Source organism: Pantoea sp. 9140, assembly GCF_000745295.1.
GTDB classification, from domain to species: domain Bacteria; phylum Pseudomonadota; class Gammaproteobacteria; order Enterobacterales; family Enterobacteriaceae; genus Pantoea; species Pantoea vagans.
Genome location: NZ_JQNO01000002.1, coordinates 168,271 through 225,941, shown reverse-complemented (window position 1 = coordinate 225,941; position 57,671 = coordinate 168,271). Strand labels below are relative to the sequence as shown.

General features: G+C 50.6%; 42 protein-coding genes and 8 pseudogenes (2 of these 50 only partly in view). 29 read left to right on the top strand and 21 right to left on the bottom strand.

What is annotated here, in order from left to right; genetic code table 11:
- On the top strand, window positions 1-7,495 hold the 3' portion of the coding sequence (locus FA92_RS20375) for a glucoamylase family protein (protein ID WP_033784946.1). The gene continues 1,091 nt to the left of window position 1, outside the view; the window shows 7,495 of its 8,586 coding nt (coding positions 1,092-8,586); its start codon lies off the left edge, out of view; its stop codon occupies window positions 7,493-7,495.
- 209 nt (window positions 7,496-7,704) lie between these two features.
- On the top strand, window positions 7,705-8,130 hold the full coding sequence (gene fos, locus FA92_RS20370; protein ID WP_033784945.1) for a fosfomycin resistance glutathione transferase: 426 nt from the start codon (window positions 7,705-7,707) through the stop codon (window positions 8,128-8,130).
- Between the two features lie 607 nt (window positions 8,131-8,737).
- On the opposite strand, the gene FA92_RS20365 is transcribed toward fos (FA92_RS20370), so the two are convergent.
- The 4 genes from FA92_RS20365 to FA92_RS20350 are packed head-to-tail and all read right to left on the bottom strand — an operon-like array spanning window position 8,738 to window position 12,699.
- The gene (locus FA92_RS20365) at window positions 8,738-10,048 is read right to left on the bottom strand and encodes an MFS transporter (protein WP_033735483.1); all 1,311 of its coding nucleotides are present in this window, start codon (window positions 10,046-10,048) and stop codon (window positions 8,738-8,740) included.
- A complete protein-coding gene (locus FA92_RS20360) occupies window positions 10,041-10,676 on the bottom strand; it encodes a DUF4286 family protein (RefSeq protein WP_197061522.1) in 636 nt (211 codons plus the stop codon). The genes FA92_RS20365 and FA92_RS20360 overlap by 8 nt, the downstream gene beginning before the upstream one ends.
- A complete protein-coding gene (locus FA92_RS20355; RefSeq protein ID WP_033784944.1) occupies window positions 10,676-12,007 on the bottom strand; it encodes an amidase in 1,332 nt (443 codons plus the stop codon). The genes FA92_RS20360 and FA92_RS20355 overlap by 1 nt, the downstream gene beginning before the upstream one ends.
- Window positions 12,008-12,018: 11 nt before the next feature.
- A complete protein-coding gene (locus FA92_RS20350; protein ID WP_033784943.1) occupies window positions 12,019-12,699 on the bottom strand; it encodes a DUF2848 domain-containing protein in 681 nt (226 codons plus the stop codon).
- Window positions 12,700-12,813: 114 nt separating this feature from the next.
- Here FA92_RS20350 and FA92_RS20345 point away from each other — a divergent pair, with 114 nt between their 5' ends.
- Together FA92_RS20345 and FA92_RS20340 are read left to right on the top strand one after the other, a co-directional pair.
- Window positions 12,814-13,488: a GntR family transcriptional regulator gene (locus FA92_RS20345; RefSeq protein ID WP_013196056.1), complete on the top strand. Its 675-nt coding sequence runs from the start codon at window positions 12,814-12,816 to the stop codon at window positions 13,486-13,488.
- Window positions 13,489-14,228: 740 nt separating this feature from the next.
- Window positions 14,229-14,786, top strand: a complete 558-nt coding sequence (locus FA92_RS20340; RefSeq protein ID WP_033784942.1) for a GNAT family N-acetyltransferase — start codon at window positions 14,229-14,231, stop codon at window positions 14,784-14,786.
- Window positions 14,787-14,963: 177 nt separating this feature from the next.
- Here FA92_RS20340 and FA92_RS23815 read toward each other — a convergent pair whose 3' ends face one another.
- Complete coding sequence (locus tag FA92_RS23815) at window positions 14,964-16,130, bottom strand: PAS domain-containing protein (protein WP_033784941.1); 1,167 nt, start codon at window positions 16,128-16,130, stop codon at window positions 14,964-14,966.
- 707 nt (window positions 16,131-16,837) lie between these two features.
- Here FA92_RS23815 and FA92_RS20330 point away from each other — a divergent pair.
- Window positions 16,838-18,478, top strand: a complete 1,641-nt coding sequence (locus FA92_RS20330; RefSeq protein WP_033784940.1) for a methyl-accepting chemotaxis protein — start codon at window positions 16,838-16,840, stop codon at window positions 18,476-18,478.
- Between the two features lie 928 nt (window positions 18,479-19,406).
- Window positions 19,407-19,832: a fosfomycin resistance glutathione transferase gene (gene fos / locus FA92_RS20325; protein ID WP_033784939.1), complete on the top strand. Its 426-nt coding sequence runs from the start codon at window positions 19,407-19,409 to the stop codon at window positions 19,830-19,832.
- A 153-nt stretch (window positions 19,833-19,985) separates the two neighbouring features.
- Here fos (FA92_RS20325) and FA92_RS20320 read toward each other — a convergent pair whose 3' ends face one another.
- Both FA92_RS20320 and FA92_RS20315 read right to left on the bottom strand, forming a co-directional pair.
- Window positions 19,986-20,606: a LysE family translocator gene (locus FA92_RS20320; RefSeq protein WP_033784938.1), complete on the bottom strand. Its 621-nt coding sequence runs from the start codon at window positions 20,604-20,606 to the stop codon at window positions 19,986-19,988.
- Between the two features lie 311 nt (window positions 20,607-20,917).
- Entirely contained in the window at window positions 20,918-21,325 is a 408-nt protein-coding gene (locus FA92_RS20315) for a helix-turn-helix domain-containing protein (protein WP_033784937.1), read from the bottom strand.
- A gap of 113 nt (window positions 21,326-21,438) precedes the next feature.
- On the opposite strand from FA92_RS20315, the gene namA reads away from it, so the two are divergent.
- On the top strand, window positions 21,439-22,518 hold the full coding sequence (gene namA / locus FA92_RS20310) for an NADPH dehydrogenase NamA (RefSeq protein WP_033784936.1): 1,080 nt from the start codon (window positions 21,439-21,441) through the stop codon (window positions 22,516-22,518).
- A gap of 233 nt (window positions 22,519-22,751) precedes the next feature.
- On the opposite strand, the gene FA92_RS20305 is transcribed toward namA, so the two are convergent.
- Window positions 22,752-23,330 (bottom strand): XRE family transcriptional regulator, encoded by a 579-nt coding sequence (locus FA92_RS20305; protein WP_033784935.1) that lies wholly within the window; start codon window positions 23,328-23,330, stop codon window positions 22,752-22,754.
- 63 nt (window positions 23,331-23,393) lie between these two features.
- Between FA92_RS20305 and FA92_RS20300 the strand changes: the two genes are divergently transcribed.
- Entirely contained in the window at window positions 23,394-23,903 is a 510-nt protein-coding gene (locus FA92_RS20300) for a GNAT family N-acetyltransferase (RefSeq protein ID WP_033784934.1), read from the top strand.
- A 73-nt stretch (window positions 23,904-23,976) separates the two neighbouring features.
- Here FA92_RS20300 and FA92_RS20295 read toward each other — a convergent pair whose 3' ends face one another.
- Window positions 23,977-24,426, bottom strand: coding sequence for a DMT family transporter (locus FA92_RS20295; protein WP_033784933.1), 450 nt, complete (start codon window positions 24,424-24,426; stop codon window positions 23,977-23,979).
- A gap of 298 nt (window positions 24,427-24,724) precedes the next feature.
- On the opposite strand from FA92_RS20295, the pseudogene fos (FA92_RS20290) reads away from it, so the two are divergent.
- A pseudogene (gene fos, locus FA92_RS20290) lies at window positions 24,725-25,150 on the top strand (fosfomycin resistance glutathione transferase).
- 206 nt (window positions 25,151-25,356) lie between these two features.
- Here fos (FA92_RS20290) and FA92_RS20285 read toward each other — a convergent pair.
- Complete coding sequence (locus tag FA92_RS20285; protein ID WP_033784932.1) at window positions 25,357-26,187, bottom strand: SDR family oxidoreductase; 831 nt, start codon at window positions 26,185-26,187, stop codon at window positions 25,357-25,359.
- 100 nt (window positions 26,188-26,287) lie between these two features.
- On the opposite strand from FA92_RS20285, the gene FA92_RS20280 reads away from it, so the two are divergent.
- Together FA92_RS20280 and FA92_RS23510 are read left to right on the top strand one after the other, a co-directional pair.
- Complete coding sequence (locus FA92_RS20280; RefSeq protein ID WP_033784930.1) at window positions 26,288-27,190, top strand: LysR family transcriptional regulator; 903 nt, start codon at window positions 26,288-26,290, stop codon at window positions 27,188-27,190.
- A gap of 275 nt (window positions 27,191-27,465) precedes the next feature.
- Window positions 27,466-27,609, top strand: a complete 144-nt coding sequence (locus FA92_RS23510) for a hypothetical protein (protein ID WP_197061521.1) — start codon at window positions 27,466-27,468, stop codon at window positions 27,607-27,609.
- Between the two features lie 58 nt (window positions 27,610-27,667).
- Here FA92_RS23510 and FA92_RS23375 read toward each other — a convergent pair whose 3' ends face one another.
- A complete protein-coding gene (locus FA92_RS23375; RefSeq protein WP_051926571.1) occupies window positions 27,668-27,988 on the bottom strand; it encodes a hypothetical protein in 321 nt (106 codons plus the stop codon).
- Window positions 27,989-28,633: 645 nt separating this feature from the next.
- On the opposite strand from FA92_RS23375, the pseudogene FA92_RS22870 reads away from it, so the two are divergent.
- Window positions 28,634-28,824: pseudogene (locus FA92_RS22870) on the top strand (general stress protein).
- A gap of 850 nt (window positions 28,825-29,674) precedes the next feature.
- On the opposite strand, the gene FA92_RS20265 reads toward FA92_RS22870, so the two are convergent.
- The 3 genes from FA92_RS20265 to FA92_RS20255 form a co-directional block, all read right to left on the bottom strand.
- A complete protein-coding gene (locus tag FA92_RS20265) occupies window positions 29,675-29,992 on the bottom strand; it encodes an NIPSNAP family protein (protein ID WP_033784928.1) in 318 nt (105 codons plus the stop codon).
- Between the two features lie 258 nt (window positions 29,993-30,250).
- The gene (locus FA92_RS20260; protein ID WP_033784927.1) at window positions 30,251-31,255 is read right to left on the bottom strand and encodes an ABC transporter substrate-binding protein; all 1,005 of its coding nucleotides are present in this window, start codon (window positions 31,253-31,255) and stop codon (window positions 30,251-30,253) included.
- Window positions 31,256-31,269: 14 nt separating this feature from the next.
- Window positions 31,270-33,288 (bottom strand): TonB-dependent siderophore receptor, encoded by a 2,019-nt coding sequence (locus tag FA92_RS20255; protein ID WP_239780565.1) that lies wholly within the window; start codon window positions 33,286-33,288, stop codon window positions 31,270-31,272.
- Window positions 33,289-33,473: 185 nt separating this feature from the next.
- On the opposite strand from FA92_RS20255, the pseudogene FA92_RS23125 reads away from it, so the two are divergent.
- Both FA92_RS23125 and FA92_RS20245 read left to right on the top strand, forming a co-directional pair.
- Window positions 33,474-34,298, top strand: a pseudogene (locus tag FA92_RS23125) (LysR substrate-binding domain-containing protein); the annotation flags it as partial.
- Window positions 34,299-34,425: 127 nt separating this feature from the next.
- Window positions 34,426-34,872 (top strand): annotated as a pseudogene (locus FA92_RS20245) (MFS transporter); the annotation flags it as partial.
- 102 nt (window positions 34,873-34,974) lie between these two features.
- Here FA92_RS20245 and FA92_RS20240 read toward each other — a convergent pair.
- The gene (locus tag FA92_RS20240; protein WP_033784925.1) at window positions 34,975-35,424 is read right to left on the bottom strand and encodes a GNAT family N-acetyltransferase; all 450 of its coding nucleotides are present in this window, start codon (window positions 35,422-35,424) and stop codon (window positions 34,975-34,977) included.
- A 497-nt stretch (window positions 35,425-35,921) separates the two neighbouring features.
- On the opposite strand from FA92_RS20240, the pseudogene FA92_RS22865 reads away from it, so the two are divergent.
- Both FA92_RS22865 and FA92_RS20235 read left to right on the top strand, forming a co-directional pair.
- Window positions 35,922-36,493 (top strand): annotated as a pseudogene (locus FA92_RS22865) (tyrosine-type recombinase/integrase).
- A 125-nt stretch (window positions 36,494-36,618) separates the two neighbouring features.
- On the top strand, window positions 36,619-36,945 hold the full coding sequence (locus FA92_RS20235) for a gamma-glutamylcyclotransferase (RefSeq protein WP_033784924.1): 327 nt from the start codon (window positions 36,619-36,621) through the stop codon (window positions 36,943-36,945).
- A 247-nt stretch (window positions 36,946-37,192) separates the two neighbouring features.
- Here the strand turns inward: FA92_RS20235 and FA92_RS20230 are convergent, their stop codons facing one another.
- A complete protein-coding gene (locus FA92_RS20230; RefSeq protein WP_033785161.1) occupies window positions 37,193-38,095 on the bottom strand; it encodes a LysR family transcriptional regulator in 903 nt (300 codons plus the stop codon).
- 136 nt (window positions 38,096-38,231) lie between these two features.
- On the opposite strand from FA92_RS20230, the gene FA92_RS20225 reads away from it, so the two are divergent.
- Window positions 38,232-38,978 (top strand): SDR family oxidoreductase, encoded by a 747-nt coding sequence (locus tag FA92_RS20225; RefSeq protein ID WP_013196030.1) that lies wholly within the window; start codon window positions 38,232-38,234, stop codon window positions 38,976-38,978.
- Window positions 38,979-39,258: 280 nt separating this feature from the next.
- On the opposite strand, the gene FA92_RS20220 is transcribed toward FA92_RS20225, so the two are convergent.
- A complete protein-coding gene (locus FA92_RS20220; RefSeq protein WP_033784923.1) occupies window positions 39,259-40,482 on the bottom strand; it encodes an oxalate decarboxylase family bicupin in 1,224 nt (407 codons plus the stop codon).
- Between the two features lie 1,658 nt (window positions 40,483-42,140).
- Between FA92_RS20220 and FA92_RS20205 the strand changes: the two genes are divergently transcribed.
- Window positions 42,141-42,653, top strand: a complete 513-nt coding sequence (locus FA92_RS20205) for a GrpB family protein (protein WP_033784921.1) — start codon at window positions 42,141-42,143, stop codon at window positions 42,651-42,653.
- 192 nt (window positions 42,654-42,845) lie between these two features.
- Here FA92_RS20205 and FA92_RS20200 read toward each other — a convergent pair whose 3' ends face one another.
- Window positions 42,846-43,271: a VOC family protein gene (locus tag FA92_RS20200; RefSeq protein ID WP_033784920.1), complete on the bottom strand. Its 426-nt coding sequence runs from the start codon at window positions 43,269-43,271 to the stop codon at window positions 42,846-42,848.
- 452 nt (window positions 43,272-43,723) lie between these two features.
- Here FA92_RS20200 and FA92_RS20195 point away from each other — a divergent pair, with 452 nt between their 5' ends.
- From FA92_RS20195 to FA92_RS20185, 3 genes are all read left to right on the top strand, one after another.
- Window positions 43,724-44,338, top strand: coding sequence for a protein phosphatase CheZ (locus FA92_RS20195; protein WP_033784919.1), 615 nt, complete (start codon window positions 43,724-43,726; stop codon window positions 44,336-44,338).
- 440 nt (window positions 44,339-44,778) lie between these two features.
- Complete coding sequence (locus FA92_RS20190; RefSeq protein WP_033784918.1) at window positions 44,779-45,480, top strand: glutathione S-transferase N-terminal domain-containing protein; 702 nt, start codon at window positions 44,779-44,781, stop codon at window positions 45,478-45,480.
- 249 nt (window positions 45,481-45,729) lie between these two features.
- Window positions 45,730-46,293: a TetR/AcrR family transcriptional regulator gene (locus tag FA92_RS20185; RefSeq protein WP_033784917.1), complete on the top strand. Its 564-nt coding sequence runs from the start codon at window positions 45,730-45,732 to the stop codon at window positions 46,291-46,293.
- 199 nt (window positions 46,294-46,492) lie between these two features.
- Here FA92_RS20185 and FA92_RS20180 read toward each other — a convergent pair whose 3' ends face one another.
- Window positions 46,493-47,851, bottom strand: coding sequence for an esterase-like activity of phytase family protein (locus FA92_RS20180; protein WP_033784916.1), 1,359 nt, complete (start codon window positions 47,849-47,851; stop codon window positions 46,493-46,495).
- Between the two features lie 381 nt (window positions 47,852-48,232).
- On the opposite strand from FA92_RS20180, the gene FA92_RS20170 reads away from it, so the two are divergent.
- The 7 genes and pseudogenes from FA92_RS20170 (at window position 48,233) to eptA (ending at window position 56,970) form a co-directional block, all read left to right on the top strand.
- A complete protein-coding gene (locus FA92_RS20170) occupies window positions 48,233-50,443 on the top strand; it encodes a DUF2157 domain-containing protein (RefSeq protein WP_033784914.1) in 2,211 nt (736 codons plus the stop codon).
- Window positions 50,436-50,966, top strand: a complete 531-nt coding sequence (locus tag FA92_RS20165) for a GDYXXLXY domain-containing protein (protein WP_081917216.1) — start codon at window positions 50,436-50,438, stop codon at window positions 50,964-50,966. Before FA92_RS20170 ends, FA92_RS20165 begins: the two co-directional genes overlap by 8 nt.
- A 192-nt stretch (window positions 50,967-51,158) precedes the next feature.
- Window positions 51,159-51,845 carry a hypothetical protein gene (locus FA92_RS20160; RefSeq protein WP_033784911.1) on the top strand — a complete coding sequence of 229 codons (687 nt, stop codon included), beginning with the start codon at window positions 51,159-51,161 and terminating at the stop codon, window positions 51,843-51,845.
- A 364-nt stretch (window positions 51,846-52,209) separates the two neighbouring features.
- A complete protein-coding gene (locus FA92_RS20155) occupies window positions 52,210-52,827 on the top strand; it encodes a dTMP kinase (protein ID WP_033784910.1) in 618 nt (205 codons plus the stop codon).
- A 187-nt stretch (window positions 52,828-53,014) separates the two neighbouring features.
- Window positions 53,015-54,328, top strand: a complete 1,314-nt coding sequence (locus FA92_RS20150) for an FAD-binding oxidoreductase (protein ID WP_033784909.1) — start codon at window positions 53,015-53,017, stop codon at window positions 54,326-54,328.
- A gap of 67 nt (window positions 54,329-54,395) precedes the next feature.
- Window positions 54,396-54,740, top strand: a pseudogene (locus tag FA92_RS20145) (LysR substrate-binding domain-containing protein); the annotation flags it as partial.
- Window positions 54,741-55,320: 580 nt separating this feature from the next.
- Window positions 55,321-56,970: a phosphoethanolamine transferase EptA gene (gene eptA, locus FA92_RS20140; RefSeq protein ID WP_033784908.1), complete on the top strand. Its 1,650-nt coding sequence runs from the start codon at window positions 55,321-55,323 to the stop codon at window positions 56,968-56,970.
- A gap of 119 nt (window positions 56,971-57,089) precedes the next feature.
- Here eptA and FA92_RS23685 read toward each other — a convergent pair.
- Window positions 57,090-57,212 (bottom strand): annotated as a pseudogene (locus tag FA92_RS23685) (hypothetical protein); the annotation flags it as partial.
- Between FA92_RS23685 and FA92_RS22860 the strand changes: the two are divergent.
- Window positions 57,184-57,318 (top strand): annotated as a pseudogene (locus tag FA92_RS22860) (MOFRL family protein); the annotation flags it as partial. The pseudogenes FA92_RS23685 and FA92_RS22860 sit on opposite strands and share 29 nt — an antisense overlap.
- A 224-nt stretch (window positions 57,319-57,542) precedes the next feature.
- On the opposite strand, the gene FA92_RS20135 reads toward FA92_RS22860, so the two are convergent.
- Window positions 57,543-57,671 carry the 3' end of an anti-sigma factor gene (locus FA92_RS20135; protein WP_033784907.1) on the bottom strand. It continues 549 nt past the right edge of the window, so the window shows 129 of its 678 coding nt (coding positions 550-678); its start codon lies off the right edge, out of view; it ends in the stop codon at window positions 57,543-57,545.

The following is a 57,671-nucleotide window of genomic DNA, read 5'->3' as shown; positions in this document are numbered from 1 at the left end:
CCTACTGGCGCTGTCGGGCAAAACAGAACCCGGCCTGCCACAATACCATATTGGTTATTTTCTGATGGGCGAAGGACGACATGAGCTGGAGCGTCATCTTTCGGTAAATATCTCTGGTCTTAAACGTTTGCGGCACAATTTTAACAAATTTCCCCTGCTCTCCTGGCTGGGAAGCATGAGCCTTTTAACCACGGCGGCAACGGCAGCAATATTATTCAAAACTGCGAATATGGGAATGGCCTGGGGGTTGATACTGCTGGCATTGCCCCTGATCATTGCGGTGAGTCAGCTGGTAAGCGATTTGCTGAGTGAGGCGACGACCCGGTTTCGCGTTCCCCGGCCGCTACCAGGAATGGATTTTTCCAAGGGGATCCCGGTTGCGTCTTCGACCCTGGTTGCCATCCCCTGCATGCTGACGAGCAGTGAAAGTTTTAGCAAACTCCTCACCAGTCTTGAAGTGTGCTGGCTTGGCAATCAGGACGATAATCTCTGCTTCGCGCTTGTTACTGATTTCGCTGACTCAACAAGTGAAAATACCGAAGAACAATCCACGCTGTTAAGCCAGGCGATGTCAGACGTACAAATACTTAACCGGCGCTATCCATGTTGCCGTCAGCGTTTTTATTTGCTCCACCGATCGCCTGAATGGAACGCTTCACAGGGAATCTGGATGGGTTATGAACGCAAGCGGGGCAAGCTGGCGCTGCTGAACAGCTGGTTACGCCATCCTGACACACAGTTTTCCAGCGTTGCAGACATGCCCGCGAACCGTTTACCCGGCCTTATAAAGTATGTCATCACGCTGGACAGTGACACCCTCCTGCCACGTGACACTGCCCATAAAATGGTGGCCACGATGGCGCATCCGCTGAACAAGGCAGAGTATGATCCGGTCCGTCAAAGGGTGGTTAAAGGCTACGGTATTTTACAACCGGGACTGGCAGAGGAGATGCCCCGTGACGGACAGGGTCGCTATGCGGCTATGCGCAGTAGCGTACCGGGTAATAACCCATATTCGATGATGTCTTCAGATATCTATCAGGACCTTTTTGAAGAAGGTTCTTTCGTTGGGAAAGGCATTTATGATGTCGATATTTTTACGGAGGCCACCACCAACATCTGTCCGGAAAATCTGGTTCTCAGTCACGATCTGCTTGAAGGATGTTATGCCCGTTCCGGACTGCTGAGCGAGGTCTTACTTTACGAGCAGTATCCGAATGACTATTTGTCCGATGTTGCGCGCCGCACGCGCTGGATCCGTGGCGACTGGCAACTGCTCAACTGGCTTAAAATTCGTGTCAGGAAAGCAGATGGCACAAAAGATAAAAATCCGTTATCTGCGCTCTCCAGGTGGAAGCTATTTGATAATCTTCGGCGCAGTCTGGTCGCGTCCTCTTTACTGGTGCTGCTGTTCAGCGCGCTACTATGGGTACCCAATCCGGTGTACTGGTCAGGTGTCCTGACTCTCATCTGGCTGCTGCCTGCCGCGTTATGTATCATTCTTGATCTTATCCATAAGCCACCTCGTCGCCCGCTTAAGCAGCACATGGTGCTCGTCTCTGCCGGAGCGATGAAACGAATTTCCCGGGTTGGGCTTAATTTTATTTTACTGCCGCATGAAGCGGGCTATTCGCTGTACGCAATCACAGTGACGCTCTGGCGCCTTGGCATCAGCCAGCGAAATCTGACCGAGTGGTCCAGTCACACTCCTGATAGCCTCCAGTCCACTTTTTCTGTTTTCCGTTTTTATCGTGCTATGTGGCTGAATGTGGCTTGTGGGGTGGCACTTATCGTGCTTACCCTGATTTTTGCGCCGAAATGGCTGACCATTGCCCTGATAATCGGCTTGTCGTGGTGTATGGCACCGCTGTTGTTGAGCTGGCTGAGCCGCCCGCCGGCGCGTAAGACTTTCCTGCCCACGCCGGAACAAAAACAACTTTTGCGTCAGACCAGCCGGGAAATCTGGGCTTTTTTTGAGACATTCGCAACGGCAAAAGATAACTGGCTTCCTCCTGACAATTATCAGGAAATCCCGAAGCCGAAAATTGCGCATCGTACTTCTCCCACCAACATCGGGCTTTCCCTGATGGCTAACCTTACGGCCTGGGATTTTGGTTATCTCCCTGGCGGGGTTGCATTGCAGCGCATTACACAGACGCTCGACTCGCTGGATAAGATGGAGCACTACCGGGGACATCTGTATAACTGGTATGACACCCGCACGCTGGCACCGCTCAGCCCGCGTTATGTTTCCAGTGTCGATAGCGGCAATATGGCCGGTCATTTACTGACGCTGCGTGAAGGGTTGTCAGCCATGCGCCATCAGCCCGTGTTGAATCCTGAGCTAATAGTCGGGGGGCTAAACGATACCCTTAGTGTTCTCGAGAAATACTGGGGCCATCACGCCCCAGCCAGTCTGCGACTGCTGCGCAATGAGTGTTTAAGTGAAGCATCATTACCTGCCGGACAGATGTTCAGCAAACTAAGAAAGATGCAGGCGCATTGCCATGATCTGACTCAACGCAGTCATCATGAGATCAGTATTGTTAAGCGCTGGACGGCGCATCTTGTCTGTCAACTTCAGCAGTTTTGCGATGAATGGTCGACACTGCTTGAGTGGTTACCCGTGACGTCTGATACGCAGTCATTGCCTGCGCTGATTGAACTGGCAGGCGCGGCAACAATTGATGGCGTCCCTCTTCCGACTGCTGTAATAAGCCAGGCCAGGCTACGGCTGAACATTATCAGCGAACTTGAGCAACGACTGGCTGACCATGCACGAATGGATTTTGCATTTCTCTACAATAGTGCGACCAGTATGCTGAGTGTGGGTTACAACTGCGAAACCAACGCGCTGGACAAAAGCCATTACGATCTTCTTCCCTCTGAAATCCGCCTGACCAGTTTTGTTGCTATTGCGACAAATCAGCTACCGATTAAAAGCTGGTATGCACTCGGCCGCCTGTTTACCACCATAGATCGGGAGACCGCCCTGATGTCATGGAGCGGTTCAATGTTTGAATATCTGATGCCGAATCTGGTGATGCCGACATGGCACGGCAGCCTGCTGGATACGATGAGCAAATCCGCGGTGATACGGCAGATAGATTGGGGTAAAGAGCGTGGTGTGCCATGGGGTGTCTCCGAATCTGGCTATCATGCGTTTGATGTCCAACACAATTATCAGTATCAGGCATTTGGCGTACCCGGTCTGGGTCTTCGGCGTGGACTCGCTGACGATATGGTTGTTGCGCCATATGCCACCCTGCTGGCGTTATTGGTTGCCCCGCAGAAAGCCTGTGAAAATCTGTTCACTCTGGAGAAAAACGGCGCGCACGGTGAATATGGGTTTTATGAAGCGCTGGACTATACGCCATCGCGTCTGGCATCCGGTCAGCTTTTTTTAGTCGTACAGTCCTGGATGGCGCACCATCAGGGTATGGCCTTCCAGGCGCTGGGGCATCTGCTGCTTGATGCGCCAATGGCCACGCGATTCATGTCGAGTCCCGCTTTCAGATCGGCCAGTCTACTGTTGCAGGAGCGCGTACCTGATGCAGTCGAGCTGTATAGTCCGCGTCGTCATTTTGAGTCCCATGAAGGAAGGGTTAAGCCGGTACGCTATGAACCGCGCATTTTCACCGGAGCGGACAGCCCGACCCCGGAAATACAATTACTTTCCAATGGACATTATCATCTGATGATAACAACCGGCGGTGGTGGTTATAGTCGCTGGAAAAACATTGCGCTCACGCGCTGGCGCAGCGATACCACTCGTGATAATTGGGGAACATTCTGCTATATCCGCGATCCACTGACCAGCGAGGTATGGAGTACTACCTGGCAACCTACGGGTAGTAAGGCGGATATCAGCAATGATGAAATTATTTTTACCGATGCGGGCGCTGAATTCAGACGCGTGCTCGGATCGATTAGCGTTAAAACTCAGGTTGTCGTTTCCCCGGAAGATGACATTGAGCTACGTCGTGTCACTCTGATGCATCATGGTCGAACAGCGCGGACGTTAGAACTGACGACCTATGCTGAAGTGGTGCTGGCACCGGACGCCAGCGATCAGGCGCACCCTGCATTCAGCAACCTGTTTATCCAGACTGAGATAGATCCTGCGCGGGATGCCATCCTGTGCCATCGACGTTCACGCTCACCGGATGAACAAAGCCCGTACCTGTTTCATATGATGGTGGTACAGGGTGATTGTTCCAGAAACGTATCGTTTGAAACTGACAGGGCCAGATTTCTTGGTCGTGGAAGAAGTCCGGAAGATGCTCAGGCGGTAAACACCGACGGGCCGCTCAGCAACACTTTCGGGGCCGTGCTGGATCCAATACTGTCGATATCTCACGCGATCAGACTCCAGCCCGGACAACCTGTCACCATTGATATCGTGTATGGCATCAGTGAAAACCGTCAGCAAAGTCTCGAATTAATGGAAAAATATCGCGACCATCCTATCGCCAATCGCGTTTTTGAACTGGCCTGGTCTCACAGTCTGGTCGTGTTACGGCAGATGAATGCCAGTGAAGGGGATGCAACCTTATTTAACCGCCTCGCCAGCGCAGTTCTTTATCCCGGCCAGGAATTACGCAGTGACCAACAGGCTATCAGTCGTAACCGGCGTGGTCAGTCTGGCCTGTGGGGCTGGGGTATTTCAGGCGATTTGCCGATTGTTCTGCTTACCCTCACCAGCGAGGAAAGAATCGCCTCCGTTGCCACACTGATCCAGGCGCATCGATATTGGCGAATGAAAGGGCTGGAAGTGGATCTCGTGATTCTGAATAACAGTGCCGGTGGCTACCAACAGGTGTTACAGACACAGATTATGGATTTAATCTACGCGGGTTCAGAAGCCAGCCTGTTGGATAAACCCGGTGGAATTTTTGTACGAAACGGCGAACATTTAACTGCCGAGGATAAGCTGTTGCTGATGAGCGTGGCCTGCCTGAGTCTGGATGATCGTGCTGACAGCATTAAAGAACAACTTAACCAACGCACTGGCGCGACAAATATCATCGCCAGGCCTTTTGTGCCGGAGATAATACCCGGTAACAATCACCATACCGACTGGATACCGGATACGGGTTCGTTACGTCATTTCAATGGATATGGTGGATTTTCTCAGGATGGCCGGGAGTATCAGATCCGCTTAAGAGAGAATGAACCGACGCCAGCGCCCTGGTCAAACGTACTGGCAAACGACAATTTTGGCAGTGTAATTTCGGAAGCCGGACAGGCCTATAGCTGGTTTGAAAATGCCCATGAATACCGTTTAACGCCCTGGGAAAACGATCCGGTGAGTGACCGAAGCGGCGAAGCGTTTTATCTGCGCGATGAAGAGAGCGGTGCGTGCTGGTCACCCATGATCTTGCCCATACGCGGGAAAGGCGACTATCTTACTCGCCATGGTTTTGGTTACAGCGTCTTCGCCCACCGTGAAAACGGGATAGACAGTGAACTGACGATACTGGTAGCCGAACAGGCCCCGGTTAAACTTGCGATCCTGAAGCTCAGTAACCATTCGGGCCGGACGCGTAAATTAGCTGTCACCGGCTACGTGGAGTGGACACTTGGGGCAACGCGTGCACACTCTGCCGCGCATATCATTACGCATTCGCACACTCTGTCTGCCGGTAATGCGGTAATGGCAAATAACTTTTATGGTTCTGACGGCAGTGAACGCACCGCTTTTTTCGCCGTCAATGATCCCCTGAGCACGGTAACGGGTAACCGTCGTGAGTTTGTGGGGCGCAATGGCTCACTACACGCGCCAGCCGCCCTAACATTGCGCAGACTCTCAGGCCAGACGGGGGCCGGTCTTGATCCCTGTGCCGCGCTACAGTCGACAGCCACCCTTATCGATGGTGACCAGAAAATCTTTGTTTTTGTCCTCGGCGTGGCAGGCAACCTGGTTCAGGCTCAGGAGACGCTTGCCCATTTTCTGAATGAGGATAACGCACGCCAGTCACTGGACCAGATTCATCATTTCTGGCACAAAATTCTTGATAAAGTCGTGGTTCAGACACCCGATAGCAGTGTTGATTTGCTGGTGAACGGCTGGTTACTCTACCAGACGATAGCCTGCCGCATTATGGCGCGCAGCGGGTATTACCAGTCCGGCGGTGCATTTGGTTTTCGCGACCAGCTGCAGGATACACTGGCGCTGAGCCATGTTGCACCGGAGCGATTGCGCAGCCAGATCGTGCTCTGTGCCTCAAGGCAGTTCACTGAAGGGGATGTTCAGCACTGGTGGCATCCTCCGCTCGGCAATGGTGTGCGCACCCGCTGTTCGGATGACTACCTCTGGCTCCCGCTCGCAGTTTGTCACTATGTAGATATAACGGGGGATAGCGGCGTGCTTGAGCAGCACATTCCCTATCTCGAAGGCCGTCAGCTCAAGCCCGGCGAAGAGTCTGTTTACGATACTCCGGTTATAAGCCATATCGAAGAAACACTGTGGCAGCACTGCGTAAAAGCCGTTGAACGGGGATTACTCTTTGGCGAGCATGGTCTGCCGCTGATGGGGGCTGGCGACTGGAATGATGGTATGAATCTGGTTGGGATTGAAGGCAAAGGGGAAAGCGTCTGGCTCGGCTTTTTCCTCTACGATATTTTACAGCGTTTTGCGGCACTGGCTGAGCAGCGACAGGACGCCGACGTGGCTACATTATGCCATTCAGAAGCGTTGCGCTTGCAAAAAAACCTCGAATCTACGGCCTGGGATGGTGAATGGTACCTGCGCGGCTATTTTGACAATGGTGCGCCGTTGGGATCACGAGGGTCACAGGAGTGCTGTATTGATGCGATTGCCCAAAGCTGGTCCGTCCTGTCTGGCGCAGCTGATCCTGTACGTAGTGCCCAGGCAATGCAGTCGCTGGACAACTATCTGGTAGATGAAGATGCGGGCCTGATCAAACTGTTAACCCCCCCGTTTGATGGCCACGGGTCTGACCCGGGTTATATAAAGGGTTATCTGCCGGGCGTAAGGGAGAACGGCGGGCAGTACACGCATGGTGCAATCTGGGCTGTGATGGCGTTTGCGCGTATGGGGGAAAAATCGCGAGCCTGGCGACTTTGGTCAATGATCAACCCAATAAACCACACACTGCAACCTGAGGGCATCAACACGTACAAGGCAGAACCTTATGTTATGAGTGCCGATGTGTACAGTGTCCCCCCCCATATCGGGCGCGCTGGATGGAGCTGGTACACCGGTTCCGCGGGCTGGGCCTATCGTCTGGTGACTGAAGAGTTGCTCGGAATAAAACGTCATGGTGATACGCTTATCATCCATGCACAGTTACCCGATGACTGGCCTTCATTTAGCATGACCTATCAACACAGACAGAGTCAGTATTGCATCACTATTTCGCGTGGTGAAAGTGAGTATCAGGTCACACTGGATGGCATCCAATTGCCTGACGACAAGATTCATTTAGTGGATGATGCCCACAACCACAGGGTGGATATTATTCAGCGATAAGGAAAAGAGGCGGTTGCCATAAAACAGCAACAATACGTATGAAAGACACAATACAACTTTGCGCTGGAGACTGCGGGCAAAATCGGTATTGCGGTACAGCGTCCGTTCAGTGCCAGAAGCAGACATTGCGAAGCGACTCTCATTCAACTGAGGGGAGTAAAGATTTATGGTAGCTTGTAACTTTCCTGGGCTTGCTTAAGAGACCGTAAATGCTTACTGGGCTGAACCATATAACAATCGCTGTAAACGATATTTCCAGAAGTTTTGATTTTTACGTGGAGACATTAGGTTTTACACCTAAGGCCAGATGGCCCTCTGGTGCTTACCTTTGTCTGGGTGATTTGTGGCTGTGTCTTTCTGCTGACGAGATTAGTCCTCGGCAGGATTACACTCACTATGCCTTCAGTATTCGAAGCAAAGATTTTGATGTGTTTGCTAATCACTTAAAATCATTTGGGATTAAGGAATGGAAATCGAACAAAAGTGAAGGAAAGTCCATCTACTTTCTGGATCCTGATGGGCACAAGCTGGAAATTCATGATGGGGATTTAAACAGTCGCCTTAGTGCATGTTTGAAGCATCCCTACAAAGATATGGTGTTTTTCAACGACATGGATGGAGCGGAACAAAAGTGATTTGATAACCCAGAAGATCGGCAAGGTTAATCCAGATGTTTTCCTGCTTCAGTGCATTCTAAGGTTTTATGTCCGCTCCTCACTCATAGTGGATATTGGCTCGCGTGTTAGTCCGCTTTATCCCAGAAGCCGACATTCAAAAGAGCATGCTGTGGATGCCTTCCTGAAGAAACGACGCATGGTGTTTATTTACGCAGGGTGATTGACAACGCTAAAAAACAGCGCAGGAGAAAGCATAGACAGTATTCAGAAAAAGTTAAGAATTGCATGCTCCGTGCAAGTGGTTTGCCTTTGTAAATTGAGTAAGCTCGTTAGCGTTGTTCTGTCATCTCAGCGAGGGGCTTTTCCCTTTCAGAAAATCAGATGTCCCGTGATTTGATAGCCTGACATCCGTACGCTCTGTGCCAGCGGCAGACTTCTAAGCAGCGACCAGTCGTTCCCATAATTAAGTGATTAAACACATGAAAATCATGTTTTGACATAAGGTATATTTATGCGTTCTTGAATTCAGGCATAAAAATAAGGGCTGAATTCCACTTTCCCTTGTGAAGATAGAAAGATTTTTGCTGGGCTGAACAGATAAAGGCAATCCTTCGCCATGACAACCTTAATCCTGACGATGAGCAGTCTCTTTGGCTTTCCACAAAGCGAATAGCGTAATCGCCAATGCGAAACTGACGTACAAAGAAACCCACAGCGTACTGCCCGTCTCTTTAAATAACGTGGTGATGATCAGGGGCGCAAAACCACCGCCGACAATTCCCGCCAGGGTGTATGCCAGGGATGAACCCGCGTAACGCACATGACCAGGGAACTGCTCAGTGACAAACGCTGCCTGCGGTCCGTACATCATCGCGTGGATCAGCAAACCGCCAATCACCGCCAGCACGATCAGCACCGGATGCGAGCTATCAAGCAACACAAAGAACAGAAAAGACCAGACAACCGCCAGCAGCGCACCGGTAATGTAAACCGGGCGTCGCCCCCACTTATCTGAAAGCGCGCCAAACATCGGCACCGTGATCGCGTTAACTATTGCGCCTAGCATCGTAGCCATTAACGCCAGTGGACGCGGTAATTGCAGTACAGTGGTGACATAGGTCAGCGTAAAAACGACCACCAGCGCGTAAAGCACATCGGAGCCGATACGCGATCCACCGGCAATGAATAGCTGTTTCGGATAGTTTACGAAAACCTCTTTTAACGGCGTGTGCGTGGTTTTCTCTTGTTCCTGCATGGCGACAAAGGTTGGCGTCTCTTCCACACCGCGACGCAGCCACAGGCCAAAAATTACCAGTACCAGGCTTAGCAGGAAAGGAATGCGCCAGCCCCACGCCTGAAACTGATCGGCGCTCATCATTACCGTAACCAACGTAATAAAGCCAGTACCGATCAGCGTGCCGCAGGATGGGCCAACCTGCGCAAATGAGGCATTACGCCCGCGTTTGTTCGCGTCGCCATGCTCCATCGATAACAACACGGCCCCTGCCCATTCGCCGCCCAGCGCGATGCCCTGTACAAACCGCAGTGCGACTAACAGAACCGGGCTCCAGATGCCCCAGACCGCATAGCCCGGCAGCAAGCCCATTAACGCCGTGGTAACGCCCATAATCACCAGCGTGATGATCAACACCGCTTTGCGCCCCGCAACATCGCCAAGGTGGCCGAACACGAATCCCCCTAGTGGACGTGAAATATAGCCTACCGCATAGGTTGAAAATGCCAGAATGGTACCGACCAGCGGATCGAAGCTGGGGAAAAAGACATGGTTAAACACCAGCGCGGCCATGATGTTGTAAACGGTAAAATCGTACCACTCGAGCGCGGTGCCAATCGAACTGGCAGCAGCCAGACGCCCGGTCTTCGATTTGGTACGCACTGCGCCTGCCGCATGGTGCAGAGAATCGGTATCAGCCATGGGTCAGCTCCTGTTTTGTTAACTGCCAGTTGAGGGCATAACGCTGTATATCTCCCGCAAATGCCTGTACCGCGGCAGCAGCCAGGCGATCGCAGCACAGTGCATCGCTGCAATGAATCAGCAGCATCGGCTGCATTTTCCGATGATCCTGGCTTTCTTTCGGTAATGGCGAACTCAGGACGCTGTCTGGCATCAGCACGCTGGATGAGATGTAGCCCGGCGTCTGGCTTATTTGCTGCTGCCAGGCGCTTAGCGCGCTGTCATTGATCGCTTGCAGCGTCAACACAGCTAACTGATTGCCCGTGCCTTTGCCATGCTTGTGCACTACTGCGCTCACCCGGCGCATGGGATTCACCATTTTTTGCAGATTCTCTACCGACCATGCCGTCTGGTGCGTAAATGCGGCGTGATAATCGGCGCTGGTAAAGGCTTCCAGCGAATCGGTTTCATATAAACCGAGATATTTACGCTCAGCGTTTATTGCCTGATAGCGTGTACCGCTCAAAAATCCCGTAATGGCTACCCGCTCCTCTACGTGTTCATGGTCATACCACTGGTTAAAGTCAGCCTCATCTTCAGCGCCAATGTTGGTGGCGACATACAGCATGCCGTGGGGTTTAGTCATCATCAGGATCTCCGGTTAAGGGCAGTTTCCACAGCAAGCGACCAGCTGATCAGGCTGGCGTCATCACCATGAATCGAAGCAAGGCTCAGGCCAACCGGAGCAGAACCCGGTCGGTGGCAGGGCAAAGAGAGAGAACAGCCGTCCAGCATGTTGATAATGCTGGGATTGCGCAGCATCATCGCGTTAATTTCCATATAGCGCTGCGCATCATTGAGTGACGCGATAGTGGGCGCGACAAGCGGAACAGTTGGCATCAGTAACGCATCAAAATCACTCAGCGCTGCGTTGATGCGTTGTTGCCAGGCAGCACGCTGCTGGTAAAGTTCAGCTGCATCCTGCCCGGTGAGATGGCTGCCGCGCTGGATGCGCGCCAGCACCTGGGGATCGTAAGTTTCAGGTTGTGCCTGCACGGTTTTTTTATGCCATTGCCAGGCTTCATAAGCCGTGATGCCGCCACGCGCATTCATATCGTTAAGCTCATTCAGCTCAGGCAACGTGATGTCGATAACTGTCGCACCCGCCTGCTTAAGACGTGTGATGGCATGCTGCCAGGCCTGCGCCACATGCTGATCCAGACCATCCAGCACGCGCGTTTGCGGCACGGCAAAGCGCGCGTTACGCAGATCCAGCAACTGTAAATCCAGCGGCCGATCGGCAATGATGCTATCCAGCAACCAGCAGCTGCGCACGTCGTCCGCGATCACGCCGATGCTGTCGAGTGAGGTCGAAAGCGGTAACGTTCCTCTCTGGTTGATGCGCTCTGCCGTGGGTTTGAAGCCAGTCAGGCCACAGAGTGCAGCAGGGATTCGTACCGAACCGCCGGTATCGGTGCCAACGGCACCAAGGCACATGCCCTCAGCAACCGCAACGGCCGCGCCAGAGGATGATCCGCCGGGAATACGCTGCTGCTCGCGCTGCCACGGATTGACTGGCGTGCCGTAATGTGGATTGATGCCTAAGCCCGAAAAAGCGAACTCCGTCATAGTGGTTTTACCGACGATTGCGGCGCCCGCCAGCAGCAACTTATCGACGACGCTGGCATTAGCAACTGCCACTGGCGCATCGGCCAGTAAGCGTGAACCGGCCGTGGTCACCTCTCCCTGGACATCGAACAGATCTTTAATGCTGACAGGCAGTCCATCAATGGCACTTAACGCCTGCTTCGCCTGCCAGCGAGCATTTGCCGCGCTGCCCGAAGCTGCATAGCGTTGCGTGAACACTAATGAGCCCTGTTGTTCAGGATTTTGTGCGGCCTGCAACGCGGATTCAGTAAATGCTTCGGGCAAAGCATCACCGCTCTGCAACTGCTGACTGGCTTGCCAGAGTGTGGTCATCGGCAGTCTCCTTATGCCACCACCGGCAGCGCGCCGGTGGTGTAGGCGTGTTCCAGCGTGCGATTAAGCACCGGATCGTGCAGCGCCATGCGGAATTCGCTGGATGGCCGGATGCCGCCAATTGCGCCCAGCGTGCCGCAGGACATAGCAACGCCCTCTTCCGCGACACCGCCATTAAAATAGCGCGCGAGCAAGTCCTGTGGTGTCAGCAGTGATGCCAGCGTGCCCTGCTGATAAATGACCCATTTACCCTGCTCTTTGATCCATGAGCTGAGTTCAAGCACATCCCAGTGTTCGGTAACGTCGTTCATGCGCCACGCGACGCTGGCGACCGGCTTGATACACGCCTGCTTAGAGAGCGCAACGCTGAAGGTTTCCAGATGGCGGTCGGTATGATCAGACGTGAGGGAAACCCACAATTCGCCGCGATGCGAGAAGACGAATGGTTCGGCTTCGCCGGAGGTTTGCTCGCCTACCACTTCAAGCTGTGATTGCTGGCTGAGTTGATTAACCGCAACCCGGTAAAAAAGTGGTACTGCACCGGGAGCGGGCACGCCGAGGGCTTCTAATTCACGGATATGGTGCAACACGGCTTCCCTGTCGCGGCCGGCCCAGCCAGCAATAATAAAATGCGTAACGTCAACGTTCAGTGTGGTAGCGGCTTTGTCGCCCGTAGAGAATCGCAACTGCATAAGGAAAACCTCCGGATTGAAATCACAGTGAAATTTCACAGTAATTTTAAACTAGCGATTTTCATGCCAGATTTTTGTGTAAGATGTCTCATAGGTAAAAAAAGGAACGTGGTGATGAGTGAATCAGTGGCGGAAAATGTGAATCCAGGCAGCGCAGATAAAAGCCTTTCTCTTAATGAACAAGCCTATCTGGCTTTCAGGCACAAGCTCATTACGCTGCGTTACAAGCCTGGCGAATACCTTAACACCGCTCAGGTAATGGACGATCTGGCGATAGGCCGTACACCGGTTAATCAGGCGGTTCATCGCCTCGCAACCGAGGGTTTACTGCAAATTATCCCGCGTAAAGGGGTAATGGTGGCACCATTATCGATTGATGACGCGCTGGAGTTGATTGAAGTACGGCTGGTAAATGAAACGCTCTGTATTGAGCTTGGCAGCCAGAAGGTGACGGATACGCAGCTTCAGCATCTGCGTCATCTTAATCAGCAAATTGATGAGGCGAGCCAGTTACGCAGCCGTGAACAGATGATGCTGCTGGATCGCGAGTTTCATCAGGTATTGGCTGAGATTGCCGGTAATCGTCATCTTGCTGATATCCTTAGCGTGATTCATGCACAAGCGCAGCGTTTCTGGGCCACCACACTTTCCAACGTGGCGCATATGGATGAAGTGATCGCTGAGCATAATGAAATCATTGCGGCGCTGGAATCAGGCGATACGCAACGCGCAGCCGAAGCCGCACGTGCGCATATATTCTCATTTAAGCGCGCCTTACTTTCCGCTTAAAGGCCAGACCGCGTGCCGTCACAAGTCTGCCTTCTGACAGCGCCTGATCAATCAGGTGCTGAACTGGTTCCTGCTTATCCGCTACTAAGTCGCACCATTTTACCCGCGTCAGTGTAATGGTTTTGGTGCAAACGCCCAGATCATCAATCGTTGTGATGATGTGGGATCGCCCGGGCCATAATTAAACCGTCGACGTCTGCTCAGGCGTGCTGGCGACTACCGTCAGGCCTATGCCGGCCAATACATCCGCCACGAGTTTCCCCTGGCGACTGATACGCTCCACAGGGGCCGGTCATTGTCCTGTTGGATAGGGGGCGAATACGCTACAGCTGCACCCTAACACCTGGCTAAAAAGCGGTCGTATGCCTGATCGATTAAGGTTTATCCATGACCGGGTTGCCGAGTACGGCGCGCTGATGATGGTTATCGGCTAATACAGTCTTCAGGGCATCATCGGTGGCGCTCATGAGCATGATATGCCAGTCGGGAGGGTGTCGCCGGTTCACTATCTTGCCTGGCGCAATCGCGTTGAAATGGGGGCCCGCTCGCTCTGTGCCAGAAGCGGACCCCGTTACCCGCCCATTGGATTAAAATCTTTCGGTAATACTTTTAGCTGTACACGGCTCCTGCTTGTCATTGAGTAATCCATTCTTTCACTAGCCTGTTCTGTATAAATCGGATGCAATTTATTCCGGCGTGTGCTAAGTAAATCAATAGGTTGTATAAATGGAAGGGTGAAGATGCATATTGATGAAATTCCTGCTTATTTATTGCAACACGACCGTTTTTATCTGACTGCGCCAGACCTGAGTCGTTCAGAAGAAATGCAACGTAAACTAAATGAATTCAGTTCGTTTCATCATGAGTTTCTACTCTGGTCTCCTGGCTTTCATTCGTTTTCTTCAGTCAGGGAGAATATGTTGGAAGCAGCAGAAAACTTCCTGAATGACAGAGCAGAATATAAGTTTTTGATTATTGATTGTACGTTAGATGAGCTATTAGGTTGTATAAGCTTATTCATAAGAAATCGTGCTATTCCTTATTTCGAGATCGGGTACTGGCTTGCCACGGATGCGATGGGAAAAGGCATAATGCCCGAAGCATGCAAGCTGGCTACAAAAATAGCCTCGGAATTTTTTAACGCTATAAGAATCGAAATTCGCACTGCCCGACGTAACGTGCGCAGTCAGTCTGTTGCATTAAAGTGTGGGTTCAAACCTGAAGCCATATTAGCTTCTGATAGACTGGATAGCATGGGAGTGATTGACGATACCTTTATTTATAAATTCAGCAGCTGATTATATCGTGGCCTGAAGTTTCAGCATCTACTTAGTTACAGAAGCGGACAGAATAAGCAGCGGTATAATTGATTTGATCTGCCCACGCTGATAATTCAGTTTTCTTTTAACTAAAGAGCACACTTCACAGGATTAAACCTGGAAATGTGCTTTTGAACCCATGCTGCACAATGCTCTTTAAAGGCGCGAGGAAGCATCAAGCCGGACCTGCAGGCGGCTTATGTTTTCTGTTATCTCAGCGGTTCTGTCTGCCAGTTCGCGAATTTCACTGGCAATGACAGAAAAGCCCCGTCCCTGAACGCCCGCTCTTGCGGCCTCAATGCTTGCGTTCAGTGAGATGAGTTTAATCTGGGCAGCGATGTTGGCATTTTCAGAGACTAAATCAGCAATTTCTCTGACAGAAGCCGCTGCGTCATCTCTTCGCTGACGTTCGCTATTATTCTGTACCTCCTGATCCTTTAACGTCTGTATATCAATCAGTGCACCGACCGCCCGCAGAGGTATACCGTCCTTGTCGCGTCGGGTCTGACCGCGAGCACGGAACCAACGGTAATTACCATTTTTGAGTCTGACACGGTATTCAACGTCATAACCTGTTGCACCTGAATGGTCGTTAAGGTGTTTAATGAAGGCATCCAGCGTATGCTGACTGTCGTCGGGATGAAGACGCGAAGCCCAGCTATCAATGACATCAGGGAATTCTTCAACCGTCTCAAATCCCAGCAATTTTCTGAACTGTGGAGACCACCAAAAAACGTTATTCGGGTGCAGAGCATCACCATTGATAATCTGGAGGTCCCAGAGTCCGTCATTCAGCATTTCACGCGACAGGTTGAAGCGTGTCATCACAATGTCATATTCACTTTCATGCGTCTTATCGTTACTGATATTCAGCAGCGTCCCCGCCAGTCTCTGGCGGGTACCATCAGCGCTGCGTTCACGTTTTACCGCTACCTCAAACCATTCATAGCTGCCGCCTGCTGTCATAAAACGGCATTCGTGTTTTGTACCCGGAGAAGGATTGGTCTGAACATTTCGTAAAAGCTGTCTGAAATGATTTTTATCTTCATCATGAACAAGCGAACAGAGCGCCGACAGAGTGGAGAGATCGCCACTCCCTCGTGGCAAACCCAATGGTGCAGCCGATGAAATCCATAATGTGGTGCTGTCGGTAATTTCTTTACCCTCACACATCCACAACAACTCTGGCATCAGAGCCAGAAAACTGTCCATAGAAGCGGGTAACGTACTGTCTGGCCGGAGCTCTTCAGCTGGCACTTCAGGTAATACCGGCAGCCTGGCCTCCTGAACGGACACAGGCTTTCCAAATAATTTGCCTAACATAATTGCTCCCTGTGAGTAAAAAATAATGACACTGATGTTATCGGCCAGATCACAAACAGCATAAGTAAAGTAAATAGTTAATTTTTCTACTGTTTAGCCTTGCGAACCTGTCTGCAGATAATTGAGAAAAGCACCTGACTTTAGTCCCCTGGTGTGTGGCTGGATTGTTCGACGTTATGAAGTAATACCGGTTACAACACTCCGGGGAGCATCCAGCCCTGATAAAAATGTCCGCTTCTCGATTAAAGCGAACATCAATAGGGTTATGTTTCACGGAGATAAAGATTCCGGCAGAAGCACTCACCCTTTACCAACGGAAATGCATACGCTCGCTCAGGTGTAATCTTTCACCAGCAATAAAGTTTTCGATAAGCGAACCGATAAAAGCTATGCCTGTCGGTATGATTGCCTCTGTCACTGACAGCGTTTGTCCTCTAAGAAGCGGTTCCCGGCTTTGATTGCTCTGTGTCGTTTTTTTTATTTCTGTCACCAGCCCTGCCGGGTAACACCCGTTTTAATCTTTACGAAATCAACAAAGTATGAACAGGTAAGTGCATCGATATGCATTCCCTGTAGTCCGACTTTTTGCGCAAGCCCCATACAGCAATAGCCCACAACAACCTCTGAACGACCTTACAAAAATAAGAGAGAAGCGTTTTGCCCATGTAACGCTTTATTAAACAAACGTTATTTCAGTCAGGAACATTATGAACAACATCAGAATAGGCACGCGGCTTGGTGCTGCGTTTGCCTTCATCCTTCTTCTTCTGGTCATCGTTGCATTTACCGGATTTAGCCGCATTCAGTCTCTGGGAGAAACGGCGGATACACTTGCCGGCAGCCGTTATCAGAAGGCCTCAGCTGCAACTAATCTGCGTTACTATTCAACTGACCTTAGCCGGCTGGTCCGTAACGTTGTTCTGGCAGATGCTCCTGACCGGAAGGCAGTCTTTAAAAAAGATTATGACAGGGTACATGATAAAATCACTGCGACGGTTGATCAGGTCGACGCCATGCTGAAGGCGCCCAAAAGCCGGGAGCTGATTGCATCAATCAGGAGCACCGGCACTCAGTATCTGGCCTTTTCTGATGATGTTGTCGCGCTGGGAATGGCGGGTAAGCGGGACGAAGCTGCGCAACTTCTTCTTGGTCCGCGCTACCAGACCCAGGTTGACTATCTGAAAACTATTGCAGGCCTGGTCTCTTTTCAGGAAGAACAGATGCAAACGGCGCGCAGTGCTGCTGAAGATGAGCGAAATACGGCCACTATTCTGCTGACTTCGCTGAGTGCTGCCGCTGTTCTGCTAGCTGCGGCCGCAGCCTGGCTCATCACCCGCAGCATTACCCGCCCGCTGAACATAACGCTTGCTGCCGCACAACGCATCGCACGCGGCGACCTGAGCCAGGCTGTACCTGTCAGCGGACGGGATGAAACCGGCATGCTGCTCACCGCAGTGGCTGAGATGCAGGACTCGCTGGCGCAGACGGTCAGCACAGTACGCCGGAACGCCGAGAGCGTTGCCGCAGCCAGCCTGCAGATTGCGCAGGGGAACTCGGACCTGTCGCAGCGCACCGAGGAGCAGGCCAGCGCGCTGGAGCAGACGGCTGCTACCATGAGCGAGCTCAGCGTGACAGTCAGAAATAACGCCGACAATGCCCGCCAGGCGGCACAGCTTGCCGTCAACGTGCGGGAAGTCGCCCGTCAGGGCAACGAGGTCACTGCCGACATCTCCGGCACCATGAAATCTATCGGCGAAAGCTCCGGCCGGATTGCGGACATTACATCGGTGATTGACAGCATTGCCTTCCAGACCAACATACTGGCACTTAATGCGGCAGTAGAGGCAGCACGCGCAGGCGAACAGGGACGAGGTTTTGCCGTCGTCGCCGGTGAGGTACGCACGCTGGCCAGCCGCAGCGCCACGGCGGCCGGTGAAATCCGTCAGCTGATTGAGGCAAACTCGGCAAGCGTAAGTGCAGGCAGCATCCTGGCGAACCGGTCTGTGACTACGATGGCGGATATCGTGTCATCGGTCGGCCAGTTAAGTGACACCGTTGAGGAAATTACCGCTGCAAGTGCCGAACAAGCTCGCGGTATTGAGCAGGTTGGCATCGCCGTAACGGAGATGGATGGTGTGACGCAGCAAAACGCATCACTGGTCGAGGAATCGACGTCAGCCTCGCAGAGCCTGCGCGAACAGGCATCCCTGCTGCTGCAGTCGGTGTCGGTGTTCACGCTTGCGGCGGTCTCACCTCCCCCAGTCACCCGGCATGCAATCGTATCTGTACCCGCCACAGTGAAGAAAGAAACGCCTGCTGATGCAGACGGAAACTGGACGACCTTCTGATATCCGGCTGCGTCCTGCGGGGCGCAGCCGCCCTCCTCTTTTCGTAACATTTCTGTCGTACCGTGAACCTGCGCTAATACAACTATCTTTAACAGATCAGCACGCCGGAAGTGAATGAAGAGCTCACTGATGTTGGTTGTGGGAGAGAACTTATCGTCTCCCTGCCCGCTACAGGATAACGTTTCATTAAAATCGAAGAGCTGTACCTCAGTGACGTCATGTCAGGTGATGGAAACGCTAATGTCCATTAAAAATGATGGACATTATTCCTGCGATACGAAGCGTGCCGGACAGGCTGTTTAAACAGAACGTTTAAATGGCGACAACACAAATATCGATAACATAAATGGCGGAAATGGTGCGCCTGGAGCTAACGGATGAACAGCAGAGTAAATAAGTTTTCACGTTGAGCATTTTTAGCGTGATGGTTCTCAACTCTATGGAAAATGCGTGGGCAAATAAGGAAGAAAAAATGTATTGCAGACTTCCCACCTGGTTCATCAAATAGCCGATGGCGGTAATGGTGATGTCGGCAGAAGTGGCTCTGCTGGAGGCAAAGGCGAGAATTGATGAAACGGCGGTAATGGTGATAGTTCTAATAACGGGGGAAATGGCGGCAAAGCGGGACCCGGCGGATTAGGCACTCAGGGTTTACAGTAAGACAGCAACGGAGGTCACGACGGTTCTTCTGGAATAAACGGAACAAGCCTCGAAGTAGTGTTGCTGTTGAGAAAATAATCTGATGAACATCTGTCAGTCAGGGTGAAATCCGGCACTAAGACCTGATTTCGCCCTTGTTGACTTTCTGGATCTCAGAATGTCCGCTTTGTGTCAAAAGCGGACATTGCGAAGCGACTCTCATCCAACTGAGGGAAGTAAATATTTATGGTAGCTTGTAACTTTCCTGGGCTTGCTTAAGAGACAGTAAATGCTTACTGGGCTGAACCATATAACAATCGCTGTAAACGACATTTCCAGAAGTTTTGATTTTTACGTGGAGACATTAGGTTTTACACCTAAGGCCAGATGGGCCTCTGGTGCTTACCTTTGGCTGGGTGATTTGTGGCTGTGTCTTTCTGCTGACGAGGTTAGTCCTCGGCAGGATTACACTCACTATGCCTTCAGTATTCGAAGCAAAGATTTTGATGTGTTTGCTAATCACTTAAAATCATTTGGGATTAAGGAGTGGAAATCGAACAAAAGTGAAGGAAAGTCCATCTACTTTCTGGATCCTGATGGGCACAAGCTGGAAATTCATGATGGGGATTTAAACAGTCGCCTTAGTGCATGTTTGAAGCATCCCTACAAAGATATGGTGTTTTTCAACGACATGGATGGAGCGGAACAAAAGTGATTTGATAACCCAGAAGATCGGCAAGGTTATTCCAGATGCTTTCCTGATTCAGTGCATTCTAAAACTTTATGTCCGCTCCTAGCTCATAGTGGATATTGGCTCGCGTGTTAGTCCGCTTTGTGCCAGAAGCGGACGTTTACAGTTAGCCCAGAGCTATCTCGTGCTCATAGTAAGTTTAGCCGCGAAGCATAAAAATAAGCCCCCTGTTGCTCTATCCATCATCCGAACAAAGCGACTTTTCTTCAATACGGCTGACGCATAATGTGTGGATAAAATGAGTGTGACTGACCATACAGTCCCGATCGCAACGTGGATGCTGACCAGTATAAAAGTCCATATCAAAGGTGAGTGACCGGCAGGTATGAACTGCGGCAAAAAGGAGACATAGAAAATTCCCATTTTGGGATTGAGCACATTCCCCAGCATTCCTCTGATAAACCAGTTCCTCTGAGAACCATTGCCATCATAGCTATTACTGAAAGATGATCGGGGAGTTATCAGAAGTTGTAAGCCCAGCCAGCTCAGGTAGACCGCGCCACAAACTTTGAGCACAGTGTAAGCCATCTCTGAAACCGCCAGAAGAGCACCAAGACCTAACGCAACCAGCGTGCCCCATACAAAACAGCCAGCATCAATGCCAAGCGCCGCGTGAAAAGCCTTTTTGCCGCCTTCAGCACAAGCTGTGCGCAGAATAAGTGCCGTATCAAGGCCGGGAGTTAGGGTAAGTAACAGAGCTGCAAGAGAGAAGGCGAAGAGGGAATCGTTAACAGTCATTTTCTTTGTCCGAAAGAGCAGATGCTAATCATTTAGTTCCCTGCAATCAATCTATCAAATATGACTTTTTTATAAGTCCGCTCCTCGCTCATAGAGGACATTGATCTATGCGTCAGTCCGCTTTGTGCCAGAAGCGGACATCGGTAAACGTGAATTTCAGAATGCAAAGAGCGGATATTTGAAGATTCACTCTGGTCATTGCTCGGCGAACAGCGTCGGTGGCGCATTGATTCAGCAAGCTGTATTAGTATCCTTCGTGCATATTGCGATGTGACATGCCTTGATCAAAGAACCTCACACCCCATGTGAAATCACTTTGAACTTTTTCTGTCACTTAGAACCACTATCAATTCATCCATATCTTCTTCAACTGCAGTGTTGAGCCCACGTTTTTCCAGCCATTTTCTCCCCCAGAGGCTTAAATCGAGAACTAGTTTGTTTAGTTCTCGACCTTCTTCACTCAGGGAATATTCAACTTTTGGCGGTACGACAGGGTAAACCTTCCGAACGATCAGACCATCTTCTTCCAGTTCCCGGAGCTGTTTTGTCAGCAATCGCTGATTAATACTGGTCATAAAGCGCTGGAGTTCGCTGAAGCGCAGCGTACCGTCCTTAAACAGATGGTAAAGGATGACCCCTTTCCACTTTCCTCCCAGGATATGAAGCGCCGCTTCCATTGAACAACCCGGGGCGCCGTCATAGTTACGTAATTTTTTCATATTCTCTCATTAGTTACCTTTTGGTAAGTATGTGAATTTTTTTAGCGTATAAACGAAATTTGGTTGTATGGTAATTTGAGCGGGTCAAATATGGAACACTTTCTGGAGAAGAAATGTCGGCCTTACTTTTTGAACCAATAACAATCAACGGTGTTAAATTCCGCAATCGTATTGCCATGTCACCCATGTGCATGCACTCTGCCGATGAAAACGGCAATGTGACAGATTTTCACCTGGTGCATTATGGCGCGCGCGCGCTGGGCGGAGCGGCACTGATTTTCCCTGAAACCTGCGCCATCCTGCCAAACGGCCAGCTGGGCCCGGGTGACCTGGGTATCTGGAGCAGTAGTCATGTTCCAGGCCTCCGCCGCCTGGTTGACGTTATTCACGCTATGGGTGCTAAAGCTGGCGTTCAGATTGGTCATGCCGGGCGTAAGCAGGGCTTTCCTGACATGACGTCCGTGGCACCGTCGGCCATTGCTTACTCAGCCGAAGAAACCGTACCACAGGCGCTAAGCCTGGACGGTATCAGGGATATTATCAGTGCATTCCGCGCTGCCGCAGTTCGTGCGCGCGAGGCAGGTTTTGATGTCATCGAAGTTCACACTGCGCACGGTTATCTGCTGAACGAGTTTCTGTCTCCACTGGCTAATGTGCGTGAAGATAAGTATGGCGGCAGCCATGAAAACCGCTATCGCATTGTGCGCGAGGTTATTGCGGCCGTGCGCGACGAGTGGGACGGTCCGCTGTTTGTGCGCATTTCGTCAACGGACTATACCGAAGGTGGTAATACGCCAGAAGATTTTCTGACATATGGTCGCTGGATGAAGGAGCAGGGAGTCGATCTCATTGACTGTTCTTCCGGTGGCATTGCACCAGCTGTGGTTAATGTGTTTCCCAATTATCAGGTGCCGGCGGCTCAGCTGCTGCGCAATTCGCTGGGTATCAAAACTGGTGCAGTGGGTCTGATTCAGACGGGCCGTCAGGCTGAAGAAATTCTGCAGAATGGTCGCGCGGATATGGTGCTGATAGGACGTGAAATGCTTAAAGATCCATTCTGGGCACGCACCGCTGGAGATGACCTTCAGGTTGCCATTCCAGTACCTGCTCAGTACACCCGCTATGGTTCTGCCTGGCAGCGTTCGCAACCTAAACTGCCTGCTGCGCCAATGGATGTGACCGTGACCCGTTAACACGGATAGAAGAATGTCTTAAAGGAAATTCCTTCCTTTGCCCGGCTCTGCCGGGCAAACACTTGTTCCTTATCGGGGTATACCCACCCATAAAGTCCGCTTCTCGCTCATAGCGGACGTTGCCTTGACGGCTATGTGCCAGGAAAAGATATGACCACCACCATCAGGTAGAAGAACCACCGCCTGATAATCATCCAGTTAACTCTGAATCAAATCAGTTCCAATGCATGCAATCAGGATGGCTTGAGGACTATCACGGCATAGCGGCAAAGATCACCCGTATCATTTTTGAAAATACAGTCAGTAGGATCGCCCAACTCCAGACAATCACCCGGTGACATCTCAAATGTTGTGCTCCCCTCAATAAATGTCAGCTTACCTTCAATGACCCAGATGAGCTGACGTCGTGAAAGATAGGAAATAGCGGGCATAGGCACGGCAGTATTTGCCGGAAGCTCGATGCTAACCAGATCTACAGGTATCTGCCCCGGTGAAGCATGGCGACGAATGTAGCCTGTTTCAGGATCCTGCCATACAGCCTGATTTTCATATCTGACAAGCACACCGGTACGAACTTCCATTTCCGCAAGCAGCTGGGACATAGACATATCGAAAGCGCCAGAAAGTCTTGCAAGCAGGGTTGCTGTCGGGCTGCTTTCACCCCGCTCAATTTTATGAATCATCGCCCGTGATACGCCTGAGTTTTCTGCCAGATCGGTCAGTGACCAGCCACGTCTTTCTCTTTCAGCCTTTACCTTCAGGCCGATACGAGCGTTCAGGTCATCTTCTTTACTGGACAATTCATCTAACATAATGGATAAATAATATAGTGTACGTTTAGTCTACTTTAGTAAATTAGAGGTGGGGTGTCTACTATGCCAATTCGTGCTGCAACAGAACGCGATGCTGAAACCATCGCCGAGATTTATAACGACGCTGTGCTTAATACCACGGCGATCTGGAATGAAAGTAAGATCGATTTTCTCAACCGAATAAAATGGATGAGAGACCGTCGTGAGGCAGGTTTTCCCGTCATTGTCTTTGTTGACGGGAACGATTCCGTACTGGGTTATGCATCATATGGTGACTGGCGTCCATGGGATGGTTATCGCCACACTGTTGAGCATTCTGTATATGTGCACAAAAGTGCCCGGGGACAGGGAGCAGGTAAAGCTCTGATGGAGAAATTGATCAGACTGGCTACTGATCAGGGTAAGCATGTCATGGTAGCTGGCATTGAATCTGAAAACGTTGCATCCATATCGCTTCACAAAAAGCTCGGTTTTACAGAGGCTGGCAGATTGTCAGAGGTGGGCAACAAGTTTGGACACTGGCTGGATCTGACATTCTTGCAGCTACGCCTTGATACCCGGGCACATCCCTGATAGTGGATATTCCCAGAACGTCACAGTAAAAGTAATCACAGTCACACGGACGTGCCGGTGACAGCGTTTAAGACTAAAACATTTGTGATGCAACGAGAAAAGCGCCTGTAACCAGTAACATCGCGCCGATTATAGCTGGCGTATTTTTAAGCAATCCTTCCGTACCGCTGCGGTAGATGTCATATCCGAGACCTGCGACAAGCAGACTGGCGACCAGTACCGCAATTGTCCGCGAAGCACCGATATTTTGATAACCCGTTATTACCGTGAAAACAAAAAAAGAACCTAAAATGCCCGGCAGAAGCATCCAGCCTTTGAAGGACTGCAGTAGTTCATAAAACCCTGATATCCCCGTCTTTCCCGCCAGTAAGCTGACAAGTAAAACAAGCCCTACGGCAGAATTCAGCACCAGAGCTATCAGTACAGTTGAAGCCGAGTAAGTTATCCTGGTCATCAACGTGTTCTGAATAACCAGCGCAATTCCTCCGGCAATTAGCATCAAGAATGTTAGTGCTGAAGCCATGTTAACTCCTCTGAGTCTTACCAGTGGGATAAGAAATTAGTACTTTATAGTAGATCTATTGCCTACTATTTGAGATGGCCCCGCAAGGAGATTATGGCGCCTCAGAATAAACGCCAGGTCAGTTTCAAAGATGCAGATCAAGAAATGCGGATATCCGCTTCTCGTTCATAGCGGACACTGAACAACAACGTCCGCTTTGTGCCAGAAGCAGACATTGCGAAGCGACTCTCATCCAACTGAGGGAAGTAAAGATTTATGGTAGCTTGTAACTTTCCTGGGCTTGCTTAAGAGACAGTAAATGCTTACTGGGCTGAACCATATAACAATCGCTGTAAACGACATTTCCTGAAGTTTTGATTTTTACGTGGAGACATTAGGTTTTACACCTAAGGCCAGATGGGCCTCTGGTGCTTACCTTTGTCTGGGTGATTTGTGGCTGTGTCTTTCTGCTGACGAGGTTAGTCCTCGGCTGGATTACACTCACTATGCCTTCAGTATTCGAAGCAAAGATTTTGATGTGTTTGCTAATCACTTAAAATCATTTGGGATTAAGGAGTGGAAATCGAACAAAAGTGAAGGAAAGTCCATCTACTTTCTGGATCCGGATGGGCACAAGCTGGAAATTCATGATGGGGATTTAAACAGTCGCCTTAGTGCATGTTTGAAGCATCCCTACAAAGATATGGTGTTTTTCAACGACATGGATGGAGCTGAACAAAAGTGATTTGATAACCCAGAAGATCGGCAAGGTTATTCCAGATGCTTTCCTGATTCAGTGCATTCTAAAACTTTATGTCCGCTCCTCGCTCATAGTGGATATTGGCTCGCGTGTTAGTCCGCTTTGTGCCAGAAGCGGACGTTGTTTGGGATCCTGACCGTAAAAATAGCGCATCAACGTTGTTTGCGTTCCACTTCATCTGGCATCACCGCTTACATTTCCTGGCGATCAGCACCGTATGCCACGGCTTTCATTACCTGCAGCGCGCTCAGACGCATTTTTAACGCGGCTTCAATATTGTCATAGGCTGTACTGCCCAGCGGCAGACGTAATGGGGGGCTGGCAGCATCAGCCGCAGCAATCATCGCTGACACGCATCTTTCCGCATCGCCTTTAATCGCAAACTCACCAGACATTAATGCCGACCGCAGTTCGCCCGCCGGTGTATTGTGGTAAGCTGGCAGGGCATCAGCCATATCCAGTCCCGTACCGAACTGCGTGGCAGTCGGCCCCGGTTCAACCAGCAAAAAATCAATGCCGAACGCCGCGACTTCCTGCCGGACCGCTTCGACAAAACCTTCAATTCCCCATTTAGTAGCGTGATACAAACTGAAGTTGGGATAAGCAATCTGGCCGCCTTCTGATGAAACCTGCACGATACGACCGCCGCCCTGCTGTCGTAAAAACGGAATCGCCGCGCGGATAAACTGAATCGAACCCGTGAGATTGGTGGCAATCTGTCGCTCAATTTGCGTATCGCTCAATTCTTCGGCTGCGCCAAACAAGCCGTAGGCCGCGTTGCTTACCACAATATCAATCCGTCCCGCCTGAGCGAACGCAGCTTCAACGGTGGGTTTCATTGTTGCTGACCTACTGAGATCAAGCATCATCACCTGCAGATGTTCGCCGTAGGTTGCTGCGAGGTCATCCAAAGCGGTTCTGTTTCGAACACTTGCGACTACCCGATCACCTCGGGCCAGTAGCATTTCACACATCAGGCGCCCCAGGCCGCTGGATGTGCCGGTTATTAGCCAGGTTTTCATTTAGGACATCTCCGTTTAATAAGGCGGATAACATCATAAACCGGATTATTGGTGGCATAATCTCCATAAATAAGAATGGGGTGGTGGGAAATATCCAACAATGAAGCGACCTTCCTGGAATGAACTGCAGGCTGTAAAAGTCATTGCCGGACAGCGCAGCTTTAGTCGCGCTGCTGAAGTGCTCGGACTTAAACGTTCAACGCTTAGCCATATGATCAAAGGGCTGGAGGCGACACTTGGTGTGCAGTTGTTCCATCGCACAACACGTAGCGTTGCGATGACCGAAGCAGGTGAAATGCTGATTGCGCGTCTTACCCCCTTGCTGACGGAAATGGATGAACTACTGAATGACGTCACCGCCAGCGCTCAGCAGCCTTACGGTACGCTGCGCATTAGCGCCAGCGATGCGGCAATCAGCCTTCTGCTGGAAACGGTATTGCCAGCCTTTATCCAGCAAAAGCCGGGGATTGAGATTGATTTAGTCGCACAGGGACAACTGGTGGACATCGTCGCGCAGAGGTTTGATGCGGGCATCAGGCTGATTGAAAATGTCCCTAAAGATATGGTTGCAATTCCGCTGAGTGGCCCTCTGCGCTTCGTTACCGTAGCATCGCCTGGATACCTGAGCGGGCGTCCGAAAGTCTGCCATCCGCGGGACATGATGCAACATGCATGTCTGCGCCAGCGTCTGCCGGGCGGAAAACGTTACCACTGGGAATATAAGCAGCATGAGCAACAGTTTGCGCTGGATGTGCCAGGCAGTCTGACCCTAGACAACAGCGCGTTGATGGTAGAAGCGGCTGTCGCAGGACTAGGTGTAGCGTATGTGCCAGAGCCCTACGCCCGGCAGGGTCTCGACACAAAACGGCTGGTTAGGTTACTTGAAGATTGGACAATTACGTCGCAGGGCCTCGCACTCTACTTTCCGCAAAATCGCCATATGCCCGTTGCACTGCGGTTGTTCATTGACACCGTTAAAACCGTGACGTCTGCCTTGAATTAACCCTATTTATTCGGCCAACGGGCAATACGGATTAGCAGTAAGTGAACAAATCCGGGCGGTTCAGGCCTTACGTCCGCTCCTCGCTCATAGCGGACATTGGGCCGGATAGCGTCCGCTTTGTGCCAAAAGCGAACGAGGCTTGAATCGCTGCCTGAAATCTGCTCTCTTTGATTCTCGGGGCTTATGAAGTTATAAGCTCACCGTTACGGACACTGCTACCTTCCCCCGTCTGACACAATGCTATATTTACAGCTGGTTCATTTAACGGAGGATTAATGGATTCGGGCGAGAATTACAATGAAAAAACACTGGATCTCATTGGTAGCATGGCCCGCAGGCTGCTCAGCCAGAAAGCCACGGTAGGGAAAGATGAACTGATAAATGCACTGGAACTGCTTAGCAAAAGCACTACGGACTGACGTGTGCGGGAAAACAGCACAAGGGCGAGTCGGATGCTGAGTCACCGGGTACACTGACTTAGTAAGGCAGAACGTAATCGGTGCGATAAAAAACCGGATAAACACCCGTGCCCGATACTCTGCTGGCAAGAAAACTCGCGTGAACTCGCTTTATTTCAGTACTGCAACTACCGAAACAGAGGGCTGTGGCGAGAAGCCTGCTGGTCTGCCTGATTGCCTGTCTGATGATTTCGCGACGGGCAGCCTCTGTCTCCACCTCAAGCATCTGTTTAAGCTGTCGGGAGAGGGTGAAAGCGCTGAAGACATCTTCGTCCTCAAGCAGTGTTAATATTGCTTCGCCAATAACGATATTGATCTTTTCTTCTTCACTTCTGAACATATCAAACTTCCTGTTGCCTGGCGGTAAAGTCCGTCGCGGCGGACAAGCAGTATTGCTCTTGAGCGGCTATAACCTTTGTCTGATTTCAGTAGCAGCTCTGACCTGACTGAAACTGTGAAATCATACCTGCCCTGAGTGTAACAGAGTGGGACCAGTCTGCCCGATGTTTCACCAGCCTGGGCGCATCTTTTATTCCACCACCATAGGGGTGATGAGCATTCTGCGAGATCAACTATTGTGCGTGTGAGTCTCATTAAGTCTCTATTGTGCCAGGAGCAAATATTGATGGCATCGTGTGATGTTATTAAGTCGAAGGATGCATGAGGCCTGCTGTCTAAGGCTGAATGGCGCTGGTGAAGATGTATGATTTTTTGAGCTGTCTGCTATTAAATTTTATGCGCAATAAGCAGATCTTTTTTTATGCGAAATCCAAAAAACGCTTAAAGATTTAAAAATCTCGAAACCACACGGTTTGAATCCGGAGGGTAAATTCGCGTGAGGCAAAAAGCACCTCACTGTAACATTAATGAAAATAACGTTTTTTTCAGTCTTTCCATACCTTCATAAAGATTGCTGTAAAACGGCCAGAAGAACGGCGGCTCCTATACTTAAAGATGATAATACTTAACCCAAAGTGAAGATTTTATGGCAGCAAAACGTGTTGGAGCCGGTAATTTTGCTGAGAATCCGGAGCGCGCGGCAGAGGCCGGACGGAAATGTGGTTAGTTAATCGGAGGGAATTTCACAATAGCCCTGAGCGAGCCAGTGAAGCGGGCCTCAAAGGAGATCTGGTAAGAAAAAAAGGCGTTCAGACGCAGTTGCTTCCTGATGTTTGATGAAAAAAGCCTGCATCCGGAGGGCTTTTCAACATTGGAACATGGCCATGCGGTTAAATCAGAATTCCCGGCAGTTGAGATATATTGTACTTAGTTCAGAGCATATCTGACGCTTGCGATCGTATTGTGCCTTCGCACTTAAGAATGGCTGTCCGGACACTTCGGACAGCGACCTGTATTGCAGCCTCGCGCACTATTTCCTCTGTGAGGGGCATGAAGGAGCGGAGCTTAAGATGCAGCTGAGCGCAGGTTATGGGTCCTCCCTCATTAAGCAACATGATAACGGCTTCACCCATTATTTTATCGGGCAGACATTCTACTTCTTTTTTGAACATGCATAGCCGTCAGCGGTGGGCGCTCTTCCTGTCTGGCAGAGCTGATATACAGGATAGGTCAAATATCGCTTCGGTGTACCCGGACGCTGAGATGGTTTTGCTTTGGTGCCTCAAAATCCAACACTGTCTGCCGAAAAAATAAAATCCCCGCTTACGCTTGTTGTCCTGTTGAAGCCTTTTATCATTAAGGCCAATCGGCGGCGGCTCCGCTCGATTACCATAAAAGAAAAGTCACGAAATCCTCTTTGAACCGCCTTAACGGCGGTTTTTTTTACCTTTAAAACCTTTTGTTTACTCCTGTCTGCTGACCATGCCAGGAATTCCTGGCTGGGCTGTTACGTTACGTTTAATTTGGCTGAATTTGCTTGCCGCTATCATTTTGATATCTGCTCATCTCTCATCGATGACCTTACGCCATACGCATGTCCGCATAGTGCCAGAAACGGATATTATTTGAGTAGAGCAGTTTCACCTGGCTTAACTCGTCTATTTATTTCACAGCATCTTATAACAGGTTAATGCTGTTTATCAGATAGCAACGGCTTCATGAAACTGCGTTCGTAGCTAAGGATGAACTTTTTTTGGTTAGCTTCATCGAAAAGTTTGACACATTCAGCCTTACTTAAAATGGCTACTCTGTATTCTTCATACTGCGCCAGACTATCAAAGCTAAACAAACAGTAGGCTATGTTATTTGCACCTTCCGATGGAAGGAAATACCCATGATGGATGCCACCCATAGATTCCACAATTTCCATCCAGTTTAAAGCATAATTCTCGAAATCGCTTAATTGATATGGATCAATAACATATCTGACGTGACAAGTGATCATTCTCTTCCCTCATGTGAAATAACACGCTGTTTTTATACACTATTCAAAGTTCTCATCACAGCGCCTGCAATAAAATAGTATCAATTCTGATTGTTCGCTTCTCGCTTAAAGCAGCAAGTCCTGTACACACGGTTGATATTTGTCAGGAGTAATGCTTATCCTCCTGACAGGTTTCGATGTGGCATGAGAAAAAAAGGTGTCATTTATCAATTACGAAGATGACAAATTTACTGGCACTGGCTTTGATAACTGTCTGCCTTATTCAGGAGGCAAAGCCTGCAGAATACGCTGCGCATCATTTGCGCTGAGCGGATAATCGTAAAATGTCCGGTAAAATTCCTGTGTGGCTTTGCGCAGATCCCGCTTTGAGAATAGCGCCGGATGCAGCTTTTTTGCCGCCCACTGGATCTGCAGTGCGACCTCAGTACCATAACGATCCCATGGAAATACACCTGATGGATTCTGCCAGACCTGGCGCTGCTTCACGGCTTTTACGCTGGCAAACAGCGTCCCGAATTCTGAGTCTGCCAGTGTTCCCGCTTCGGCTCCGATGATTATCACATCCGGGTTCCAGCGAATGACTTCCTCCGGAGAAACAGGCCGCATGTTGCCATTAACAGATGCCGCTACATTCCGGCCGCCGGCAAGCCTGATCCAGGTGTCAATCAGGGTATTGCGGCCATCCACTTTCAGCGGATGCAACGACTGGATATGCAGTACTCGCGGACGCTGTATGTCCGTGAGTGACGCCGTTTTAGCCTGAATATTTGCAATTTGATTATCCAGATAGTGATTGTATGCCTGCGCGCGGGCTGCCGCGGCTGGCGTGCCGACCACCTGAGCCGTGGTGATGAGCGAGCGTTTCATCGAGTCAAAATCATCAAAATTCATTGCCAGCACGGGAAGACCAGCCTGACGATAGGAGCCTGCATCAGGGTCGCTGGCGGGAACGAAAACGGCATCAACCTTTCGCGCTACCAGCGCTTCACTGTTAAATGTCCTGCCATGCGCCTGCAGCGCCCGGTTTAACGATGGCTGCACTTTAAACATCCATGGTCGATCTGCAGGATGGTTTACAGTTGCCACGATGCGATCGCCGGCACCCAGCGTCATGAGCAGAGAGTGATGGGCAAACCAGGCATCGGCAATGTTCCGGGCAGGTTTATTTATCTCTACACGGTTTCCACTGTCGTCAGTCACTGTCTGAGCCGACGCCAGGGCACTGACTATCAGCAGCGGTATTGCCCATTGCAGGCTTTTCATTTTTAACTACCCCGTCAGAAGCTAAGTTGCATGGAAACCTGCACCATGCGCGGTTCCCCCAGAGAGGCGCTGGCATAACCGGCACCGCTGTAGCCGTTCAGACCGCCCGGCACTATATTGGTCCAGTAGTGCCGATTCGTGAGGTTGGTAACATCAAGACGAAAGGTTGTAGCGGTCTCAAACAGACGAGTCTGATATGCCGCCCCCATATCCAGTGTGGTGTAACTGCTTACCCAGCCCTGATTTTGATTATCAGTAGTGCGCTGTCCCACATAGTGAATGCCACCGTGAATATCCGTGCCGCTGAACATCGGTAAGTCATAGGCCGCGAACAGGCTGGCCGTGTAACGTGGCAGACCCACGATCTGTTTATCAGCAGTCTGACTGCTGACCGTTTTCACCAGGCGGGGATCCAGCCAGGTCATGCCGCCGAACAGGTGCAGACGATCGGTGACATCCCCATCGGCTAACAGTTCAACGCCGCGGTTACGCTGCTCACCATCCACCCCGTAATCTCCGCTGGCGTTGGTATAAGCGAATGGACGTTTAATCTCAAACAGCGCGGCAGTAAGCAGCAGCTTATCAATAGCCAGTTTGCTGCCCATCTCGATCTGGCGACTCCGGTATGGAGCCAGAATTGTTCCGGCGTTACTGGCGGTAGCGGGTGCGGTGTCGCCCTGCTGCAGGCTGTCGGCGTAGGTCACGAAAAGCGTCAGCGGATCGACTGGTTTGTAGATCACGCTGGCAGAGCTGCTAAAGCCACTGTCTGAGGCGTTACTGCTTCGGCGGCCCGTTCTGGCATAGCTGGATGAGCTGAGCAGGCTTTCGCTGCCCGCTAACAGTACGCTCCATTGTGGAGAAAACTGAAGGGTATCGCTCAGCAGAAAAGCGTGCTGGGTGGCTGTTGCAGAATGGTAGCGATGGGTGAAATCAGGATAATCAGGCTCATTGAACGCCTGTGGATTGTCCAGCGAAGCGCTGCCCAATGTTAAAGTGCCACCATTTCGCGGGTTGTAATTTTTCCAGACAAAGCCCCGCACGCCGGTGGCTATCTGATGATGAATACGACCAGTATCAACCTCACCATTTAAGTCAGCCATGTAACTGTTAATCGTGAAGCGGCTGGCTGTCGCTGATGACGTCGTGGTCGTGTAATCGCCACGGTTACTGGTAAACGTATTAGTCACAGCAGTCGATTCGCGATCGGCGATCTGACGCAGCACGCCGACTTCACCGAGCCAGTTGCCATCAAAATCATGCTTCAGATGGACACCGGCAGTCAGCGTGTGGTTATCATTTCCCGCGTAGGATTGCCCCAGGTGTGCTGTTTTCGGGTCTGGCGATGCGGGAAATGTTAAGCCTTTACCCAGCGCAAATTTCCCCGGCAGACCCTTTTCATAAAAATGGTAATAGCTGAAATTAGTTTCAAGCACAGTCTGGTCGCTCAGGGTCGCATCCAGTCCCAGACTGAAAAGCTGACGCCGCTTCTTACTGCCGCTGACATAGCCATTGCCCTCATCATCCAGCATATTCAGCCGGTAACGTAGCCGGTCATTTGCATCCACCGGACCACTGAAATCACCCGCGACCTGATGAGTCGGGCCTGTACCGGCCCCCAGGGTGAAGCTTCTCTGAGGTGTGTCACTGGCACGCTTGCTGACAAAATTGAATAAGCCCGCCGGATTGGCCGGGCCATATAATGCGCCAGCAAGGCCATTGAGCACTTCAATATGGTCAAACTGTTCGGCTGCATAGTCCGTGGTCGACACGACATTGAGCCCATCAATCATACTGTTCTGAACAACGCTTCCCTGCATACCACGTGTCTGAGGACGAGCCCCCTCTCCCTGAATGGAAGGCAGGTAGCGGTAGAGATCGCTCACACTTTTAAATTGCTGCCGTTTCATAAGCTGGGGGGGAATGGTCTGAACTGACCACGGGGTGTTACGAACTTCCTGGGCACCCAGGTTTCCCAGGGTTGCTTTCTTATCGGTTTCGGCAAGTGCGTCGGATGACAGAGCGTTAACGGTCATGGCTGGTTGTTCGTTCGCGGCATACACAGGAAAAGCAGACAATAACATTGCGCTGGTGAACGTTGTTTTCACCAGGGTCGGACGTTTAATAAACATGAAGTTTCCAGAACACTGTCGACGGGGCAGGCACAGCCACTTATCGTTGTATTGAGGATTATATAACGATTATTGTAATTTAATCGACCCTTAGCCAGTACATCCGAACACTTGAGGCGTGGTTTGACTGTGAACTTTTCAGGCGAAACGGGCCGCGCGTAAGAGTGAGCGAGGCGGGTCGTACCCTGGCCGGTCAGCCTACCGAGGGGTTCATGGGCATAGAGCGGGCCTGTAATGCCTTCAGAAGCCACAGTCAGTTTTTGCGTCTCAAAGCTCTCTCTACGCTTAGCATGAGATGGCTTCTGGACGTGCTCAACAATTTCCGTGAAAACCACACCACTCCCGGAATCGAGATAACCAGCGTCTGGATGGATATGGACGAGGTGGACTTCAGCCGCGAACCTTACGACTGTGCAATTCTGCTCGGCAACGGTCATTTTGGGGAGAGTACAGAGAGCAGGCTGCTTTTCAGCGAGTGGCTGATACCGGTCTGTTCTCCTGCGATGCTCGTCAGCGCAAGGAAGTTTCTTCCTGACTGTGACCTTATCCATCCCTCCCCGGACCGTCGTGACAGGCGGAGGTGGCTGTAGAGAACCGGGCGTTTCAAGGGGCTCAGCATCAGTAGCGAAAAAGTATTTGATACGCTGGAGCAGGGAAACCTTGCCGCCCTGAGCGGACATGGCGTCTCTGTTGGTGACCTGCTTTTGAGCAGCGAGGCATTAAAAAGTGGTCTGCTAGCACTTCCTGTCACGGAGGCGGTGGCAACCGGTGACGGATATTATCTGGTGTGGCCGGAAAATTCTCCCGTAAAGCAGAATGTTGAAATACTGCTGAACTGGCTTAATCGCCATATCCCTCAGCTTCCTGAGGAGAACCTGAAATACCTTAATATTGACGAAAAAAAGATTTCCTGAGCAAGGCTCGCTCAATAAGGCCTGTCTGCTGTAACCGTACACACAGCATGACTATTGTACATGCCAGTTCATTTTTTGACTTGAGCAAAGGTGTTCTGCCGCAGGCAAACTGAAGGTATACGTAACGGGGGCTGGAGCGGGATTACCGTGGGGACTGATGGATGGACTGGCCATTTCTTCCGTTCCGGTTGAAAAGGCAGGTATGGCGGCGGGCCTGTTCAACACCGTTCGTGTTGCAGGAGAGGGTATTGCTCTTGCGATAGTATCCGCGTTTCTCACTGAGATGAACGATCTGAATCTTAACAAAACCGTGCATGGTTTTTCGCCACAGGAGATTCACCTTGCAGCATCCTGGCTGGGAGGCGGTAATATTCAGCAGGCCATCACCCTTCTAACCGGCGTGCCGTGTGAGGTAGTCCAGGTCAGTTATGACAATGCATATTCATTGCTATTTCAGGTCCTGGCTGCACTAACGTTTGTTTGTGCGATTACTGTCTGGGTCATGCTGGGCCATAAGGCCTTTGATTCAGCTACGGCCAGTACTGATTCCAGAGACGATAACATAGAATACTGACATGAGTGCTGTGTCCGCTTTGTGCCAGAAGCAGACTTTGATACGCGGTCTAAAAGCTGCAAGGAGCATGCCGAGCTTAGGTTGAACAAATTTATGTCAGCCTTACAAGGACTTCGCAAAACAGACCGCCTCTTTCCGACCTACGTATGGTCCGTAATTCTCTATGCGTATGTATCCGTTTTTCTCATAGAAATTTACAGCCTTACGGTTAACATGGCGCGTTTCAAGCCAGAGTTCGTTATATCCCATGCTCTTCGCGGTTGCTTCCAGGAAGGTAAGCAAGGCGTTACCAATACCGGGAAAGCTACGGTCCGAAAACATCCTTTTAAGTTCAGCTATATTTTCAGTTAACGGTCGAACAGCTCCGCATCCTATCGCTTTTCCCCTGCTGTCCCGTGCCAGTGCCCACAAAGCTCTGTACTCATTTATTGAGTCTGTTGTGAAGTTGCTTTTGCCACTATCGCCGGTAATAGAGGCGAGTTCTGCTGACAGTTTTTCTATTAAGTGACGAGAGTCTGGAGAAAGTGGATCTGATTTCTCTACTGTTATCATGCCAGTATCCTTTTCAAATAATATTCGTCAGGCCAGAAAGCAGATGATGACAAAAACGTCATCCTTCAAATAATGATGCTGAGTAGATAGCTTGCAGCATAATCGCCTGAACGGACATGCCTTTACGTCCGCTTTTTGATCATAGCGACCTTCAATCTCACATGAACGTTATCGATGTCCACAGACATCAACTTTTTCGCCAGTAAGTCTCTCAACCACCTTTATTGCGTCTGGATCACCATGCCAGGCCATGCAACTTAAACAATCTCCACCACAGTCTAAATTCAATGTGTCTGGTATTTTACTCATTGGCTGATTGCAGGTCTGGCAATTGTTTTCTCTCACTGGAAATGGCATCCGTTTTTTGATTTTCATTTCAATGTTTCCCGACATATCACTCTTATGTGCGCTGTTCGCTCATATGAAACAACCATAATCACATCCCCTAACCCAAAGGAGATTGAGCATGACAACATCCCCGCTGGAATAAGGACGGTATTATTGGCCAGAAACGGCTTCTTCAGATCTCTCATATCTGGGAAATCCGTATCAGACTTGAGCTGTAAGTAAAAGTGCGCGATTTAGCTCTGCTTAACATGGCTCTGGACAGTAAACTTCGGGACAGTGATCTGATTAAGCTAAAAGTTTCTGATGTGGCCTGTGGGCACTCTGTTTCGGGCCGAGCGACAGTGCTGCAGCAAAAAACGGGAAGCCCCGTTCAGTTTGAACTGACTAAGGGAACAAGAGAGGCTGTAGCAGCATGGATCAAAATGGCTCATCTGCGTAATAGCGACTATCTGTTCCAGTCCCGCATTGGTTCTTCACGGCATATCTCAGCCAGGCAATATAACCGTATTTTTCATGGATGGATTGATACGCTGAATCTCAACGGGACTCTGTACAGTAGGCATTCTATGCGAAGAACCAAGCCATATCTGATCTATAAAAAAACGAAGAATCTTTGAGTGATCCAGCTACAGTTTGGTCACAAAAAACTCGAAAGTACAGTCCGTTATCTCGGTATGAAGTGGATGATGCACTGGAGATATCTGAGTCTATTGAAGTTTAATTTGTGGGGGCTGCAACAGCAGCCCTGTGCCAGAGGCGGACATTTATGAATTTGCCTCGCATTAACTGTGGAAAAAAAAATTTATAGTGAGATATTCTGATTATTGTTTTTCAACAGGAGGATGCATGGAAAGTCTGTTTGTTTATGGAACGCTGGGGCCAGGCCGTCCTAACGCTCATATTCTCGAAAAGATAGGTGGTACATGGCGCGAAGGGCATGTCGCAGGCTCCCTCATCAATGAAGGTTGGGCAGCCGAAATGGGCTATCCCGGTATTATTCTGGATAACTCAGGCAATCGCGTGCAAGAATTCCTTTTTACGTCAGATAATCTGCAGCATCACTGGGATGTACTTGATGAATTTGAAGGTAGTCAATATGAGCGCGTGCCTGTTAAGGTTACTATGAGTGATGGGGAAACCGCCAGTTCATACATTTACATGTTAAAAAAATAATGGCATTAAGTCCGCTAATCAGCGGGCTACCTTCTCTAAAAACCCTTTTATAACGTCAGCTCCTTGCTCATAGCGGACGCCTGACTGCATGTAATCTGCTGTGTGTCAGGAGCGGACGCTGGGTACTGCCTGAGCATAGTTAAACCGCGTGCCATCGCGCTCTTCCCAGGCGATTTTGAGGTTAAGAGAAACCTCCTGAGAATGACTGAATTTTACTGAGGGTTAAGTTATCTCAGGTATCTCAGTTTCATTTCACCGAATTGTAAGCCTTGAAGGCGGGATTTTTTTCAAAAATTTCAGCTACAAAATCCATGAATACAGTCGCCCGTTTTGGCAAAAGTCGATTGGCAACATAAACGGCCTGGATGGGAACGGGCGAAGCAGTGTAATCAGTCAGCAATAACTGTAATTCGCCATTTTCCAGTCCCTCTTTGAACAACCATTCCGGACCCTGTGCGATCCCAGTCCCTGCATTGACAAATTTCTGTATTGCTTCAGGTGAATTGACCCTGAGCCGGCCAGAAACAGGAACACTGATATCCTGAAATTTCCAGGTGGCTCCTGTCGTCAGCAGGGTATAAATCAAACAATCATGTTTTTTTAAATCTTCTGGTGTATCAGGGGTTCCGTGTTTAGCCAGGTATTTGTTACTGGCAACACAGACTCGCACAAACATCCCAAGCCTGCGGGCACGCATAGCACTGTCCTCCAGGTGGCCAATGCGTATTGCCAGTTCAGCCCCTTCATCAACAAGATTGATATAGCGGTCATTAATCTGCAGGTCAAGTTCCAGCTCAGGGTAGCGTTCTAAAAAAACCGGGATGTGCGGTACTAAGAATGTATGAGCCAGTGCTGTAGGGCAGGCAACGCGTAACAGCCCTGTTGGACTGACATTTTCTCTGAAAGAAGAATCTGACTCTTCGACGGCTTCAAGAATTCGCCTTGCTTCCAGATAATAACGTTCTCCTTCAGGCGTTAATGAGAGCTTGCGGGTCGATCTGTGAAGTAATCTGGTCTGCAGATGTTCTTCGAGGTTTGCTACATGACGACTGATGTTCGGTTGCCCTAAACCTAAATCCCTGCCAGCAGCGGAAAAGCTGCCTCTTTCAACAGTACGGACAAAACATGTCATCAAAAGTAGTTTATCCATTTTATTGCCCATCTATGCTTTTAAAGCATGAAATATATTCAAATATACAATCTTATCACTCAGTTTGCATGAGCATATATTTTCTCCCTGTCGGTCATTCTCTGATCCGTCGTTAAATCCAGCAGGAGATTTTAAGATGTCCAGATTACAGGGTAAGCGCGCACTGATCACAGGCGGAACTAGTGGTATTGGTCTTGAAACAGCGAAGCTGTTTATTGCAGAAGGTGCCCGCGTTATTGTTACCGGGGTAAACCCGGATTCAATTGCAAAGACAAAAGCAGAACTGGGTAATGAAGTGTTAGTAGTAAGCGCTGATTCCGCTGATGTAACCGCACAAAAAGCGCTGGCTCAGGCGGTAAAGGAACACTTTGGTGAGCTTGATATCGCTTTCCTGAATGCAGGCATATCGATGTATATGCCAATTGAACTATGGACAGAGGAGCTGTTTGACCGCATTTATGATATCAACGTCAAAGGCCCTTACTTCCTGATGCAGGCTCTGCTGCCCGTCTTCGCCAGCTCTGCATCGGTGGTCTTTAATACATCAGTAAATGCTCACACAGGCCCCGTGAATTCTTCTGTGTATGGCTCAACGAAAGCAGCATTACTGAACATGTCGAAAACACTTTCTAATGAGCTGCTTTCCCGTGGGGTCCGTATCAACGCAGTGAGCCCTGGCCCTGTTGACACACCGCTTTACGATAAGGCGGGGATACCGGTCGAATATCATGATCAGGTAATGAAAGATATCGTTGCAACCATTCCTGCAGGTCGTTTTGGTAAGCCTCAGGAAGTAGCGCAAGCAGTGCTTTACTTCGCCTCTGATGAGTCTGCCTGGACTGTTGGTTCAGAAATCATCATTGACGGCGGCGTTTTGATTTAAGCCCCAAAAATAATATCTACTATTAATCAAGCCCGTCTCCTTTTATAGCGACGGGCTTTCATTCTATTTGGCGTCTGAGATGTCTATCCAATGTCCTGCTCCTGGTTAATCAACCCTGGTGCAGCTTTGTAATAAGCCCGTGGTGAGGGTAAATACAGAGTTCCGCTTTTCGCTCACAGCGGAGCTTGCAGCACGTATATCCGCTTTGTGCCAGAAGCGGACACTTTAGTTTAAATATGGACATGTCAGCATCTTTTTTGATTGCTTCAGACTGGCCCGGTTACTTCACTACCGGGTCCTTTTTAAGGGAAAGCATGTTCATAAACTCCTCATCCAGATGAAGGTGTTGCCGGACAAGATCAGGAGGTGTACTGGCCAGCCACTGGTTAAGTGAAATATCGGCATAATGATCACTTTTGAAAAGCTCAAGAAAACGTAGTGGCCCCTTACCGGTGTTTTCGATGTAGTGTCCCATAGCAAAAGGAACATATCCCACATCTCCGGCGCGGTAGTCGAAAGTCCTTGCCTGACCGGATGATGCAAAGACCCCCATCCGCCCCTCACCTTTAAGGTAATACTGCCATTCATCATTGTTAGGGTGCCAGTGCAGCTCCCGCAGTCCGCCCGGCTCAATTTCCACCAGTGCGGCGGCAATCGTTTTTGAAACCGGAAAATTGGACGAATCTGTGATCCTGACGGTTCCTCCCGGTGCGCGTACAGGCTCCTGTGCCAGCATCCTGTGTGTAAAGCGGGTTTTCGACTTCGCCGCGCCTTTAATGCTATCTGATTCCAGGCTGCCCGGAATCTTGCCAGCAAAAATGTACTCATCATCAGGCGAGGGCAGGTGCGAAAATGAAGATACCGGTACCTTGAAATTTTTGGCGAGAATGTCCGGGGGAACATGCCTGAACCAGTCTGACAGCAGAAAAGTGCTGTCCTCATCAAAATTTCCGTCGTCAAAAGCCAGTAAAAATTCACAGCCATCGGGACCGAGCCCCTGAATCGAGTGGGGAATACCGGGTGGAAAATACCATAGATCACCTGCAGCGATATCATCTACAAACCACCCTCCGCTGGCGTCAAAAGCGGTAACCCGCGCGTTGCCGTAAGTCATATAAGCCCACTCCCCCTCTTTATGCCAGTGCAGTTCACGGATACCTCCGGCATTGAGACGCATGTCCACACCCGCGATTGTGGTAGAGATGCCCAACTCCCGCTGTGTCACCTGACGCGTCCAGCCACCGCTTCCCTTGCGAACATGTGCATCACTAAAAGAAAAGCGAAGATTTGGCAGCGTTCCGCTGTCTGTGTCGGGTGGATTTAAAATGTCCGGATTTTCTGCCTCACGGGTAGGATCATGGGGGCCGGGATCCCGTCCCCCAGCTTCGGTCCCTGCCGGAAACGTCTTTACGCTGTTGTCATGTGCCATGGCCTGACCAGCTGCAAGCGCGACAGTGCCACCTGCCGCAAAAGCCATAAAGTGTCGTCTTGTCAGTGATTTCATATCCATCCCTCCTCAGAATATTTTTTTATACGGCTTTTTTTTATTACCGCTCTGAAGTTATAAACGGGCTCAAAGCTTAGGGAATAACAACTTTGTAACACTGAGGAAAGGGGTAGAATGCTCATCAATAGTAAAGATTAGTGAAAGTATTAAGTAAATTTGATGTTGTTTAATAGCAGTATAGTTATAAGGGTCTTATCCTGAAAAACAAAGCACTTATCGTCAAATAATGCGTGCCGTTATGATTTTCTTTTCCCCATTAATGAGTAACTATTGATAAGAATTTTTACGAATTAAGCGGTTTGATAAGGCCTGAGTCTTCGGAAGCTCTCACACACGGTCTCAGATAGGCGTACGGTTGTTGAGGGCTGCATTATTCTCCCTGATTACACCCCAGACAACGAAGTCCGCTTCTCGCTCTTAGCGGACATTAATGACGTGGTATTTATAAAAACATGGTGCAAAACTCTTGTTAAATTGAGCTATCTAGTGGAAGTGAAAATTTAAGACCGGAGAGAGCCTGAAGTGAAAGCATTTACGGTGCGTCGAATTAATGAGAGCGATCCAGAAGATTTCAGAAGAGTTAGACTGGAAGCATTGCTCCTTCATCCGGACGCTTTTGGCGCGTCCTACGAAGACTGGAGCCAGAAGCCAGCACCATTCTTTGCTGAAAAAATTGCGAACCAATTATGTTTTCGGTGGATTTGACCTTCACAACACCATACAGGGCCTGATTGGTTTGAGCTTCAGTACCTCACCAAAGCTGAGTCATGTCGCTACTATCTGGGGGATGTATGTCCGTGCCGGGATGAGGGGATCGGGACTATCATCAGGGCTAATGGAGGCTGCGCAGAAAGCTGCAAGCTCAGTAAGAACTATAAAGCTTTCCGTCGTCACAACGAATCATGCCGCGTATGCACTCTATCTGTCGTACGGTTTCACTAACTGGGCCACTGATACTGCTGCGCTTTACGCTAAGGGTATTTTCATGACGAATATCTTATGAGACGAGATTCGGAAAACGACTCATACATTCAATGAAATGACATCCTGTTTGGGTTTCCACTACTATGTTGCTTAACTTAACCTGGTGAGATTGATCTGCTTCCAGTTAATTCTCACACAATGCTTATAATCGTACCCGATGTTCGCTCTTTGCAGACACTATGTACATCAGAAATTGCCTGCATCGGCAGTTAAGATGCAGGCGTACTGTTGTAGTCATTCAGACGTCCGCCATGATCATTTGAGGATAAGCAGAATGCTCCTTGAAAAGCTCAGATTACTTGAGTGCAGCCTTCATGGTGACAGGCGAAACGATCGGGAGTGGCTTGAGCTGATTCTTCATCCTGCGTTCCGGGAAATCACCCGATCAGGTGTAATGGTCAACCGATCAGAGACCATTACGGCGCTGCTGAGTGAGAAGGATGCACCCTTTATTCTCAGCAGCGATTTCCGGCTCACGGAGATGGGCTGCGATAGCGCGCTGCTTCACTATCGGACGTTTTGCGCTGATGGCAGCCATCCTTCATTACGTTCCTCTTACAGGATTTGTTCAGATGAAGGCCAGTGGATGCTGTTTTTTCACCAGGGAACGCCAGCGGCAGGCACAGAGGTTCACGGGTGAGCTGCATACTCAGGGCTGAGGACATGTGTTTATGCGGACGGTTATAGTTGTGCCATACGATGATAAATGGCCTGAGATGTTTGAAGCGGAAAGGTTACTGATAAAGACACTGCTCGGTGGTGTGGCTAAAGATATCCATCACATTGGCAGCACATCCGTGACTGGTCTCTCAGCAAAACCCATTATCGACATATTGCTGGAAGTCTCCGACATCCATGAACTGGATAGATACAATAGTGCAATGGCCCACGCCGGTTATGTTATCCGCGGTGAGAATGGGATGTCAGGGCGCAGATATTTCATTAAGGGTGGCGAACAGCGAAGTCATCAGGTGCATGCATTTGCTAGTGGCGATATGCAGGTACCAAGACATCTTGTTTTCCGCGATTACTTACGAAAAAACACTCACATCGCAGGGATGTATGCTGAGCTGAAACACTCGGCAGCACGACTCAGCAGGAACGATGCTCATCGCTACAGCGCGCTCAAGGCAAACTTTATAGCACATCATTTACGTCTGGCCCAGGCTGAGTCAGAACGATAAGGAATGAGTTCATTGCAGGATGTCATGTCCCCTTTTATCCTTCAGCAGACTTCACCCTGCTGGTATCTCCGCTTTATGCCGGAATCGCACTGCGCCAGCCGTAAACTTAATTGAGATTTTTCGCCGTAAATGCTGGAGTCCACGGCTGAGTTGTCATCGCTGAAAATCGTGAAATTTTATTAAATGGGGTAACTATTCTTCGACTGTGTAGTTATCCGCTTCAGGAGAATAACCCCGATAAACGCATGCCAGCTTATGCCCGTCAGGATCGCGCAGATAGGCAACATAAAAGTCGGGGCCGTATAAGGTTCGTGTGCCTGGAGCGCCTTCATTCTCTCCACCCGCAAGAAGGCCGGCTGCATGAAAGCGTCTGACAAGCTCCGCGTTATCTGCACTGAATGCGAACATGGTTCCGTTTCCAGCCGTCGCGGTATGTCCATCAAAGGGAGGGCAAATACAAAAGCTGAACCCCTTATCCGGATTATTGTCATCTCCCCACATTGCCCAGCCCTCTGTCCAGGCTGGCTGTCGCGAATAGCCGAGGACGTTAAAAATAGCGTCATAAAAGTCCTCGGATCGCTGAAGGTCATTTGTACCCATCGTGATATACGTCAGCATTTGATTACAACCTCTCGCCGTTTGTCTCAACAGATACTATACCGTTCACAGCAGCAATGAATATTTACCTGACACGCCACTTTCCGCTTTAAATCAGAGCACCGGCTATCAAAAGCACCTTATTAATGGCGGCAGCTGGCATGCCCTCTGTTGTTCAATAAGTGACTTTGCTGACGGTAACGTTCTCTGCTGTAGAACCACAACTGAAGTCCGCTTCCCGATCAAAACAAACGTAACCGCTGGCATCATGCTCCAGGCATATCAGCCCGCGGTGTGAACACAGATATTCAGCCACATTTTCCCTTTCCAGACCTGACAACATCAGCGCCGAGGCGTCTTCTTAACATTCTGATACGTCTGTTCTGAGGGAAAAATCACAGGAAATTTAATAAACCGCCGGACGCTGCCGATAACCTCAGGTATCGAAACTTCGTACGCAGGAAACAGCATCCATGTCACCATTCGACACCCATAGTAAGCAGCAGGAAATTACCGAGATTACGGCACGTGCTGGCTACATCCTGCGGCAGCTTCGCGACAGTCTGCAACAGCTGGGCCTTGATAAAACCATTGCCGATGTGGCGGGAAGTATCCCGAACGCCCGTGAAAGGCTGGGTTATGTGGTTACAATGACCCGTGAAGCCGCAGAGGGCGTCATCAACAGCGTAGAGATCACGCAGCCTCTGCAAACCGAACTGGGCGAAAAAGCGGAGAAGCTCACACAACGCTGGGATGCCGCTTCCGGGAATCCGTCGGACAAAGAACAGGCTCAGGCACTAGCTGTGGATACCGCGGCCTTGCTGGATGAGGTCCCTCGTATCACGGTTCTGACACAACAGCAGTTGCACGCAATTATGATGTCACAGGGCTTCCAGGATCTCACCGGACAGATAGTTCAGGCGATGATGGCCGTGCTGAATCAGGCTGAGCAGCAGCTGATACAGGTTATCCGTGATAACACCGGCTCACATGGCACGGCCAGTGCGCCGTCTAAACCCGCCGCCCCATCAGAAACCCCTGCCAGTCAGGATGATGTAGACGACCTGCTGGCCAGCCTGGGAATGTAAACCGAATGAAAGAAACCCGGATAGCACTGACAATAAATATCAGGGTAATCCGGCGTTCTTACTGAAAACAGATGAGTTACTAAGCGTCCGCTCGTAGCGCCCGCCTGTTTTCGTAACCCGTTAAGATGCCGACACCCGTCGGCTGCAGGGGCAGACCTGACTGCGACCATCTCACCCCATGGCCTTCGCGGAATAGCACTGCACCTGAATACCCTTTTGCATTGTTCCACACCCGTCATCTGCATTCGTTCAACCCTCCTGTGTCATCCTGTTCCTGCCTTCAGCTCAGCCTGCGTTGAGATGTCATACCGACCAGGTGGACTGCCAGAATATTTACCTAACAAATGTTAGGTAGGCATTGACGTGGGTCGATCTTGCAGCTAAGGTTTATCTACCTAACGATTGTTAGGCAACTCAGCCACCAACCCACAGGATCGACCATGACCGCTAAACTTCAGCTTTTCACCTCGCCTTCGGCCTTTCCGAACCCACAGCGCCTGCGTCTGTTCATGCATGAAAAGGGCATCGCTGATCAGTTTGCCGAGACCATCTATGACATGTCTCCTGGAGGAGAACAGCGTGGCTGGCGTCATTTGAATATGAACCCGTGGGGCGAGACGCCTACCCTTCAACTGGCTGACGGTAGTTATATTTCCGAAACGGCTGCTATCGTTCGTTATCTTGATCAGGAATATCCGGGGCGCAGGATTATGGGGGAGACCGCGCTGGAACAGGGTCTGGATAATATGTGGGATAACCGGGTGTGGGTGCATATCCTGTACCGCATCGTTACCGCATTCCACGTGTTGCACACCGGGCTCGGCTTCAAGCTGGAACTGACCAAAAATGAGGCCTGGGGCGAACACTGCCGTAAGGAAGCGTTGTCTCATGCCGCTCTGGTCAATAGTCATCTGTCAGACGGTCGCGAATGGCTGCTCGGCGGCGATGCTCCGACCTTCTCAGACATTACGCTGGCAACCGCGATCGCTTTCTCGAAATTCCCGGTCAATGCCACCCCACTGGACGAGCGTTTTGAGTTCTTAGATGCGTACTGGCAGCGCTGGACTAAACGTCCCGCTTTCCAGGCAGCCTACGCCGATGGCAATAGCGGCATTCCTGAGCTGGATTCGCCAGCCCGGTAATCCGCTCTTACTGGAAATGCTGGTACACCGGGATCGTTATCTGCTGACTTTCCCGGTGAGCACGGTTTTCCGGAAAGCGTCGGCTGTCGATGTCGCTTGCTGAATCTTAATGGAGCGAACATCTGCCTGAGCATCCTGGACGCATTGAACTCACTGCGCTTACTGACAATCTGCCTGTCACCCGGTAAGCGTTTGCTGTAAATTAGCGTTCCCAGTTTAAGAGATTATCCCAATACCAAAGGCATCAAGATGAGCGTCAACGCCAGGGAAGCCATTTTGTTGGCGGCCAAAAAAATTGCCCAATCCCAGGGTTACAATGGTCTGAATTTCCGCGACCTCGCCCAGGAAGTGGGTATTAAAGCGGCGAGTATTTATTACCATTTTCCAGGCAAGGCCGCTCTGGGCACTGCGGTTGCCAGACGATACTGGGAGGACGGTACGCTCGCGCTGGAAATAATCGAATCAGAAAGCCCCTCTCCGATTGATGCTCTGCATCGCTTTCCTGAAATATTTCGAAGATCGCTGGAGGCCGACAATCGTCTCTGCCTGGGCAGTTTTATGGGTGCGGAAAAAGATACCTTACCCCCTGAGATGAGCGAAGAGATTCAGAAGTTTGCTGATGTCAACATTGCATGGCTGAACAGGCTTCTGGTGGCGGCAAAGGTGTGCGAATCAGAGGAGAGTGAATCCAGAGCACGTGCAATTTTTACGGCCATTGCCGGTGCCCAGCTTATTGCCAGAAGTCGCTCCGATATCTCGCTTTTCGATTCACTGGTGGATTCATATCGCGCCTTCGGACCTCTGCCGGCATAGCCGCTTTCAACAACTCACTTCAGCTGACATCCAGCTTGCTGAATGCGCGCCAATGCGAAGCGGCGGCCGGTAGCGCCTGTACTTTTCCACTCAGGATTCTCGCCTTTGGCTCAATGCGCGACCGGCAAGAGCAAATGTATTACGCCGTGTCGCATCATCACCTGCGCTGAAGGGGTGAAGCTTCGGATCAGGAAAGCATTTATTTCAGCGATTCCGCCAGTGTGATAATCCACAACTCACTGTCTGACTCCGGTTTCTTCAGCGGCTTCAGCCCGATGGTCGTGGCAACCGGCTTGTCATCCACCGTAAGCGCCCCCTGCTCCGTCACCCGATAATCCTTACGCTTCTTACCTTCAACCGGATTCTGCATCACCGCTTTCACGCCAAAGTCATTGTCATTAGTGACCGCGAGCGTTTTATTGTCGATCAGCGCCAGCCCTTCGGCTTTCTCCTGCTGCCAGCCCAGCTGACGTAAATCAACCACCAGCTTTTTAGCGGCGAACTTTATGCCGCGTTTCAGCAGCGTTTCCTCGTCGTCAGACTCGGGAAATTCACCTGGCTTATCATATGCTGAAAGCTCGGTAGCGGGGCTGAGATCCACCTTATAAACAAGGTTGCGCATCACATCGTTTTTGTCGGTGCCCTGTTCGATCAGCAGGATATGCTGATTGTCGATCGCCACGATATCGCCAATTTTTGCGTCACTGTTTTTACTGTAAGCCTCGCTGTCGATCGGATATCCATACATTGCGGTTTTCCCGGTCACAGGATCGAAACTCACCAGGCGGGTAAAGCGCGCCTGCTTTTTACTTTTACCGTCGATATCCAGTGTGCTCTGTACCGCGGCGATGATACGCCCATCGGGCATGCGGGTGATCCCCTCAAAGCCACGGTTTGGCTGACGCCATTTGAGTATGTTCGGCAGACCGCCCGCGATGGATTTCTCCCCTTCGGCGGCCTGCGGCCCGTGAATCGCCAGGATTTTACCGCGCTCATCTACGTTAATCAGGAACGGACCATACTCATCGCACAGCCAGTATCCGCCCTTGCCATCCGGCGTAATGCCTTCCGTATCCAGACCACGGTTATCGCCCTGCAGCGCTTTCAGCGTATCGCTTAGCGCGACCTCATTGGTTGATCCGATGACGCCATCCTGCAACGGCAATCCGTTAACGTTGCCCTTGTCGTCATGCAACGGTCGGGCATCTGTGGCCTCGGCTTTGCCGTTCTGCACCTGAATATTCATCAGCAGCGGGGCGAAGTCCGGCGTGACGAAAATTTTTGCCTCTTTCTTTCCCACATCAGGCGAGTCGGCATTGGGTCCGCGATCGGTGACGGTAACAAAGGTCAGCGTATCCCCCTGCTTACCGGTAAACAGCAAACCAGAGCCGATACCCACCGGCAGACCCTGAGGAAATGCGGTGGCGAAGGCACCGTTGTAACTCACGCGCGTTCCTTCGGGGAAACTGACGATGTAACGTTCGACATTTGGCTGTGCCGCTAGCGTTGATAAAGAGAGTGCGCAACTGATAACCAGAGAAATCGCTTTTATTTTCATATTTTTATATCCGTTAAGGAAAGAAACGAGCCTAGAGAATAAAAATGACAGAAAAATGAAATCACCGGGAAACATTGAAGGTGAAACGAGTGATTATTCTCCCGTGAGGTAAGCGGGATGAAACTGTCTGTTCAGACAATACGGTCCGTATCAGGACATCAGTAAACTGAGGGGCTTCTGGTTAACGATGCTCACGATCATAACAATGCGACAGATCGCGCAGCGTTCACTCCCCGCCTTTGATTTACGCTGTTATATCCCGGAAAAGATGTTTACATTTGTTCAGCAAAATTATCTGCCGCTCATCAAAGCGCCATCACAGGGAAGAACCGTGGTTAACGTCATCATTAAAGTCATACCGCAAACAGAGGCAGGGAAAATATGAGGGAGATTACGGCCGATAAGATAACCGGGATGCCATCACGAACGGCAGCATATCTTTGCCGTCAAATCGGGCATCTGGTCAAAACAGGAAGCCTGAGCCCGGAGACCTGCCAGCGCATCTTTGCTTTCTGTGGTATCAGACCCTCAGATGCGCAGTGGCGTCAGTTTCTTATCCCGGTACTTTGCTTTCTGGGATTACTGTCACTGGTTGCAGGTGCGGTGTTTTTTATTGCCTGGAACTGGGCCTGGATGCCGAAGATGGCGAAATTTGCCCTGGCCGAACTGCTGATCGTCGCGCTGGCGGTAGTGGTCTGGTGGCGCTGGCACAGCACGCTGGCACGCAGCGCATTGCTGGCAGCAGGATTAAGTTTCGGTGCGCTGTTTGCGCTTTACGGGCAGATTTATCAAACGGGTGCGGATAGCTGGGAGCTATTCCGGGCATGGTTATACGTTCTTCTGCCGCTGGCGCTGATTGCCCGGCAAAACAGCCTGTGGTTTTGCAGCTGGCTGGTCGCTAATCTGGCGTTCCAGCTCTATTACACCGCCACGTTGCCCATGTCACTGCTGGACCTTGCCGTGACTGACAGCTTCTTCTGGCTCCCGACGACAGTGCTGCACGGCTATCTGGCGCTGCTGGCAGCCTGCCTGATTATCAGGGAAGTTCTGGCCTGGCAGGCAATAACGCATCACCCTCAGAGCTGGCTGGCAAGCCGCTGGTTCTCACGCGTCATGGCCGGATTTTTACTGCTGCTACTGACCGCCATCGTGGCCGGAAATATCTCTGACGGGCACGGTGCTAACCATTTTACGTTAGTGACGGGCGGCTGGGTGGTCACCCTGCTGGCAGGCTATTACCTGTACCGTTATCGCCATGTGGATCTCTGCATGCTGACGCTGGGCATCGCCAGCCTGACGGTTGTGGGCTGCGCGCTGATCATGCAGCTATTTCTGGTGGCCTATGTTACGGCTGACCTGTACCTGACCGGCGTCCTGATGATTTTCTGGGTAGCGGCAAATGGTTCGATCCTGCTGAAGTGGCAGCGCAAACTGGCTGAAAAGGGACCGCTCGATCTGGCTCCGGCCAGGCTGACCTTACTGACAGACGGCCTTCGTCAGCAGGGCCTGCTGAGCGACGCACAGATACGGGAGATTCAGCAACGCGGTCACGCGTCGGACCTGCCCTGGTATCTGAGGCTGGCGCTGAGCGTCGGAGGCTGGGTCGCCGCGATCATTACTCTGTTACTGATGGCGCTGGTGCTCTATTCCACCGACCTGCTCGATGACCAGAATGCTGTCACCCTTATCCTGCCTTCACTGGTCCTCGCCGTGATTGCCCGCGGCCTGTTACGCAGCGATCGTGACGGTAAGTATCACCTCGGGCTGGCATGGGCCATTGCGGCGACGTGCGGTCTGGTTTTCGGCGTTGTGTTACAAATCCAGAGCAATGACGTCAGCTTTATGATGCTGAGCTCACTGTGCGCATTACCGATTCTTACAGCGATGGCGGTGGCGATGCCTGACCGCACTTACCGCTTTATGGCCATCACTGCCCTGACTTTTTTTCTGGTGCTGGCGGGCTATTTACTTTCCCTGCTCTATCTGTCGCCAACGGCAGGCCGCATTGCTGTTTCCCTGCTGGTGGCTGCGGTAATGTTTTTATGGCTGTGGATTGTCAGCCATCAGCTGGAATTACTGGCAGGATCCTATGCTGACGCCGTACATCCGCTACTGTATGGCATCCCGTCGGGTCTGATGCTGCTGAGTTTCCTCGGAATAAACGCGGCGGTTCTCATGGATTTCTTCTTGTCTTCTGCGCAGTTTTCAATGCTTCAGTCTGCGACAGGCACCGGTATTGCGGCAGGTGTAGTGCTGAGTACGCTCAGTCAGAAAAGAAGCGGTCAGCCGCTGTTTTCTATAATCACACTGCCCGCCGCCGTTATCTGCGGGGCTGCCGCCCTTTACGCCCCAGGTATCGGGCTGGGCTTATGGTTGATTCTGATGGCGCGTTATCTGGGAAGTCCGGGATTGCTGGTGGTCAGTAACGGGTTCCTGGTGCTCTATGTCATTGGCTGGTATTACTTCCTGGAAGTGATACTGCTGCATAAAGCGCTGTTGCTGCTGGCTGGCGGTCTGGTTTTGCTGGGGCTGGCGTGGGTCGTCACAAAATTGTTACCCGCACAAACCGGAGGTGCGAGTGAGAATGCGTAAAAAGAGCCGACGGCTGGCAGGCGCGGTGATAGCGCTGGCGCTGGTGACCGTTAATGTCAGCATCTGGCAAAAAGAGCAGTTGCTTAAACAGGGCGCAGTCATGATTTTACCTCTTGCGCCGGTTGACCCGCGCTCCCTGATGCAGGGTGATTACATGGCCCTGAATTATGCCCTCACCCGGCCGCTGGAGCAGACACTGTATCAACAGGCGGTGGCCTGCGGCGCGACCCGGTCATCGCCATGCCTGCCCACCAGCAGGACCCTGATTGTGGATCTCGATGCGCAGCGTCATGCAACTCAGGCCCGGTTTGATCAGGGTGAGCCGCTACAGACGAATCAGCTACGGGTGAAATACCATCAACACTCCGGATCGCTGACCGTCGGCACCAACGCTTATTTCTTTCAGGAAGGTCATGGCGAGCGTTTCGCGCAGGCACGCTACGGGGCATTCCGCGTGGGGAACGATGGCACAGCTCTCCTGACAGATCTGCTTAATGAGCAGGGAAAGGTGATTCAGCCTTAGCTATGCAAGCCGCAAGCTGATGTGCACAGATCAGACTGACAGCCGGACTAAATATTCTTACTGAAAGGATTTCTGTAGCAGCGCATCACGATGCCTTCGCAGGTCTGCGGCCATCGGATTAATCAGGTAGCCTGAAAAGTCAGTCAGAAATATCCTTAGCGACAAACAGATTTAAATGGCAAAAGGTCTGATATGGAATCGATGAATCTGCACAACATTTACCGTTCTGCAAATGAGAATACCGTTGCGATGTGGAGGGAAAATGCAGGCATTGGCGATATCAGGCAAGGTAACTACTACGATCCGGTAAAACTCGCTCTCGCAACAGGCATACAGCCGTCTGTGTCCTCTGATGTCTCACGTCTGCTGCGTGAACTGCAGCAACTCACTCGAGATGATCCGCTTGCCGATGTTCTGCCAGCAGACGGTTTTCATTTTACCTTCTTACCTCTGACCCTGCCGCTCTATCACGAAAACGCGCCGTTGCCCGAAAAAGTGGATCAGCTGACGGCTATCTGGACCGGATTTGAGGCGAAGAAAATCGTTATCAGGGATCTCCGGCTCGTTGCGTTGCCCGGTCAGTTGTTGCTCGCAGGGATCCCTGAACGTCCTGCCGTAGCCATGCGTCAGTCATTCTGCGAAAAGGTGCTCAACTCTGACTGGAAAAATGAGCTGATGATGCGTCATTCGGGCAGCCCATTACCGCCCCCCTTCTGGCACAGCACCCTGCTGCGCTACAACGCGGCTTTTTTACCCGCAACCTTACGTCACTATTTTCTGGAACGTCAGGCCGTTGATTTTGGGGAGGTCGCCGGAGAACTGACGCTGGCAAAGATCAACTACAACTGGACAAAATGTTACCCGTTACGCGTTAACTGAAGCGATGCGATTCCCTGTCAGAAACGATTTTTGGCCTGCATCTGTGTAAGCTTACTTATAGCCGCATACGTTCAGGTCCGTTTTTCTCTTAAACCTTCCGTCAGCAGACTAAATCAGGATCTTTTCGTTTACCTGGCTGTTCCCGTAAACTACAGGACGCAGGTTTTAATTCATGAACACGCAAAGAGGATGATAAAGCCTGCCAGGCAGAGCCGTTCCATGACTGTCTGTGAATACTCCTCGATTTTGTTCTCGCAACCAGGGCCGACGGCTCAGGAAAATATCCGCTTCTCACACCAGGAAATAACATGCTTTTGGCAAATGTGCGTTTTACTGAAATCCTGACTCAATCGTCATTCCTGGCATGAGTCGTCAGCTATTTATTTCTCTGGATGGCCCCAAGGGAGCCGGTAAAACCACGCTGCTGGAGGCCATTACGCAAGTGCTGAGGGCAGACAACATGAAAGTGATCCGACTCAGCGAAAAAAAGAGCGATCCTTTCAGGGCGGAATCCATGGCTCTGGTTAACCGGCTAGCCAGAGATCCCTCGGCAGATCTGGAATGGGAAATCTGTCAGCGCTTTGCTGTCAGCCGCGCCTGGATTTCACAGAACGTACTGGCTAAACAGCCCCAGGACAGCGTTATCCTGATGGATCGCTGGTATCCATCGGATGCCGCGTTTCGCCGGATGGTTTCTTTTGCAGAGATTCTGCAGCTAAACCGTGAGCACAACGTCCGCGCGCCCGATCTGCATGTCGGGGTGGTCACTGCGCCCGAGGTTTCCTGGGAAAGAGCCGCAGCACGATCGCGTGGCCTGGGAAGTACAGTAATTCATCGGCTGGAAGAACATATCGCCTGCACCCGCGCGTTTGAGCAGGAAGCTGCGAATAACGGCTGGTTTTTATGCCGCAATGAAGGGAGCATTGAAGAGGCAACGAAGCAGGTGGTGGCTGAAATTAACAGTGTGCTTTGTCGCTCCTGAATAGCAAAACATAAAACTCTGTGGGCGCGTTATCCTCTTTCCTCCGCAAATCCGCGCGCATTGGGTTGTGCAGAAAAAAACCCTTTATTTTACTTGTCTGAAATCAAGATTAGTCAGATTACCGCTGGCACAGGCATCCCGCTTTCCCCTATAAAATTGCTTTATTTTTCATATAAGGCACAGGGAATTGCGCTACGCATCAATACCATTCAATCATAACCAACCGGGCTGGCCTGCGGGTGAGCACAGTTTTTCGCCACAGCCAGCGTTGCAGGGCGATATCACTGCAGACTGGGTCATCGTCGGGGCAGGATTTGCAGGTGTCGCCTTTGCGCGCCGTCTCGCGGAAATCAATCCCAACCTGAAAATCATCATCGTCGAAGCTCATAGCACACAGCAAAGCGCATCGGCACGTAATTCCGGCTTCGTTATCGGCCTGCCGCATAATATTGGCAGTTCAACTGCCGAATTAAAGAAGGCAAACGCATACCGGAATTTGCTTCAGGAAGGCATTCGTCAGCTGGAGCAGGTTATTTCTCAGCATCATCTTAAGTGCGACTGGGAACGGGTCGGCAAATATCACTGTCAGGCTGAACCTGGTAATGACGCTATTTTAAAGGAGTATGCCAGCCATCTCGATCTGATGAACGAGCCGTGGCAGATGTCAGACAGCGAGGAGCTGTACCAGAAACTCGGTACGCACTTTTACAGCAAAGGAATTTATACACCGGGCTGCGTGCTGGTTAATCCGGCGCAGCTGATTGCCGGCATGAACGCGTGTTTACCTGAGAATGTTCAGCGCTTCGATAACACACCCGTGCTGGGGATCCGTTACGGCAGCATGGCTGAAGTGCTGACACCTTTTGGGGTGATCAAAACGCCAAAAGTGATGCTGGCTACCAATGCACTATCGCCGGAGCTGCGTCCGGGGCTTTCGCGTCAGGCTGCCATGGCTACCTTCGCCAGCATCACCGATCCGCTGACGGACGAACAGCTGGCTACCCTGCCCCCGATGCAGAGCTGGGGACTCACGCCGGTTAACGCCATTGCCGGAGCGACCTTCCGTTTTACCTCAGATCGCCGTTTCCTGATTCGCCAGCATGTCATACCCGCGCTCAGAGGCCAGGTGAACGCGGCCCGGACTTATGAGGCGACCCGGCTGCATGAGCACTTATTTAAGAAAGTCTATCCGACGCTGGGCAGTGTGAAGATCACCCACACCTGGTCTGGCACCATCAGCGTCACGCGTAACGGCGCGCCGGAATGGGGTATGCTGAACAAGTTTCTCTGCACGGCAGGCGGCTGTAACGGCGCAGGCATTTCAAAGCAGACCGTGGCAGGCACGCTGCTGGCGGATTTCATGATGAAACAGGATAACCCGCATATTGCAGATATGCTGTCGCTGGGCAAACCCAATGTCATGCCCCCCTCGCCAGCACTGGATATCGGCATTGCCCTGTCGCTGATGAAAGAGCGATATCTGGGCCGTAAGGAAGTTTGATTTTTATACAAACGGGCCTGAACAGACCGCTTACGAGGATATTTATTCAGGCCCGCCTTTTCGTCATACGGTGGAAGACCTGCAGCATCATCAGGCTATTAACTGGATTAATAGCAGCAGCCGACAATTTATGCCCTGGACATTCACTATTCCCGGAGGTATCGCTGAAATCAGCCCACCGGGTAAACTTGTTGTCGATAACTCAAAAGCTTACGTTGCTGCAGGCCTTGCCGGCCTGGGAATCAGTCAGGGAATGAATGTCTTCCTGCAACCCTATATTGACCGCGGGCTGTTAACAAAGGTGTTACCTGACAATCCTTCTCCTGAACGCAAATTGTCGCTTCTTTATCCGCATCGTCACCTCTCCCATAAAGTGCGTGTCTTTACCGAGTGGCTTGAAAGCCTGTTGTGAGAACTCACTTAAGGGAAAACGGCTGAAGTGTTTAGCAAACTGATACGCTGACCACAAAAGTGGCAGCCGAGGATAGTAATCACAGGTTTAAGCACAAGCCTCCTCATACTGAGGGGATTGTCAAATTCACTACTTTTAATCTGGCAGACCTGTACGCATTGATTTTGCAAAAGAGAATAAACAGGCACTGACGCTATTTTCTCTATAAGTTCCGGTTAACATCCACATCCACATCCATGGCAGCTATCCAATCGTTAAGCAACGCGACCCTGTCAGGTTTGAAATCGCGCTTTCTTAAACGAACCGGCGTGATCTTCGTCACAAATTAACTACATAAACCGCACAAAGTGTAGCAAAAAGTTCATTTTTACTTAACATTGTCAGGGGGTGAAAATGAGCCTCTCGTAAAACAATCAGGTTTTTAACGATATTAAACAGATGTTTTAAAGCAGTTATTTACATGATCACGGTCATCAACTCCTTAACTCAGAATTGCTGGCATATAACTTTTATTAACGCTTACTGATTACTTCAGAAAGAACTTTATTGGCTTATTTCCGCAAGGTTATGGAATACCTTTATGCCACGATTTAATGTCAGTCAGCCCGTATTGCCCCGCGCCGCGTTCATACTGCTATTCTCACTTTATATCGCTGTTTTCCTTAATTTCGCTTTTTACAAACAGGCTTGGTCACTTATCGCGCCGGACGGGATGAGCAGTATGCTGTTTTTCCTTTCCATGCCGATTGTCGCTTTTAGTGTGATAAATAGTGTCGTGACGCTGGCCTCCTTTTTCTGGCTGGACAGGATAACCATTGCGCTGTTTATCATTGTCGCTGCCATAGCCCAGTACTTTATTCAGCACTATGGTATCGTTCTTGATCGTTCAATGATTACCAATATGGTGGACACCACACCCGCTGAAAGCCTGGCACTGCTGACGCCGAAGATGATATTACTAATATTCTTTACCGGCTTCTTTATGGCCGCACTCGCCTTCTGGCCTGCTTTTAAAAAGTCGGTACCGGTGTGGAAGGGATTACTTCAGCGCGGGTTAAGCCTGGTTATTTCAGTTGCATTAATAGCGCTGATAGCGATGTTTTTTTATAAAGACTATGCATCACTGATTCGCAATAACCACCAGCTGTTGAAATCCCTGAGTCCTTCTAATTTTATTGCGGCCTCGCTCTCTTACTATAATCATCGCGAGCGGGCGAATCTTCCTCTGGTGAAAATAGGTGAAGATGCCCATCAACGCCCCCAGATGCTCAACGGCCCGAAAAAGAACCTGACGATTCTGGTCGTAGGCGAAACGTCCCGCGCCGCTAATTTTTCTCTGGGCGGTTACCCACGCTCCACCAACCCTTTGCTGGCAGAAGAAGACGTTGTCTACTTCCCTGACGTCGCATCCTGTGGCACCTCTACGGCAGTCTCTGTCCCCTGCATGTTCTCAAATATGCCGCGCAGACACTACGATGATGCGCTGGCCAGTCATCAGGAGGGATTACTGGATATTATTCAGCGAGCTGGCCTGAGCGTTTTGTGGCATGAGAACGATGCAGGATGTAAAGGTGCCTGCGACCGGGTGCCTAATCAGGATATGACAGCGCTCAATCTTCCGGGAATGTGCATCAAAGGCGAGTGCTATGACGAGGTGCTTTTCCATGGCCTGGAGACCTATATCAACCAGCTTCAGAGTAATAGCGTTATTGTGTTGCATACGATTGGCAGCCACGGCCCAACCTACAATCACCGTTATCCGCCGGCTTTTCGCAAATTTACACCCACCTGTGAGACGAAACAGATTCAGGAGTGCTCTCAGGAGCAACTGATTAATACGTACGACAATACCATTCTCTATGCGGACTATATTGTCGATAAAGCGATTGAATTACTCAAAGCCCATCAGAAGAAGTTTACAACCAGTCTGGTTTATCTGTCAGATCATGGTGAGTCACTGGGCGAGAAAGGCGTCTATCTGCATGGCCTGCCCTATGCTATCGCACCTGAATTTCAGACCCGCGTGCCGCTGCTAATCTGGCTGTCACCCGATTACCAGCAGCGTTATGCCGTTGACTATACATGCCTGAACCGGCTGGCGACTTCGCAAAAATATTCTCAGGATAATCTTTTTTCAACCATGCTGGGCATGACCGGCGTTCAGACCCGCGAATATGTCGCCGCAGACGATATACTGGCGACATGCCGCAATACGCCCGCAGAAAAATAAGAGTGATAAAGCCTCTGATGGGGGCTTTTATCTGGCTGGATGCTATCGGTAAAACTGTACATCGCTCAGGTAAAATAACTTATTTGATCCAGTAATTTATTCCTGAAAATAATCGATATTTACAGTTCACGTGTCAGCGCATCGAGATTATCAGCAAGCATATCCAGCAGGGCGCTGACATAAAGATTATTGTTTCCCTGATGCCACATCGCACTGAGCGGCCTTAATGCCCTTAAATTTCTCGATGATCATGACAGTTACAGCTATTTTCACGCGCTGGATGATCTGCTGATAACCGGTCCTACGTTAACAAACGTCAACGATATCCGGGCAATCCTGATTGCGTGAGCGTGTCGCTCTCCCGCGTACCGGGGGAGCGACGTTTTATCCGTTAACGCAGATCACTGCCCTGGCCATTCACGAACGGGCTGGCTAAGGGGCCGACTCATTTCAGTTATACATTCAAAAAACACAGACTGACCGTCTGGTGCATGCTTTGGCCTGGCTACCCCTCTTCCAGGCCAAAACGTGCATTAACGGCCTGGCGGCAGATAAATCCCTGCTGATGAAAGTTAAAGTAGCGTGACTTTGCCCTGGAAAATCACCGGCCCGGACGGCCCGCTGAGTTTGGAACCACCCACCGGTTCCAGACTTACCGCCAGTATGGTCTTATTATCCAGCTCCCCGGAAGGCAACTTAAA

What these genes read in the sequence shown, in the direction of transcription:
- fos (WP_033784945.1), top strand. Translation starts at nt 7,705, where the DNA reads ATGCTTACTGGGCTGAACCATATAACAATCGCTGTAAACGATATTTCC.
- FA92_RS20365 (WP_033735483.1), bottom strand. Translation starts at nt 10,048, where the DNA reads ATGGCTGATACCGATTCTCTGCACCATGCGGCAGGCGCAGTGCGTACC.
- FA92_RS20360 (WP_197061522.1), bottom strand. Translation starts at nt 10,676, where the DNA reads ATGATGACTAAACCCCACGGCATGCTGTATGTCGCCACCAACATTGGC.
- FA92_RS20355 (WP_033784944.1), bottom strand. Translation starts at nt 12,007, where the DNA reads ATGACCACACTCTGGCAAGCCAGTCAGCAGTTGCAGAGCGGTGATGCT.
- FA92_RS20350 (WP_033784943.1), bottom strand. Translation starts at nt 12,699, where the DNA reads ATGCAGTTGCGATTCTCTACGGGCGACAAAGCCGCTACCACACTGAAC.
- FA92_RS20345 (WP_013196056.1), top strand. Translation starts at nt 12,814, where the DNA reads ATGAGTGAATCAGTGGCGGAAAATGTGAATCCAGGCAGCGCAGATAAA.
- FA92_RS20340 (WP_033784942.1), top strand. Translation starts at nt 14,229, where the DNA reads ATGCATATTGATGAAATTCCTGCTTATTTATTGCAACACGACCGTTTT.
- FA92_RS23815 (WP_033784941.1), bottom strand. Translation starts at nt 16,130, where the DNA reads ATGTTAGGCAAATTATTTGGAAAGCCTGTGTCCGTTCAGGAGGCCAGG.
- FA92_RS20330 (WP_033784940.1), top strand. Translation starts at nt 16,838, where the DNA reads ATGAACAACATCAGAATAGGCACGCGGCTTGGTGCTGCGTTTGCCTTC.
- fos (WP_033784939.1), top strand. Translation starts at nt 19,407, where the DNA reads ATGCTTACTGGGCTGAACCATATAACAATCGCTGTAAACGACATTTCC.
- FA92_RS20320 (WP_033784938.1), bottom strand. Translation starts at nt 20,606, where the DNA reads ATGACTGTTAACGATTCCCTCTTCGCCTTCTCTCTTGCAGCTCTGTTA.
- FA92_RS20315 (WP_033784937.1), bottom strand. Translation starts at nt 21,325, where the DNA reads ATGAAAAAATTACGTAACTATGACGGCGCCCCGGGTTGTTCAATGGAA.
- namA (WP_033784936.1), top strand. Translation starts at nt 21,439, where the DNA reads ATGTCGGCCTTACTTTTTGAACCAATAACAATCAACGGTGTTAAATTC.
- FA92_RS20305 (WP_033784935.1), bottom strand. Translation starts at nt 23,330, where the DNA reads ATGTTAGATGAATTGTCCAGTAAAGAAGATGACCTGAACGCTCGTATC.
- FA92_RS20300 (WP_033784934.1), top strand. Translation starts at nt 23,394, where the DNA reads ATGCCAATTCGTGCTGCAACAGAACGCGATGCTGAAACCATCGCCGAG.
- FA92_RS20295 (WP_033784933.1), bottom strand. Translation starts at nt 24,426, where the DNA reads ATGGCTTCAGCACTAACATTCTTGATGCTAATTGCCGGAGGAATTGCG.
- FA92_RS20285 (WP_033784932.1), bottom strand. Translation starts at nt 26,187, where the DNA reads ATGAAAACCTGGCTAATAACCGGCACATCCAGCGGCCTGGGGCGCCTG.
- FA92_RS20280 (WP_033784930.1), top strand. Translation starts at nt 26,288, where the DNA reads ATGAAGCGACCTTCCTGGAATGAACTGCAGGCTGTAAAAGTCATTGCC.
- FA92_RS23510 (WP_197061521.1), top strand. Translation starts at nt 27,466, where the DNA reads ATGGATTCGGGCGAGAATTACAATGAAAAAACACTGGATCTCATTGGT.
- FA92_RS23375 (WP_051926571.1), bottom strand. Translation starts at nt 27,988, where the DNA reads ATGTTCAGAAGTGAAGAAGAAAAGATCAATATCGTTATTGGCGAAGCA.
- FA92_RS20265 (WP_033784928.1), bottom strand. Translation starts at nt 29,992, where the DNA reads ATGATCACTTGTCACGTCAGATATGTTATTGATCCATATCAATTAAGC.
- FA92_RS20260 (WP_033784927.1), bottom strand. Translation starts at nt 31,255, where the DNA reads ATGAAAAGCCTGCAATGGGCAATACCGCTGCTGATAGTCAGTGCCCTG.
- FA92_RS20255 (WP_239780565.1), bottom strand. Translation starts at nt 33,288, where the DNA reads ATGACCGTTAACGCTCTGTCATCCGACGCACTTGCCGAAACCGATAAG.
- FA92_RS20240 (WP_033784925.1), bottom strand. Translation starts at nt 35,424, where the DNA reads ATGATAACAGTAGAGAAATCAGATCCACTTTCTCCAGACTCTCGTCAC.
- FA92_RS20235 (WP_033784924.1), top strand. Translation starts at nt 36,619, where the DNA reads ATGGAAAGTCTGTTTGTTTATGGAACGCTGGGGCCAGGCCGTCCTAAC.
- FA92_RS20230 (WP_033785161.1), bottom strand. Translation starts at nt 38,095, where the DNA reads ATGGATAAACTACTTTTGATGACATGTTTTGTCCGTACTGTTGAAAGA.
- FA92_RS20225 (WP_013196030.1), top strand. Translation starts at nt 38,232, where the DNA reads ATGTCCAGATTACAGGGTAAGCGCGCACTGATCACAGGCGGAACTAGT.
- FA92_RS20220 (WP_033784923.1), bottom strand. Translation starts at nt 40,482, where the DNA reads ATGAAATCACTGACAAGACGACACTTTATGGCTTTTGCGGCAGGTGGC.
- FA92_RS20205 (WP_033784921.1), top strand. Translation starts at nt 42,141, where the DNA reads ATGCGGACGGTTATAGTTGTGCCATACGATGATAAATGGCCTGAGATG.
- FA92_RS20200 (WP_033784920.1), bottom strand. Translation starts at nt 43,271, where the DNA reads ATGCTGACGTATATCACGATGGGTACAAATGACCTTCAGCGATCCGAG.
- FA92_RS20195 (WP_033784919.1), top strand. Translation starts at nt 43,724, where the DNA reads ATGTCACCATTCGACACCCATAGTAAGCAGCAGGAAATTACCGAGATT.
- FA92_RS20190 (WP_033784918.1), top strand. Translation starts at nt 44,779, where the DNA reads ATGACCGCTAAACTTCAGCTTTTCACCTCGCCTTCGGCCTTTCCGAAC.
- FA92_RS20185 (WP_033784917.1), top strand. Translation starts at nt 45,730, where the DNA reads ATGAGCGTCAACGCCAGGGAAGCCATTTTGTTGGCGGCCAAAAAAATT.
- FA92_RS20180 (WP_033784916.1), bottom strand. Translation starts at nt 47,851, where the DNA reads ATGAAAATAAAAGCGATTTCTCTGGTTATCAGTTGCGCACTCTCTTTA.
- FA92_RS20170 (WP_033784914.1), top strand. Translation starts at nt 48,233, where the DNA reads ATGAGGGAGATTACGGCCGATAAGATAACCGGGATGCCATCACGAACG.
- FA92_RS20165 (WP_081917216.1), top strand. Translation starts at nt 50,436, where the DNA reads ATGCGTAAAAAGAGCCGACGGCTGGCAGGCGCGGTGATAGCGCTGGCG.
- FA92_RS20160 (WP_033784911.1), top strand. Translation starts at nt 51,159, where the DNA reads ATGGAATCGATGAATCTGCACAACATTTACCGTTCTGCAAATGAGAAT.
- FA92_RS20155 (WP_033784910.1), top strand. Translation starts at nt 52,210, where the DNA reads ATGAGTCGTCAGCTATTTATTTCTCTGGATGGCCCCAAGGGAGCCGGT.
- eptA (WP_033784908.1), top strand. Translation starts at nt 55,321, where the DNA reads ATGCCACGATTTAATGTCAGTCAGCCCGTATTGCCCCGCGCCGCGTTC.